Source organism: Janthinobacterium sp. EB271-G4-3-2, assembly GCF_020858035.1.
GTDB lineage: Bacteria > Pseudomonadota > Gammaproteobacteria > Burkholderiales > Burkholderiaceae_D > Janthinobacterium > Janthinobacterium aestuarii.
Map to the genome: position 1 here is coordinate 394,936 of NZ_JACYMG010000004.1, position 47,786 is coordinate 442,721.

Sequence of the window (47,786 nt, forward strand, 5' to 3'; positions counted from 1 at the left end):
AAACATCGTCGCGGCCGGCCTGGCGCGCCAATGCCAGGTGCAGGTCAGCTACGCCATCGGCGTGGCCAAGCCGATCAACATCACCGTCTACACGGAAGGCACGGGCGTGATTCCCGACGCGGAAATCGCCAAGCTGGTGCTGGCGCACTTCGATTTGCGTCCAAAAGGCATCGTGCAAATGCTCGACCTGCTGCGCCCGATCTATCAGAAGAGCGCCGCCTACGGCCATTTCGGCCGCGAAGAGCCGGAATTCACGTGGGAACGCACGGACAAGGTCGCCCTGCTGCGCGACGCCGCCGGCCTGAAGTAATCTAGTTGGATTTGCAAGAAAAGCGCCCCGGCCTTCTGGCCGCGGGCGCTTTTTTATGTGTTGTTACATGGCAATGTATGGCGAACAAGCTGGCGCACCAGCCTTGACAATGTTAAAATTCCCCGTCCGAGGAGCGTTGCGACGAAGAAATTCGCCAGGCTCGGAATATCCTGCAACTGCGCTCACGTACCTTTTTCAACTGAAAGGAGGGCGTGATGAACGCCGTACTCAAATCGCAACACGACTACACCATCGCCGATATCACCTTGGCCGCATGGGGCGACAAAGAAATCAAGATTGCTGAAACGGAAATGCCTGGCCTGATGGCCATCCGCGAAGAATTCGCGGCAGCGCAGCCTCTGAAAGGCGCGCGCATCACCGGTTCCATCCACATGACCATCCAGACCGCCGTGCTGATCCAGACCCTGGAAGCACTGGGCGCGCAAGTGCGTTGGGCATCGTGCAACATTTACTCGACACAAGACCACGCCGCCGCCGCCATCGCCGCCGCCGGCACGCCTGTGTTCGCCGTCAAGGGCGAGTCGCTGGACGACTACTGGGAATACACGCACCGCATCTTCGAATGGCCGAACGTGGACGGCAAGGCTGTCTACTCGAACATGATCCTCGACGATGGCGGCGATGCCACCCTGCTGCTGCACCTGGGCGTGCGCGCGGAAACCGACCTGTCGGTACTGGCGAATCCCGGTTCGGACGAAGAAATCTGCCTGTTCAACTCGATCAAGAAGCACTTGCTGGCCGACCCGACCTGGTACTCGAAGCGTCTGCCTGAAATCCTCGGCGTGACGGAAGAAACGACGACCGGCGTGCACCGTCTGTATCAGATGCACAAGGAAGGCAAGCTGGCTTTCCCTGCGATCAACGTGAACGATTCCGTCACGAAATCGAAATTCGACAACCTGTATGGCTGCCGCGAGTCCCTGGTCGACGGCATCAAGCGCGCCACCGACGTGATGATCGCCGGTAAAGTGGCCGTCATCGCCGGTTACGGTGATGTCGGCAAGGGTTCGGCCCAAGCCATGCGCGCCCTGTCGGCGCAAGTATGGGTGACGGAAGTCGATCCGATCTGCGCACTGCAGGCGGCGATGGAAGGCTACCGCGTGGTAACGATGGATTACGCGTGCGAACACGGCGACATCTTTGTCACCTGCACGGGCAACTATCACATCCTCACGCACGATCACCTGACGCGCATGAAAGACCAGGCCATCGTCTGCAACATTGGTCACTTCGACAATGAAATCGACGTCGCTTCGTTGAAACAATACGAGTGGGAAAACATCAAGCCGCAAGTCGACCACATCATCTTCCCGTCGGGCCGCCGCATCATCCTGCTGGCCGAAGGCCGCCTGGTCAACCTCGGTTGCGGCACGGGCCACCCGTCGTACGTGATGAGCTCGTCGTTCGCCAACCAGACGATCGCCCAGATCGAACTGTACGCAAACACGGCCAACTACCCGGTCGGCGTGTACACCCTGCCGAAACACCTGGACGAAAAAGTCGCCCGTTTGCAACTCAAAAAGTTGAATGCGCAGCTGACGGAACTGACGCAAGAGCAAGCCGACTACATTGGCGTGCGCACGGAAGGTCCATACAAGCCCGAGCACTACCGCTATTAATCGGTTGCTTGCCTCGGGAACCTACTGCGCGGCGCGGGGCGCGGCCGGCGATGCTCGCTGTACCTTGGTACAGCTGCGCTTCTCGGCCACGCCGCGCATCCGCTCGCTACGGTTCGCGAGGCAAGGAGGCACACTTGTGTAATCTGAAAAGTCCGGCCGTCGCCGGTCTATTATCATTTTTGACAGGCTAGAGAAATGCGCTTGCTACTGATTTGGTTTATCAATGCGGCAGCCCTGTTTGCCGTCCCGTATTTGATGCACTCGGTGACGATGAGCAGCGGCTGGACCGCGCTGCTGGCCGCTGCCGTGCTGGGGCTGGTCAATGCGCTGATCCGCCCTTTGCTGATCCTGCTGACCCTGCCCGTGACGTTCTTGTCGCTGGGCCTGTTCATTTTCATCATCAACGGCTTCATGTTCTGGCTGGTGGCGCAGGTGATCGATGGTTTCCATGTCGCCAGTTTCTGGTCGGCCGTGGGTGGTGCATTGCTGTACAGCGTCATTTCCTGGGCCCTGTCGACCTTACTTTTGAGTAATGACGATGGAAAAGCATAATTTCAGTATTGAGTTTTTCCCGCCGAAAACCCCGGAAGGGGCGGAAAAGCTGCGCGCCACGCGTGTCAAGTTGTCTGAATTGCACCCGAAGTATTTCTCGGTGACGTTTGGCGCCGGCGGTACGACGCAGCAAGGTACCCTGGACACCGTGCGCGAGATCCTGGCGGCCGGCGAACAGGCCGCACCGCATCTGTCGTGCGTCGGTGGCTCGCGCGAATCGATCCGCGCCGTGCTGGCCGACTTCAAGGCGGCCGGCGTGAGGCGTATCGTCGCCTTGCGCGGCGACTTGCCCAGCGGCTACGGCGCTTCGGGCGAGTTCCGCTACGCCAACGAGCTGGTGGAATTCATCCGCGCCGAGACGGGCGACCATTTCCATATCGAAGTGGCCGCCTATCCGGAAATGCACCCGCAAGCCCGTTCGCCGCAGGACGACCTGAACGCATTCGCGCGCAAGGTACAGGCTGGCGCGAATGCGGCCATCACTCAGTACTTCTACAATGCCGACGCGTATTTCCAGTTTGTCGAGCAGACGCAGAAGATGGGCATCAACGTGCCCATCGTGGCCGGCATCATGCCGATCACGAACTACACGCAGCTGATGCGCTTTTCGGACATGTGCGGCGCGGAAATTCCACGCTGGGTGCGTCTGAAACTGGCCAGTTTCGGTGACGACAGCGCGTCCATCAAGGCGTTCGGCCTGGACGTGGTGACGGGCTTGTGCGAGCGTTTGCTGGAAGGCGGCGCGCCAGGCTTGCATTTCTATAGCATGAACCAGGCGGCGCCCACGACCGCACTGTGGCAGCGCCTGGTCAAGTAATCGCCGTCTGATTCGTCAGTACAGATCGCCCTCGGTCACGATGTGATCGAGGGCGATGTCGTATTCGCCGTTGGGAAAGCTGGCCGCCAGGCAGGCATAGGCGATACCGAGCGTGCGTGGACGCGGCGCGGCCGCCAGCGTGCGGTCGTAATAGCCGCCGCCATAGCCGAGCCGGAAACGTTGCTCATTGAATCCCAGGCAGGGCACGAGCAGGGTGGCGGGTGCCGGGCGCAGGCGCAGCCGGGCCGGCACGGCCACGCCCATGCCATCCTTGACCATGGGCTCGCCGGGCGTCCAGGCGGAAAAGGCCAGCGGCGCATGTTTTTCCAGCACCACGGGCAGACTGAGCGCCACGCCGCGCGCGGCCAGTTGCGCGTACGCGCCGTGCAAGTCCGGCTCGCCATGCAGGGGCCAGTACACGCCCAGTTCCTTGACGTTTTCCTGTGCGCACCAGTCCAGCAGGCGTTGCGCGATGGCCGCATCCCACCCCGCGCGCGTGGCGTCGGGCAGCGCGCGCCGGGCCGCCAGCAAGGCTTTGCGCAAGCCGGCTTTTTCCTGTGGCGCAATGGGTGGCCGTGTAGCCGGATCGCATGTTATTCTAGGGTCGCTATTCATATCACCATCAAGTTAAGATTGAGAGTCGTACATTGATTTCCCCACTGAAATGGATTGCCGGCACGATGCTGTGTGTTGCATCGGCCTTGTCTCCCCTGGCCGCCCTGGCCCAGGTTTCCACCACCGTATCCCCAGCCGCCCCCGACACGCGCAGCGAGGACGATGCCTTCCTGCTGCTGCGCGACGCCGCGCGCAAGGATGACGTCGAAAAAGCCGACTTCTATGCGGGGCGCCTGACGAATTACCAGATTCCATCGTATGTTGACTATTATCGGCTGAAACCGCGCATCAAACTGCTGAGCGAGGCGCAATTTCGCGATTACCTGAACCGCTACAAGGGCAGCGCCATCGCCGACCGTTTCCGCAACGACTGGCTGCTGGAACTGGGCCGCAAGCGTGACTGGGTCGTGTTCGATGAACAATACCCGCAATTCGCTCTCGATGACGACACCCAGCTCAAGTGCTACGCGCTGATGTCGCGCGCCGCCAAGGGACAGAACGTGGCGCCCGAGGCGCGCAACCTGCTCGTCTCGCCGCCCGGCTATGGCGAAGCGTGCGGCAGCCTGATCGCGGCATTGGCGCAAAATGGCCAGTTTGACACGAACGACCTGTGGGCGCAGATCCGCCTGGCGGGCCAAACCAACGCCACGGGCCCGGCGCGCCGCATCGCGCTGTTGCTGGGCGCGTCCGACGCGAAGATGGCGCAAGCGATCGACTTGCCGGCGCTGGTGCTGGCCAAGGGACCGGGTCTAAGTCGCGCCGACCACGAGATGTACCTGGTGGCCGTCGGCCGCATGGCGAAAAGCACCTTGAAGCTGGGCGTCGTGGCCTTGCAAAAAGCCAGTGCGCAGCTGACGCCACAGGAACAGGCCATCGGCTGGGCCAGTCTGGCCCTGCAAGCGTCGTATTCGCTGGCGCCGGAAGCGTTCGATTATTGGCAAAAAACCAATGGCGCGCCATTGACCCAGGAGCAGATGCAGTGGAAGGCGCGTATCGCCTTGCGTGAAGGCAATTGGCCCGTGGTGAAGTCGTCCATCCAGGCCATGCCGGCGTCCTTGCGCGCCGATCCGACCTGGGTCTACTGGCTGGCGCGCGCGCAGCAGGCGGAAACGCCGGGCCGCCCGAACGCGCAGGCGGACGCCCTGTACCGCACGATTGCCGAGCAATCGAATTTCTACGGCTTGCTGGCCAATGAAGAACTGGGTCAGCACCTGGTGCTGCCGCCGCCGGGCCAGCCCATCACGCCGGCGGAAATCGCCGCCATGGCCGCCAATCCAGGCTTGCAGCGCGCCTTGAAATTCTTCAACATGCGCTTGCGCTTCGAAGGCACGCGCGAGTGGAACTGGGAATTGCGTTCGATGACGGACCGCCAGCATCTGGCGGCTGCGGAATTTGCGCGCCAGAACAATGTGCTCGACCGCATGGTCAATACCTCGGACCGCACGCGCCTGGAAGTGGACTATACGCAGCGCTACCCGACGCCGCACGACGACGTCATGCACCCGGCCACGCAAACCCTGGGCCTCGACAAAGCCTGGGTGTACGGCCTGATCCGCCAGGAATCGCGCTTCATCATGGATGCGCAGTCGCACGTGGGCGCGTCCGGCCTGATGCAGGTGATGCCGTCGACGGCCCGTTATGTGGCCAAGAAGATCGGCCTCACCGATTTCGTCACGGAAACCTTGAGCGATGTGCGCACCAACGTCTTGCTGGGCACGAATTACCTGAACATGGTGCTTGGCGGCCTGGACGGTTCGCAAGTGCTGGCCAGCGCCGCCTACAATGCGGGACCGGGGCGCTTGCGCATCTGGCGCGCCACCATGACCCGTCCGCTGGAAGGCGCCGTCTTTGCCGAGATCATTCCGTACACGGAAACGCGCGGCTACGTGAAAAACGTGATGGCCAACGCCACGTATTACGCGGCCCTGTTCGAGAAGAGTCCGCAATCGCTGAAAGCGCGCCTGGGTACCGTCGGGCCGAAAAACAGCGCCATCGCGGCCGATTTGCCTTGACCCATACCTTTGATAGCCGACCATGCAAACGACCATCCTTGATCCCAGCCTGACGCAAACCCTGGCCGCCGCGCGCGAGCCGGGCCTGACCCTCATCATCGGCAACAAGAATTACTCATCGTGGTCGATGCGCCCGTGGGTGGCCATGACGGCGTTCGGCATCCCGTTCCAGGAAGTGCGCGTGCTGCTCGACCAGCAGGACACGGCGACCAAAATTGCCGAGTATTCGGCCTGCGGCCGGGTTCCCGTGCTGCTGGCGGGCGAGATCACGATCTGGGACAGCCTGGCCATCTGCGAATACCTGGCCGAGCAGTTCCCTGACAAACATATGTGGCCGCAAGACGTGGCCGCGCGCGCCATGGCGCGCTGTGTTTGCGCGGAAATGCATTCCGGTTTCACGGGCTTGCGCACGGACATGTCGATGAATATCAAGGCCAAGTTGCCGGGACGTGGCCGCACGGCCGCCGCGCAGGCGGACATCGGCCGCATCAGCGAAATATGGGAAGAGTGTTTATCGCGCTTTGGCCACCACCAGTTCCTGTTCGGCGACTTTTCCATCGCCGATGCGTACTTTGCTCCCGTCGTCATGCGTTTCCGCACGTATGGCGTGAGCCTGGCGCCGGCGCTGAACGCGTATTGCGAGCGCGTGCAGGCGCACCCGGCCGTGGCCCGCTGGATCGCGGAAGCGCTGGCGGAGACGGAAACGGCGCCCAAGCACGACGCGGAACTGCCTGATTAAGAAAAGAGTGTTATGAAGATATACACGGTCGGTGGCGCGGTGCGCGACCAACTGCTGGGCTTGCCCGTGAAAGACCACGACCACGTCGTCGTCGGCGCCACGCCGGACGATATGCTGCGCCGGGGTTTCCGGCCCGTGGGCAAGGATTTCCCCGTCTTCCTGCACCCGAAGACGCAGGAAGAGTACGCGCTGGCCCGCACGGAGCGCAAGACTGCCCCCGGCTACCGGGGCTTTGTCTTCCACACGGCGCCCGACGTCACCCTCGAAGACGACCTGGTGCGCCGTGATCTGACCATCAACGCCATCGCGCAGGCCGAGGACGGTAGCCTGACCGACCCGTTCGGCGGCATTGACGATATTCAAAACAAAGTGTTCCGCCACGTCTCCGACGCGTTTGGCGAAGACCCCGTGCGCATTTTGCGCCTGGCCCGCTTTGCCGCCCGTTTCGATACTTTTACGGTGGCGCCGGCCACCATGGCCCTCATGCGCCAAATGGTGCTGGACGGCGAAGTGGACGCCCTGGTGGCCGAGCGCGTGTGGCAGGAAGTGGCGAAAGGATTGATGGAAGCGCGGCCGTCGCGCATGCTGACGGTGCTGCACGAGTGCGGCGCCCTGGCGCGCATCCTGCCGGAATTGGCAATCAACGACCATTTGCTGCGCGTGATCGACAGGGCGGCGGGCGCGGACCACGCACTGTGCGTGCGCTTTGCCGTGCTGATGCTGGCCGTGCCGCTTGAGCAGATCAATGCGCTCAGCGAGCGCCTGCGCGTGCCCAACGATTGCCGCGAGCTGGCCGTGATGGCGGCGCGCGAGCAGGCTGCCGTCGCCGGTGCGCTGGCCTTGAGCGCCGAGGAACTGGTGCGCTTGTGCGAACGCTGCGACGGACTGCGCAAGCCGCAGCGCTTCGTGCAGATGCTGGACGCCATCGCCTGCGACGTGCAGGCCCAGAATCCGGTGTTCCCGCAGTCCGCCTGGCTGCAAGCCATGCTGGCGGCCGTGCGCGGCGTCGATGCGGGCGCGCTGGCACAAGCTTGCGCACACGAACCGAAGCGCATTCCCGAGCTCATCCATGCGGCGCGGGTCGAAGCCGTCACGAACGCGATCAGCGGCACGGAGCTGCCATGACCCTGCCCAAATTGTTCCAGAACCCGTTTCGCCGCTGGCTCAGCCGCAGCGGCGGCGGGCGTCCGAGCGTGCTCGTCAAGCAATTGCATGAGCGCGACCGTCGCCGCATGATGAAGCATTTCCTGAATCTGGAGAAAAGCGACCGCTTGCTGCGCTTCGGCAGCGCCTTGCCCGATGAGCTCGTCGCCCAGTACGTGCAAAAGATGGATTTCTCGCGCGACATGGTCTACGGCGTCTACAACAGCCTGTTCAAGCTGGTGGGCGTGGGGCATCTGGCGTTCGCGCCGAAAGACACGTCGCCGGCGAAAAGCGTGGTGACGGACAAGGAGCAGGTGGCCGAGTTTGGCGTGTCCGTATCGAAATCCATGCGCGGCATGGGCGTGGGATCGAAACTGTTCGAGCGGGCGGCGATCCACTGCCGCAACAACGATGTCGATACCCTGTACATGCATTGTTTGTCGTCAAACAAGACGATGATGCATATCGCCAAGAAGGCGGGCATGGAAATCCAGCGCGACTATGGCGAAGCCGATGCATATCTGAAACTATTGCCGCCGAATCCGAGCAGCATGCTGCAGGAAGCCGTGCAGGAGCAGTTCGCCATGTTCGACTACACGTTCAAGGCCAATGCGCGCGCCGCGTTCAAACTGTGGGACCGCTTGCCAGGGCGCAAGAAGAAGCCCGGGCCGCCGTCACCGCCGTCACAATAAGGGCAGGGCCGTCGTATCCTTGATGCGCTGCAAGGCAAAGCTCGACTTCACGTCCAGCACGGCCGGGTGGCGCAGCAGGGTCGCCATCATGAAGCGCGAAAAGTGCTCCATGTCTTCCACGTGCACGCGCAGCAGGTAATCCATTTCGCCCGTCATCGCATAGCAGGCCACCACTTCCGGCCATTGCGCGACGGCCACGGCGAAGTCGGCGCGCGGCGACGTGTTCGTCACCAGATTCGGCGCCAGCACTCTTGCCGTGCTGTGCGCGGTGGCGTCGCTGTGCTTTTCCAGCCGCACGTTGACATAAGCCAATAGCCCCAGGCCGATCTTTTCCGGGTCCAGCAGGGCCACGTACTGGCGGATCACGCCTGCTTCTTCCAGCCGTTTGACGCGGCGCAAGCATGGCGACGGCGACAGGCTGACCTGCTCGGCCACGTCCTGATTCGACAGGCGGCCATCGGCCTGCAGGACGGCGAGGATCTTGCGGTCCGTTTTATCCAGCGTAATTTTGCTCATGCTTCCTCCGGTGGTTCTTGTTTCACGCAATATTATTGCGCAAATCATGGATGTTCGGGAGATCTTTGGCATTTAATGCCCACAGACCGCGCCTATACTGTGCGCTACTTCTTGGAGGAGACATCATGCAATTTCAGCCTTGGGATAACCCGATGGGTACCGATGGTTTCGAGTTCGTCGAGTATGCAGCACCAGACCCAAAAGCATTGGGCAAGCTGTTCGAGAACATGGGCTTCACGGCCATCGCGCGCCACCGCCACAAGGATGTGACCCTGTACCGTCAGGGCGACATCAATTTCATCATCAATGCCGAACAAGATTCGTTCGCGCAGCGTTTTGCCCGCCATCACGGCCCGTCCGTGTGCGCCATCGCCATCCGCGTCGACGACGCGGCCTTCGTGTACCGCCGCGCGCTGGAACTGGGCGCCTGGGGTTTCGACAATAAAACAGGTCCGATGGAACTGAATATCCCCGCCATCAAGGGTGTGGGCGATTCCCTGCTGTACTTCGTCGACCGCTGGCGCGGCAAGGGCGCCGACAAGCCGGACGCGGCCGCTCCGGGCGGCATCGGCGACATCAGCATCTATGACGTCGACTTCGTCGCCATTCCCGGCGCCGTCGCCAACCCGGTCGGCCATGGCCTGACCTATATCGACCACCTGACGCACAATGTGCACCGTGGCCGCATGAAGGAATGGGCGAATTTCTATGAAAGCCTGTTCAACTTCCGCGAAGTGCGCTACTTCGATATCGAAGGCAAGCATACTGGTCTGAAGTCGAAAGCCATGACTTCGCCGTGCGGCAAGATCCGCATCCCGATCAATGAATCGTCGGACGACAAGTCGCAGATCGCCGAATACCTGGACCAGTACCACGGCGAAGGCATCCAGCACATCGCGCTGGGGACGGACAATATCTACGCTTCCGTGCAAGGCATGCGCGATACGGGTATCGATTTCCAGGACACGATTGAAACTTACTATGAGCTGGTCAACCGCCGCCTGCCGAACCATGGCGAGCAGCTGGAAGAACTGCGCCGTCTGCGCATCCTGATCGATGGCCACAGCACGGAAAACGAACGCGAACTGCTGCTGCAAATCTTCACGCAGACGGTGATCGGCCCGATCTTCTTCGAGATCATCCAGCGCAAGGGCGACCAGGGCTTCGGCGAAGGCAACTTCCGCGCCCTGTTCGAATCGATCGAGCTGGACCAGATCAAGCGCGGCGTATTGAAAGATACGAGCGCGGCGTAAGCCGACTCATGCCCGGGATGTCGGATTATGCTGCGCTAATCCGACCTACAGCTGGGGCCAGTAATGTAGGTCCGGTTAGCCAGAATGGCGTAACCCGACATGCCCGCAAAAAGAAGCACTAAAAAGCAGCAAAAAGTACAAACACGGGAGTGCAGTGCAGCAAAAGAACTGCGCGCCTTCCTGTGGTAGTCTACGACAAACAAGTCATTTTTCCGCACCGGCATTGCCCACAAAGCGCGGCCGGTACGTGTGAGTTCAACCGACTTTGCACGCGTAGCACAGAGAATAATGGAGACAAGTAATGAATGCACCAATCAAGGGCTCGAGTCTTGAGCCGGGCGCGCACGCGTCCGAAATTTCCCTGAACGACAAATACACTTTGGAGCGTGGCCGCGCCTTCATGACGGGCACCCAAGCGCTGATCCGCCTGCCCATGCTGCAGCGCGAGCGCGACCTCAAGGCGGGCCTGAATACGGCCGGCTACATCACCGGTTACCGCGGTTCGCCTGTGACGTCCGTCGACATGACGGCGATCAAGGCCAAAAAATATCTCGATGAACACCACGTCAAATTCCACCCGGGCCTGAACGAAGACCTGGCCGCCACGGCCGTCTGGGGCACGCAGCAAACGAATCTGTTCGAAGACGCGAAATACGATGGCGTGTTCGGCATGTGGTACGGCAAGGGCCCCGGCGTCGACCGCTGCGGCGACGTTTTTAAACACGCGAACAATGCCGGTTCCGCCAAGCACGGCGGCGTGCTGGTGCTGGCCGGCGACGACCATGCGGCCAAATCCTCGTCCACGGCGCACCAGTCCGACCATATCCTGAACGCCTGCGGCATTCCCGTGCTGTACCCGTCGTCGGTGCAGGAATACATCGACTACGGCTTGCATGCGTGGGCCATGAGCCGCTACACGGGCTTGTGGGTGTCGATGAAATGCGTGACCGACATCATCGAGTCGGGCGCCGCCGTCGATTTCGACCCGGACCGCGTGCAGATCACCTTGCCGACCGATTTCGAGATGCCGGCCGGCGGCTTGAACATCCGCTGGCCCGACACGGTGCTGGAACAAGAAGTGCGCATGAACAGCTACAAATGGTATGCGGCGCTGGCGTATGCGCGTGCCAACAAGCTCAATAAAATCATCTGGGACAGCCCGAAGGCGCGCATCGGCATCATCACGGCCGGCAAATCGTACCTGGACACGCGCCAGGCGCTGGCCGACCTCGGTATCGACGAGCAGACTGCGTCCGACATCGGCATCCGCCTGTACAAGATCGGCATGACCTGGCCGCTGGAAGCGGACGGCGTGCACGAATTTGCCAAGGGCCTCGATGAAATCCTCGTGGTGGAAGAAAAGCGGCAGATCCTCGAGTACGCGCTGAAGGAAGAACTGTACAACCTGAAGGATGGCGAGCGTCCGCGCGTGGTCGGCAAGTTCGACGATACGGGCGAATGGAGCAACCAGAAGGGCACCGGTCACGGCGACTGGCTGCTGCCGGCCACGTATGAGCTGAACCCGGCCATGATCGCCCGCGCCATTGCCAGCCGCATTTCGCGCTACTACGCGGGCCACCCCGTCGAGCAGCGCGTGAAGGAGCGCATCGCCTACCTGGAAGCCAAAGAGAATGTGCTGAAAGCGATCAGCGTGAAGCCCGATCCGCAGAAAGACCGCACGCCGTTCTTCTGCTCCGGCTGCCCGCACAACAGCTCGACCAAGGTACCGGAAGGCTCGCGCGCGCTGGCCGGCATCGGCTGCCACTACATGGTGCTATGGATGGACCGCGAAACGTCGACGTTTACCCACATGGGCGCCGAAGGCGTCACGTGGGTGGGGCAGGCGCCGTTCACGAATGAAAAGCACGTGTTTACCAACCTGGGCGACGGCACGTATTTCCACTCGGGCATCCTGGCCATCCGCGCGGCCGTTTCGGCCAAGGTGAACATCACTTATAAAATTCTGTTCAACGATGCGGTAGCCATGACGGGGGGGCAGGAATTCGACGGTCCCCTGTCGCCGGCGATCATTTCGCGCCAGATCGCCGCCGAAGGCGTCGGTCCCATCATCGTCGTCACGGACGAACCGGAAAAATACCCGGACGATTACGCCTGGGCCGAAGGCGTCACCGTGCGCCACCGTTCGGAGCTGATGGACGTGCAGCGCGAACTGCGCGACATGCCCGGCGTGTCGGCCATGATCTACGACCAGACCTGCGCCTCGGAAAAACGCCGCCGCCGGAAACGCAATGAATACCCGGATCCGGCCAAGCGCGCCGTCATCAACGAAGCCGTCTGCGAAGGCTGCGGCGACTGCTCCGTGCAATCGAACTGCCTGTCGGTGGAGCCGCTGGAAACGGAACTGGGACGCAAGCGCCAGATCAACCAGTCGTCCTGCAACAAGGATTTTTCGTGCACGACGGGTTTCTGCCCCAGTTTCGTGACGGTGGAAGGCGGCGGCTTGAAAAAGCCGAAGAAGGCTGCCGCCGCCGACAAGGATGCGCCAGCCGCGCCAGCCTTGCCGACACCGCAGATTCCTTCGACGGCCGAGCCATTCGGCATCCTGGTCACCGGCATCGGCGGCACGGGTGTCGTCACCGTCGGCCAGATCCTGGCCATGGCGGCGCACGTGGAAGGCAAGGGCTGTTCCGTGCTGGACATGAGCGGCCTGGCGCAAAAGGGCGGCCCCGTGATGTCGCACGTGCGCCTGGCGGACCGCCAGGAAGATATCCACTCGACGCGCGTCGGCACGGGGGCGGCTGACCTGGTCATCGGCTGCGACCTGATCGTCACGGCCAGCCGCGATGCCCTGTCTCGCATGGGAGAGGGCCGCAGCTGGGCCATGATCAACTCGACCAGCTCGTCGACGGCCGCCTTCGTGAAGAACCCGGACTGGCAATTCCCCGGCGCTTCGGCGCGCATGGAAATCGAAAAGGCCTGCGGCAGCGACCACGTGGATTTCATCGACGCGGGCCAGATCGCCACGGCGCTGATGGGCGACTCGATCGCGACGAATATGTTCATGCTCGGCTACGCCTGGCAAAAGGGCAAAGTGCCGCTGTCGGAAGCTGCCATCATGAAGGCCATCGACTTGAACAACGTCTCGGTGGCGTTCAACAAGGCGGCCTTCAACTGGGGCCGCGCCGGCGCCCACGATGCGGCCAGCCTGGTGCGCATGACAACGCCAGCCAAGGTGGTGGAATTCAAGCGTATCGACACGCTCGACGACATCATCGAAAAACGGGTGGCACTGCTGACGGCCTACCAGGACCGCGCGTATGCGCAGCAGTACCTGGACTTCATCAAACAGGTGCGCGCCGCCGAAAGCGCCCTGAACGGCCCGCACTTGCGCCTGACGGAAGCCGTGGCCCGCTACTTCTACAAGCTGATGGCGTACAAGGACGAGTACGAGGTGGCGCGCCTGTACACGGACGGCGCCTTCCAGGCGAAGATCGCGTCCATGTTCGAAGGCGACATCAAGCTCAAGTTCCACCTGGCGCCGCCTATCATGGCGAAAACGGATGCCCAGGGCCATCTGGTGAAGAAGGAATTCGGCCCGTGGATGATGAAGGCGTTCGGCGTGCTGGCCAAGTTCAAGGGCTTGCGCGGTACGGCGTTTGACATCTTCGGCCACACGGCCGAGCGCAAGATGGAGCGCGCGCTGATTCTTGAGTACCGCGCGACGGTGGGCGGCTTGCTGCCGAAACTGACGACGGCCAAGCTGGCGCAAGCCGTGGCCATCGCCAGCATCCCGGAAGACATCCGCGGCTATGGCCACGTGAAGGAGCGTCATTTGAAGGCGGCGAAAGAGAAGGAAGCGAGTCTGCTGATCGCCTTCAACGCACCGACGCCGCTGCCGCCCGTCGTGGCGGCACCCGTGGCGGCCACCGTGGCGTAACGGTTTGCGCATGACCTTGTAGCAATGGCGCCTGCGGGCGCCATTTTTTTGTGTCAAAGAAAACAACGCTTGCGGGCAAAACGCATTATAATTTTTCGATAATTTCTTTATGGAAAGTTTCTCATGCATTCCCTGCGCCTTCCTTGCCTCGTTGTTTCCGTCGGATTAGTGTTGAGCGCCTGCGGTGGAGGAGGAGGAGGAAGCAGCGGCAGCGCGCCCGTCGTGCCGCCCGTGGCGCCAACCGGGCCGACGGCGCTGGTCGCTTCCTCCACGGTCGCGAACCGCTGCGAGGCGCCGCGCAGCGGCAGCAGCATCGACAAGCCGGGCACCTTGCTTGATGAGCGGACGTGGGTGCGCAGCTGGATCGATGAAACGTATCTGTGGTACCGCGAAGTACCGACCACCTACCTGCCGCAAAGCTTTGCCACGGCGAAGGCGTATTTCGATGTGCTCAAAACAACGGCCACGACGGCGTCCGGCAAGCCGAAGGACCAGTTCCATTTCACGTATACGACGGCCGAATGGGAAGCCTCGCTCAATGGCGTGGAACTGGGCTACGGCATGCTGCTGGCGCTGACGCGCACGACGCCGCCGCGCAAGGCCGTGGTCACGATCGTCGAGCCAGGCTCGCCTGCGGCACTGGCGGGCTTGCGGCGCGGCGATGCGCTGCAAACCGTCGATGGCGTCGATTTCGTCAATGCCCCGGACGCTGCCAGCGTGAAAATCGTCAACGATGGCTTGTTCCCGCAAGCGCAAGGGACGCACACGCTGGCGTTCAGCCGCAATGGCGCGCCCATCTCCGCGAGCCTGCAGGCGGTGGAAGTGAGCACGAGTTCCGTGCAAAACGAGCGCATCATCGACACGCCCACGGGCAAGGTGGGCTATCTGACCTTCAACACCCACAACAACGTGGCCGAGCGCCAGCTGGCCGAGACCATGGGCCGCTTCCAGGCGGCCGGCATCAGCGACCTGGTGCTCGACGTGCGCTACAACGGCGGCGGCTACCTCGATGTCGCCAGCGAACTCGCTTACATGATTGCCGGTCCGCAAGTTACCACCGGCAAGACCTTCGAGCAGGTGCTGGCCAATGACAAGACGCGGCCGGAAGCGCCCGTGCCATTCCATGCGCAAAGCCAGGGTTTCGCCGGGCCGAACCCTCTGCCCAAGGGCACGCCGTTGCCCTCGCTGGGCCTCAAGCGCGTGACCTTGCTGACGACGGGCAATACCTGCTCGGCCAGCGAAGCCATCATCAACGGCTTGCGCGGCGTGGACGTGCAGGTCAACCTGATCGGCGGCACGACGTGCGGCAAGCCCTACGGTTTCTATCCCACGCCCAATTGCGGCACCACGTATTTCGCCGTGCAGTTCCAGGGCGTCAACGCCAAGGGCTTTGGCGACTTCGCCGATGGCATGGCGCCAACCTGCGACGTGGCCGACGATTACCAGAACCCGCTGGGCGACCCTGCCGAAGGCATGCTGGCGGCGGCGCTGCGTTACCGCAGCAGCGGCAGCTGTAGCCCGGCCACGGGCGCGCTCAGGTTGTTGAGTTCGATGGAGAATCCGGCCGACACGGCCACGCGGCTGCTGCGTCCTGCCTACAAGGAAATTGCTGTATTGAAACGCTAAAGCCCGATTTTGCTCCCCTTCCTTGGCGAAGGAGGGGGAGCTTTCTGCTCAGAAATATTTCTATATAACAATTTTGATATATAGAAAGATGAATCCATTCGTTTTGCAATTACTGGCATTTTGATATCTTTCGCCTTCTCCCTAACCTTGAGAAGCACAAAGATGCCTATACAATTCAAGTTACCACCGCTCACCGTCGCCGTACTGGCCATCCTGGGCGGTTCCGCATGGCAGGCGCACGCGCAAACGCAAGCGCCCGCAGCGGATCAGCAGTTGGTGGCCACCCCGCCAGCCGTCGTGGTCACCGGTTCGCGGATTCCCCGCGCCAGCCTGGAGGGACCATCGTCCGTCACCATCCTGACGGGCGATGAAATCACCAAGCAAGGCTACAAGAACGTCTTCGATGCGCTGACCAACCAGGTACAGAACAGCGGCTTCACGCAAGGCGAGGACTTCGGCAACACGTTCACGCCGTCGGCCAATACCATCAGCCTGCGCGGCCTGGGCCCGAACCACACCTTGATCCTGCTTAATGGCCGCCGCCTGGCCGACTTCCCCGTCGCCTACGAAGGCACGGTCAACTTCACCAATCTGGCGAATATCCCGTCGAGCATAGTCGACCGCATCGAGATCCTCAACGGTGGCGCCTCGGCCATCTATGGTTCCGACGCGATCGCCGGCGTGGTCAACGTCATCCTGAAAAAGCAGACGGAAGGTTTCGATATCAACGTCAAGGCGGGCGGCACCTCGCGCGGCGGCGCTGGCAACCAGCGCGTGCAGCTGACGGGCGGCGGCAATTTCGACAAGCTGCATACCCTGTTCAGCGTGGAGCTGAGCCAGCGCGATCCGCTGTCGAGCCTGCAGCGCGATTTCATGGCCACGCGCTCGGGCACGCCGACGAATATCGCCTCGCGCCGCGTGGTGCAGGCGGGCACCTCGGGCAGCTACGTGGACCTGGGCGACACCTGCAAGCAATTTGGCGACCTGTTCGGCGGCAGCGTCGTCAAGTACCAGGCGAAGAACGGCAGCTATTGCGCCAGTCCGAAAGTCGGCCCCACTTACTGGACCACGCAAACGAAGAACCGCAGCCAGAACGTGTTTGGCAGCGCCAACTATGAGTGGTCGCCGGAAACGACCCTGTTCGCCGATTTCCTGATCGGCAAGAATTCGACCGAGAACAATACGCGCGGCCCGACGTGGACGTCGTCGTCGACGGGCAGCAGCTATTTCCGCAACCAGAATACCAACCGCTACGAAGCGTGGACGCGTTATATCTCGCCCGAGGAAATGGGCGGCGTGGAGCGCTACAACCGCAAGTGGGATGATCTGGCCACGGCCATCTCGCTGGGCGCCAAGGGCCGCATTCCCGGCACGTCATCGTGGCAGTATGAAGCGAACTACAACGCCTCGGTGTACAAGAGCGAAAGCCACACGCCGCGCGCGCTGGCCAATATCGACAGCTTCTTCCTGGGCCCGAAACTGGGCACCGACGCCGCCGGCGTGCCGATCTACGCACCGGACCCGGCCCGCCTGTCGCGCCGCCTGACGGCGGCCGAATTCGACAGCATCACGGGCAATTCCGACAGCGACGACAAGGCCTGGACGAATACCCTGAGCCTGGCCACGAATGGCGACCTGTTACAGCTGCCCGCTGGCGTGGCGAAGATCGCCACCATCGCCGAAGCGGGCAAGCAGGGCTTCAGCAATGTGCCCGATGCGCGCCTGAACGATGGTTATTTCAACGTCGCCACCAAATCCGATATCACGGCCGGCACGCGTACCCGCTATGCGCTGGGTGCCGAGATCAACCTGCCGCTGCACGAGAAGCTGATCGGTACCCTGGCTGGCCGCTATGACCGCTACAACTTTGCCGGCCGCAGCGATGGCAAGTTCACCTACAACGGCGGCCTGGAACTGCGTCCCGCGCCGGAGCTGCTGTTCCGCGCCAATTACGCCACCAGCTTCCGCGCACCGGACATGAACTACATCTACAAGGCGCGCGGCACCGGCTACTATTCGAGCACCACCGACTACTACCGCTGCGGCGCCGCCGGACAGGCCATCGAGGACTGCGACTACGCGAATAAATCGCCGGGCGCCGACTATGTGCAGAACGGCAGCAAGGATCTGCAGTCGGAAAAGGGCAAGTCATTCGGCGTGGGCGCCGTCTGGTCGCCAAGTTCGAATTTCGACGTCTCCGTCGATTACTGGAACATCAAGATCGACGACCTGGTGACGAATTTGAGCGACGACAAGATCCTGCGCGACGAAGCCGATTGCCGCCTGGGCAAGCTCGACATCAATTCGCCGACCTGCGCCGATACCCTGGGCCGCGTCGAGCGTTTCGCGGCCAATGCCCTGAACCGCGCCGGCGAGATCAAGACCATCACCGTCAATCCGATCAATGCGGCCAAGCAAAGCAGCAGCGGCATCGACGTCAGCGTCAAGTATTTGCTGCGCACGGCGGATTATGGCCGCTTTGCCTTCAAGGCCAATTACGCCAAGGTGCTGAGCAATAAATCGCAGCAATTTGCCGGCGACGAAGAAATCGACGAGCTCAAATCGCTGAACAATTCAGATTGGCGCGACAAGCTGAACCTGAGCGTCAACTGGGCTGCGGGCGACTGGTCGAACACCTTGCTGGTCAGCCGCTACAGCAAGATCCCGAACGCCGCCGGCACCGGCTACCTGACGCCGACGGCGCTGGCCAATATCAGCACCGTGTACCGCATCAACGACCGCGCCACCTTGTCGCTGATCGTCAACAACGTGTTCGACAAGATCAAGCGCGACGACAGCGGCGGCTGGCCGTACTACCCGGTGGGCAGCTACAGCCCGCAGGGACGCCAGGGCTGGGTCGAATTCAATTACCACTTTGGCTCATAATCCACGCTTGCCAGAGCAAGGCCGGAGCAGCTGACGCTGTTCCGGCTTTTTTATTTTCCGCTGCAGTTTTACACGCGCCACCACCCCTATAATTGCCCGCTTGTTCTCTCTCGATGGAGTTTGACCCATGCTACGCCACGCCCTGCTGTCCGCCGCCTTGTTGTCCACCTTTGCCTTGCCTGCGCATGCCGCCTCGCCGTTGACCACGGTGGCCGAACGCTCGGGCTTTTTGCATACGGGCCGCTATGCGGAAGTGGAAGCCTTGTGCCGCCAGTTCCAATCGCGCTATCCGAAGCAGGTGCGCTGCGTGGAATTCGGCCGTACGCCGGAAAACCGTCCCATGCTGGCGCTGGCCGTCTCGAATACGGGCGCCCTGACGCCGGCCGAGGCGGCGCGCCGCAAGCTGCCCGTGCTGCTGATACAGGGCGGCATCCATGCGGGCGAAATCGATGGCAAGGATGCGGGTTTCCTTGCGTTGCGCGAAGTATTGGAGGGCAAGGCGGCACCCGGCGCGCTCGACAAGCAGGTGCTGCTGTTCGTGCCCGTCTTCAATGTCGATGGCCATGAACGCTTTGGCCAGTGGAATCGCCCGAACCAGCGCGGCCCTGTGGAAATGGGCTGGCGCAGCACGGCGGAAAACTACAATCTGAACCGCGAATACATGAAGGCCGATACGCCCGAGATGCAGCACATGCTGGCGCTGGTGAACGCTTGGGATCCGCTGGCCTATGTCGACCTGCACGTCACCGACGGCGCCCAGTTCGAACCCGATATCTCGATCCAGGTCGAACCCGTGCATGCGGGCGATGCGGCCCTGCGCGCGGCCGGCACGGCCTTGCGCGATCAGGTCCTGGCCGACCTGGCCAAGCAGGGCTCGGATCCGAAACCGTTCTATATTTCGTTTGCCGAGAACGACAATCCCCAATCGGGTTTTGTCGATTCGGCGCCGAATCCGCGCTTCTCGCATGGCTATTTCCAGCTGCGCAACCGCTTCGGCATGCTGGTGGAAACCCATTCGTGGAAAGACTATCCGACCCGCGTGCGCATCACGCGCAACACCATCGTCTCGCTGCTGTCGCAAGTGGCGCAGCATGGCGCGCAGTGGCGGCAAACGGCGCTCGAGGCGGACGCGCGCGCCGCGCAGCTGGCCGGCACGACCTTGCCGCTTACGTATAAAACGACGGACAAGAGCCGCATGATCGCGTTTCGCGGCTATGCCTATACGCGCACGCCGTCCGAAGTGTCGGGCGCGCTGATGACGCGCTACGACGAAACCACGCCGCAGATCTGGAACGTGCCCCTGCGCGACGAGATCGTGCCCGACCTGCAGCAGGCTGCGCCCAAGGCCGGCTACCTGGTGCCCGCCGCGCAGTCAGCCATGGTGGCGGCCAAGCTGCGCCAGCATGGCGTGTCGTACCAGGTATTGGCTACCGCGCCGGGCAGGTTGCCGGTCGAAACCTTCCGCGCCACGGCCGTGAAATTCGGCGCGCAGTCGTTCGAGGGACGCCAGACGGCGGCCGTGCAGGGCGAGTGGCAGAAAGAGGAGCGCGTGGTCGGTGCGGGCGCGCTGTACGTGCCCGTCGGCCAGGCCAAGGCGCGCCTGGTCGTGGCCCTGCTCGAGCCGCGCGCGCCCGATTCCCTGCTGGCCTGGGGCGGTTTCAATACGGCCTTCGAGCGTAAGGAATACATGGAAGAATATGTGGCCGAAGATGTGGCGCGCGCGCAGCTGGCGGCCGATCCGGCGCTGGCGGCGCAGTTCCACGAGAAGCTGGCCAGCGATCCCGCATTTGCCAAAAGCCCGGCCGCGCGCCTGGAGTTCTTCGCCCGCCGCCATGCTTCCTGGGATGAGCGTCTGAACCTGTATCCGGTGCTGCGCACGGATGCCGCGCCGGCCGGCCTGGCATCGCCGCCTGCGCGCACACCGAAGTTGTCAAATCGCGCAGATTAATCGAAAGAAAATGCTATTCTCCGCTCGATGATGGCGCCGCCACCACGAGCAGGGAACATGCATGGTCAACAAGTCACTCTATAACCAGCACCGCGAGGCGTTTTTTCGCCTCTGCGACGCCGTCGGCGAGAATCGGGTGGAACAGGTGCGCAGCCTGCTCGAGGCCATGCCGCTGCTGTTGACCTTGCGCCGCTACAATATGGAAGACGGCGAATCGCTGCTGCACTTGGCTGCGGCCGGCGGCAGCCGCGAGGTCTGCGCGCTGCTCGTGTCGCTGGGCATGGACGTCGATCTGCCCCTGCCCGGTTACCGCAACCTTACGCCGCTGGATGCGGCGGCAAGCCATGGCCACCTCGATACCTGCCGCTGGCTGCTCGAGCAGGGAGCTGCCGTCGATGGCTTGCCGGACAATATCTTGTCGCCGCTGGACAGCGCCTGCGTTGACGGCCACCAGGACGTGGTGGCCCTGCTGCTGCAGCGGGGCGCCAATCCGAACCGTTTGCATACGCGCTGGAACCAGGCGCCGATCGATATCGCCAGCGGCTGGGGCTTTCCCGCTATCGTCCAGATGCTCGCCGCCGCTGGCGGCGTCAGCATACTCGACGTGCCGCAGCAAGCGGCCGCCTCGCCGCAGGATGTCATCCGCACCTTCATGCACAACAGCGCCGGCTGGGTACTGCCGGCGGTGTTCAGCCCGGACAGCGGCGACGCGCGCTTTTCGCTGGGGATCAGCTGCATCGATGGCAAGCGCGAGTTCAAGCTGCTGTTTACGGCCGGCCTGTTCCAGCAATCGCCGATGACCGAACTGGCCGTCTGCCTGCCGACGCGCTGGCCGCTGACCGTCAACGGCTTTACGGCGTGCAGCCCATGGCGCTTTCCCGTCGAACTGCTGGCACGCCTGGGACGGCGCACGCTCGACCAGGCCAGCCTGGCGGCGGGCGAGCTGCTGCGGCGCGACGATCCGTATCTGGCGGACCTGGCGTGGCCGGACGGCGTCGATGCGCTGCTGGCCATCGACAAGCGCTGGAACCCCGAGCCGGAGGAAGACGACATTGCCGACGATGACAAGGTCACCATCTATCTGCTGGTGCCCGTCACGTTCACCAAAAAAGGCGCGCCCGGCGCCAGCACCTTGCCGGCCTTGATGGAGCGCAAGCTCAAAGGTAGCTGGAAAGTGTCGGCCTTGCCCGTCCCCGTGAATGGCTAGCGCCGGCCTGCACGCGCGCATGGCCGGATCAAGCCGTAAAGCTTGCAGCAATGTTATCCTGCCAATACTTTTTTCGCGTCCGCGCCAACCCGTATCATGCATCGGTTTTCCATGACAAAAAAAATTCTTCTTCTGAGCGTCTCGGCCGGCGCCGGCCACATGCGCGCGGCGCAAGCCATCGAAGCGTATGCGGCGCACGATGGCGGCGGCGGCCCCGCAGCGCTGGCCCTGCATCTCGACGTGATGGATTTCGTCACGCCTGCCTTCCGCAAGCTGTACACGGATTTTTATATCAAGCTGGTCAACAAGGCGCCCGCGCTGTGGGGCTATCTGTACCACGCCACCCACGATGCGCCGCGCGACAGCTCGATGCAGCGATTGCGCCGCGCCGTCGAACGCCTCAACACGCGCGCGCTGATGACGCAGATCGCCGCCTTCCAGCCCGACGCCATCATCTGCACGCATTTCCTGCCGGCCGAACTGCTGTCGCGCGCCCTGCGCCAGCACCAGCTGTCCTGCCCCGTGTGGGTGCAGGTCACGGATTTCGACTTGCACCGCATGTGGGTGCATGAACAGATGCAGGGCTATTTCGCCGCCACCGACGAAGTGGCGTTCCGCATGCGCCATGAAGGCATCCCGGCCGATCGCATCCACGTGACGGGCATCCCCATCATGCCCGCGTTCGCGCAGCTGCCCGAGCGCGTGCAGTGCGCACAGGTGTTTGGCCTCGACCCGCGGCGCACGACGATTTTGCTGATGGGCGGCGGGGCGGGACTGGGCAGCCTGGAAACGGTCGCCGCGCGCCTGCTGGCCTTGCCGGGCGACTTCCAGCTGATCGTGCTGGCAGGGAAAAACGCGGCCGCACTGGCGGCGCTGCAGGCGCTGGCCGGCCAGTATCCGGGCCGTCTGCTGGCGCAAGGCTTTACCAGCGAAGTCGAGCGCCTGATGGCGTGCGCCGATCTGGTGATCACCAAGCCGGGCGGGTTGACCACGTCCGAATGCCTGGCGCTGGGCTTGCCCATGATCGTCAACTCGCCGATTCCGGGGCAGGAAGAGCGCAATGCCGACTATCTGCTGGAGCAGGGCGTGGCCTTGAAGGCATTCGACGCCGTCACCCTGGAATACCGCGTGCGCCTGTTGCTCGATCATCCCGAGCAGTTGCAAGCCATGCGCGCAAAAGCGCTGGCCCTGGGCCGTCCGCGCGCCGCCCTGGATGTACTGGCGCAGGTGCTGGCTTGACGGGGGGCGTAGTAAAACCCTGGCAGATCGGCCTGACCCTGGCCTGGGTAGCCCTGCTGGGGCTATTTTTCGCGCAGGTGGAAATCCAGATCGAAGGGGCGGCCGGCTGGGCCGCGAACCTGCCCACCTGGCGCATCGAAAGCCATTGGCTGCTCGATATCTTCTGGGGCGGGCGGCCGATGACCGGCTACCATGCCTGGGTCTTTCCCTTCATCGCCCTGTTCTTCCATTTCCCCATGATCTTCCTGGCGCAATGGTCGCTGCGGCTCGAATGCCGGGCCATCGGCTGCATCATGCTGTTCTGGATCATCGAGGATTATCTGTGGTTCGTGCTCAATCCCGCCTATGGCGTGGCGCACTTCAATCCGGCCCACATCGCCTGGCACAAGCACTGGCTGTGGTGGGCCCCGACCGACTACTGGGTATCGCTGCTGCTGGCCAGCGTACTGCTGTGGTTTTCATACAAGAGGAAGTCATGACCTTGCCGTATCTCCTGCTGTTGTCCCTGGCCCTGGCGGCCGGTTCCGCCGGCGCGCAGGCGCCCCTGCCGCCCGAGCGCAATGCCGAGTGGGCCACGCCGCTGCCGCAGGTGTCGAACCTGCACCAGGTCACGCCCGTCCTGTACCGCAGCGCCAAGCTCGATAGCAGCGACGTGGCCCAGCTGCAGGCGCTGGGCGTGAAGACGGTGATCAGCCTGCGCTCCTTCCACTCCGATACGCAGGTGCTTGAAGGCAGCGGCATCCGCGCCGTGCGCATTCCCATCAATACCTGGGCCATCCGCGACAAGCACGTGGTCGACACCATGCGCAGTATCCGCGCCGCAGAGCAGCAGGGACCCGTGCTGCTGCATTGCCTGCACGGCGCCGACCGCACGGGCATGATGGCCGCCATGTACCGCATGCTGTATCAGGGCTGGCCGCGCGAGAAGGCGATCGACGAGCTGAAAAACGGCGGTTACGGCTACCACGCCGTGTGGAAAAATATCGAAAGCTACCTCAAGCGCGTCGACGTGGCGGCACTGCGCGCGCAGATCGAGCAGGAAAAACCATGAAGACCTTGCTGTTCGCCCTGGCCGCCTGCTCCGCCTGTTATCCGCTGGCCACTGTGGCGGCCGCGCCGGCGCTCGAGGTGCGCGACGTCAGCAAGGCTGGCATGCCCGGCAAGACTTTTGCCGCCGCGACCAGCATGCCGGCCAGCGTGGCCACCGTCTGCGCGGCCATCCAGGATTTCGCCGCCTATCCGCAGTTCATGCCCAACGTGGACAAGATCAAGGTGACGGCCGCCGGCGGCGGCGCCTCGCTGGTCGACGTCACGCTCAAGCTGCCGATGGGGAAAATCAAGCAGTACCGCCTGAAAATGACGCCCAAGGTGCTCGATGCCAGCTGCAGCCTGGCCTGGAAGCTGGTGCCGATGGAGGGCCTGAAGGTGGAAGACACCATCGCCGACACCAGCGGCTACTGGCAGTTGTCGCCGGATCCGTTTGACGCGGGCGGCGCCGCCGTCAAGTACCAGGTGTACACGGACCCGGGTCCGGTACCGATGGGCCTGGGCTGGATCGTCGACAGCATGAGCCGTGACAGCATTCCGAAAATGTTCGACGCGCTGCGGGCACGGGTGGCTGCGCGCAAATAGCCGGCGTGGCGCGGCAGCCACTTCACGCCGGCGCGCCACTTCAGGCATGATGTTGTCTCATCCACACATCTGCCCGGAATCCGCATGGAACACCACAGCTTTCTCATCAACATACTGTTTTACCTGGTCGCGGCCATCATCATGGTGCCGCTGGCCAAGCGCCTGGGCATGGGCGCCGTGCTGGGTTACCTGGTGGCCGGCGTCGTCATCGGACCGTGGGGACTGGGCCTGATCAAGAATGTCGAGGTGATCCTCAGCTTTTCCGAATTCGGCGTGGTGCTGCTGCTGTTCCTGATCGGCCTGGAGCTCGAGCCGAAGCGATTGTGGCTGCTGCGCCGGCCGATTTTCGGCTGGGGCGGGGCGCAGGTGGGCGTCGTCAGCGCGGGGCTGTGCGCCGTGGCCATGGCGTTTGGCGTGGACTGGCGCACGGCGCTGGTCGGCGCGCTGGGGCTGTCGCTGTCGTCGACGGCCATCGTGCTGGCCACCCTGGGTGAACGTAAATTGATGAGCACGCCGGCCGGTTCCGCCGGCTTTTCCATCTTGCTGTTCCAGGATATCGCCGCCATTCCCATGATCGCGCTGGTGCCGCTGCTGGGCGGCCTGGTCACGCACAGCGGCGAACCGGGCTGGCTGCGTGTGGCCAAGCTGGCCGCCGTGCTGGCGGCGCTGGTGATCGGCGGGCGCTTCCTCGTGAACCCCATCCTGCGCTTCATCGCCCGGACGGATTTGCGCGAAATCTTCACGGCCTTCGCCCTGCTGCTGGTGATCGCCATCTGCGTGCTGATGGAATCGGTGGGCCTGTCGATGGCGCTGGGCACCTTCATGGCGGGCGTGCTGCTGGCCGATTCCGAATACCGCCATGAGCTCATTTCCGACCTGGAACCATTCAAGGGACTGCTCCTGGGCCTGTTCTTCATCGCCGTGGGCATGTCCGTCGATTTCGGCGTGCTGCGCGCCCAGCCCCTGCTGATCCTGGCTCTGGTGGCGGGGCTGCTGGTGGTGAAAATCGCCTTGCTGTACCTGCTGTCGAAGTTTGTCGACATTCCCCGCGGCCAGCAGCTGTTCTTTGCGCTGCTGCTGTCGCAGGGCGGCGAATTCGCCTTCGTCGTGTTTGCCGCCGCCGAGGCCGCGCACGTGTTTGCGCCGGAGACTGCCGCGCTGCTGGTCGTGGTGGTGACCCTGTCGATGGTAGCCACGCCCTTGCTGCTGCTGGCGCACGACAAATTCGTCGCGCCGGGCCTGCAGGGCGACAAGAAGCGCCGTCCCGACGACCATATCGAGGCGCAGGACAACCCCATCGTCATCGCCGGCTTCGGCCGCTTCGGCCAGATCATCGGCCGCCTGCTGGCGGCGAACAAGATCGGCGTGACGGTGCTCGATCACGACCCGGACCAGATCGAGCTGCTGCGCAAATTCGGCTTCAAGGTGTTTTATGGCGATGCCACGCGCGTGGATTTACTGGTGGCGGCCGGCATCGAGAAGGCCAGGGCGCTGGTGATCGCCATCGACAACGTGGACGATAGCCTGGCCCTGGTCGACGCCGTGCGCCTGCGCCTGCCCGAACTGACGATACTGGCGCGCGCGCGCAACGTCACGCATTACTATGAATTGATGAAACGCGGCGTGACCCTGATCGAGCGCGAGACGTTTGCCGCGGCCCTGCTGCTGGGCGAGCAGACCTTGCGCCAGGTGGGCTTCAGCGAGGAGCGGGCGCAGCGCGCGGCCGGCATCTTTGGCCGGCATAACCTGAAGACCTTGCTGGAAGTGGCGCCGCACTTCCAGGACCAGCAAAAAGTCATGTCCCTCACGCGCCAGGCGCGCGAGGAGCTGGAAGACATGTTCGAGAGCGATGCGGCGGCGTTTGCGGCGGCGGAAGCGGAGAACGGTAGGCCGGATTAGCGGGAACCGCGTAATCCGACATCGTGTTGGCGTTGCTGGTGCTGTCGGCTTACGCGCTTTGCGCTAAGCCGACCTACGTTTGGCCTCTGCTTTATTTGCCCCGTTTGCTCTCAATCGCCTCGATCTGGTCCATGATGCCGTTCATGCGCGCCGCCAGCGCCTGGTATGGTTTCGGCGAGGCCAGGTCGACGCCGGCCGCCTTCACCAGCTCATACGGGTAGGCCGAGCCGCCCGCGCTGAGCATCTTCAGGTAGGCGGCCAAGGCGCCCGGTTCCTTGTCGAGGATGCGCTGCGCGAAATCCTGCGCCGCCGCGATCGAGGTGGCGTACTGGAACACATAGTAGCCGTGATAGAAATGCGGCACGTAGGCCCATTCCAGCGCGTAGGCCGGGTCGATGGTCATGACGCCTTGCGCTTCGCCGTGGTAGCGCTTGAGGATGCCGGCATAGATGGCCGTGATCTCTTCGCCCGTCAGCGACTCTCCTTTATCTACCTTGCCGTGGATGGCCGCTTCGAATTCGGCGAACATGGCCTGGCGGAAGAAGGTGCCGCGCAGGTTTTCCAGCGCCGCGCCCAGGTACAGCAGGCGCTCGTCGTCATCCTTGGCCTGCTTCAGGCGCGCGTCGAGCAGCAGCGCCTCGTTCGTCGTCGAGGCGATTTCCGCGACAAAGATGCTGTACGGCGCATAGATCGATGGCTGCGCCTTGTTGGCCAGCACCGAGTGCATGGCGTGGCCCCATTCGTGCGTCAGGGTGCTGACGGCTTCGTAGTTGTCCGTGTAGTTGAGCAGCACGAACGGATGCACGTCGTACGCGTCGCCATTCATGTAGGCGCCCGCCACCTTGCGCGGACGCGGATACACATCCATCCAGCGCGCCTCCACCGCGGCGCTCAATGCCCTGACGTAGTCGGGGCCCAGCGGCGCGGCGGAGTCGAGCATCATCTGCTTGCCTTCGGCCAGCGGGAAGCTGCGGTCGCTTTTCAGCAGCGGCGCATAGATGTCGTAGTAGGCCAGGTCCTTGACGCCCAGCATGCGCGCGCGCAGCTTGAAGTAGCGGTGCAAGGTGGGCAGGTTGGCATTGGTTTGCGCGATCAGGGTCTGGTAGACGGCCGGCGGTAAATTGTCGGCGTCGAGCGCCGCGCTTTGCGAGTCGGGATAGCGGCGCACTTTCGCATATGCGGCGTCCGTTTTCAGCTGGCCGTACAGGGTTTCGCCGAACGTGCGTTCATACTCTTTCCACTTGCCGAAGAAGGCGTCGAACACCAGCTTGCGGTCGGCGCGCTGGTCGTCGCCCCGGTATTTGGTATAGGCCGCCTGGTCGAGGCGCACTTCCTTGCCGTCCGACAGTTTCACGGTGGGCCACGGGATTTCCGCATTGGCCAGGGTGCGGTAGACGCTGGCGGCCGAGCTTGTTGCCAGGCCGAACTGGACCACCAGCTGTTCGCCTGCCGCGTCCAGCGTGTGCGGCGCGCTGCGCAGCATGTTACTCAGTTGAAAACGGTACAGCTGCAAGCCCTTGTCTTGCGCCAGCATGGCGTCGATGCGCTTGCTGCCCAGGGCGAGGATTTCCGGCTGCAGAAAGGTCGTCGCCTGGCTGAAGTCGTTACCGAGCAGGGCGGCGCGCTGGTTCAGCTGGTTGCCCTTGCTGTCGCCCGTATCCTGGTCGTAATACTGCGCCGCATAGGTGGTCAGCGTGTTGACGCGCTTGCGCGCCTCGGCGTACAAGTCCAGGCAGCTTTTCAGGCGGGCCGGCGAGGTTTTCAGTTGCCCCTTGCAGGCGCCCAGTTGCCGCAGCTGGGCCGACAGCTTTTTCGCGTCGGCGTCGAACGCGGCGTCGTTTTGATACAGCGCCGTCAAATCCCAGCGGTCGGCCTGGCGGTCGGTGGGGGCGGCGAAGGCGGTGGAGAGGGCAAAGCCGAGGGCCAGCAGGGTCAGTACGGGGCGTTTGAGCGCGGGTGTCGGCATACAGTATCCGTTCATGGTCTGGTTGCAAGGGACGCCGGCACGGGCGTGGCGGCAGACACCGAGCTTACTGCAGCAGGGGGATGAAGGAAAGCATTTCGGACGTGGGGGAGGGAAGCGGGGAAGGCTGGCTTCCCCGCGTACGCCATGCTTACTGCTTCTTGCCCAGCAAATCGAGCAGGATCGACGTTTCCGCCGTGATCGCCGCCTTGATGGTCGGCTGGTACTCGGGCGCCCATTGCGGCGAGTGCGGGCCGGCCAGCGGTTTGCCGCTGGCCTTGGCCGCGGCCAGCTTGGCCGGCTCCACGGCGCCGATATGCAGCAGCACGGCTTTTACGCCGGCCTGGCCGTAGTTGGCGAAGTCTTCCGACGTCATCTTGGCCGGCATTTCCGTCACGTTGGCCGCGCCCAGCGATTTTTGCAGGGTAGACACCATGCGCAGGGTCAGGTCCGGATCGTTGTAGACGGCGTCCGTACCGGGACGAATTTCCACCAGCGGCTCTTTCGGTGCGCCGGCGGCAAACGCTTCACCCTTGACTTCACGCGCGATGCTGGCCAGCACGCGCTTGCGCACGGCGTCCTTGAAGGTGCGCACCGTCAGCTGCATGGTGACCTGGTCGGGCACGATGTTGGCCTGCGTGCCGCCATGGATACTGCCCACCGTGATGACGACGGGATCCATCGGATTGTTTTCGCGCGAGACCAGGGTTTGCAATGCCAGCACGATGCGCGCGGCCATGACGACGGGGTCGCGCGTGTCGTGCGGCGCGGCGCCGTGGCCGCCCTGGCCGTACACGGTGATGCTGATGGTGTCGGCGGCGGCGCGGAAGTAGCCGGCGTGGTAGCCCACCGTGCCCGATGGCAGCGTCGCTTCATCGTGGAAGGACAGCGCGTAGTCCGGTTTCGGGAAGCGCGTAAACAAGCCGTCCTTCAGCATGGCGGCAGCGCCCAGCAGCGGCTCTTCGGCCGGCTGGCCCACCAGCATCAGGGTGCCGCTCCAGTGCTGGCGGTTGTCGGCCATCAGCTTGGCGCTGCCATACCAGGCCGACATGTGCACGTCGTGGCCGCAGGCATGCATCACCGGCACGGTTTCGCCGGCCGCGTTCTTGGCCACTGCGCTGCTGGCAAACGGCAGGCCGGTTTTTTCCAGCACGGGCAGGGCGTCGATCTCCGTGCGCAGCATGACGACGGGGCCGGGACCGTTGCGCAAGATGGCGACGACACCCGTGCCGCCGACGCCCGTGGTCACGTCAAAACCGAGCGCCTTGACCTTGTCGGCCAGTTTTTTTGCTGTCTCGACTTCCTGGAACGCCAGTTCCGGGTGGCGGTGCAGGTCCAGGTACAGGCTTTCCACGGCCGGGTAATTGGCGGCGAGCTGGGCCGCGATGGCGGGCGGCAGGGCCGCGCCGTGGACGCTGCCGGCGCAGGCGAGGGCGGCGGCGAAGGTGATTTGTTTCAGGGACAATGCGGAAAATTTCATAGGTTTCTTTGAGAAACAGGTGCGCGCACATGCGCGGTACCCGTAGTTGCGGAGAAGACTTTTAACTTAACAGAAACATTTCTCAAAATCAATAAATCAGCTACATATATTTCAACAATGTATAATCTGCAAGATAAAAAATTCCATATGGAATTAAATATATCTTCGATGCACTTATTGAGAGAAAAGACACCATGGGCTTTATCGCAAATATCAAGATCGGCAAACGCCTGAGCATCGGCTTTGTCCTGATCCTGGCAATGACCGTTCTGATAGCTACCGTAGGCGTGTGGCGCCTCAATGAAGTGGCGACGTCCACGCGCGCCATGATGGCCGAACCGCTGACCAAGGAACGCCTGATTACCGACTGGTATGGCTTGAACTTTGCCTCGATCCGCCGCACGGCCGCCATCGTCAAGAGCAGCGACCCGGCGCTGGGACCGTATTTCAAGGAAGACTCGGCCGCGTCCGTGAAGAAGGCGGCCGAATTGCTCAAGCAGATCGAGCCGCTGGTCGCGGGCGAGAAGGAAAAAGCCCTGTTCGCCAAGATCCTCGAACAGCGCAAGGTGTACAGCGCCTCGCGCGATGGCGCCGTCAAGGCCAAGGCCGATGGCGACGTGGAAGGCGCGGCGCACATCCTCGACACCGCGTTCACCCCGGCCGCCAAGGTCTACCAGGATTTGCTGCAGGAACTGGTGACCATGCAGCGCGAAAGCATCGATGCGACGGCCAAGCAGATCGACGCTTCCGCCGTGCATGACACCACCGTCATCAGCCTGCTGACCCTGTTCGCCGTGGCGTTCGGCGTGTTGTGCTCGTGGCTGCTGACGACGGGCATCACGCGTCCGCTGCGCCAGGCGCTGGCGCTGGCCGAAACGGTGGCCGCCGGCGACCTGACGCAGACCGTCGCCACGACGGCGAAGGATGAAACGGGGGCGCTGCTGACGGCCCTGGGCAATATGAACAACAACCTGGTCGGCATCGTCAGCCAGGTGCGCAGCGGCACGGACAGCATCGCCACGGCCTCGTCGGAAATCGCCGCCGGCAACCTGGACCTGTCATCGCGCACGGAACAGCAGGCCGGTTCGCTGGAAGAAACCGCCTCGTCGATGGAAGAACTGACCAGCACCGTCAGGCAGAACGCGGACAACGCGCGCCAGGCCAACCAGCTGGCCATCGCGGCGGCCGGTATCGCCAGCCGCGGCGGCGCGGTGGTGGCCGAAGTGGTGGAGACCATGGGTTCGATCAACGAATCGTCGCGCAAGATCGTCGACATCATCAGCGTGATCGACGGCATCGCCTTCCAGACGAATATCCTGGCGCTCAACGCGGCCGTGGAAGCGGCGCGGGCCGGCGAGCAGGGCCGCGGTTTCGCCGTCGTGGCCGGCGAAGTGCGCAATCTGGCGCAGCGCTCGGCCGCGGCGGCCAAGGAAATCAAGGGCTTGATCGACGATTCCGTCAGCAAGGTGGGCGTAGGCGCCAAGCTGGTCGACCAGGCTGGCGCGACGATGGATGAAGTGGTTTCCAGCGTCAAGCGCGTGACCGACATCATCGGCGAGATCTCCAGCGCCAGCCAGGAGCAGACGCATGGCATCGGGCAAGTCAACCAGGCGATTACCCAGATGGACCAGGTAACCCAGCAAAATGCGGCACTGGTGGAAGAGGCGGCGGCCGCCGCCGGTTCGCTGCAAGAGCAGGCGAACGGCCTGGCGCAAGTGGTGAGCGTATTCAAGCTGCGCGAACAGCCAGGCTTGCTGCGCCGCCCGGCGCCACAGCCGGCAGCCGCGCGTCCTGCGCCGGCAGCACCGCCCGCCCGCGTTACCGCGCGCAGCGCCGCCGTGCCGCCAAGGAAGCTGGCGCCGGCCAAGGCGGCAGCCGGTGATGACTGGGAAGAGTTTTAAAAGGCAGTCGCCGCACCGTTCGTCACGCTTTTCGACCGTTCGCGCGGCGCATTGCGCCGTTCGTGTGGCGCCGCTGGCGGCAGCGGCGGCGCGCCGATAGGCTGGGGGCTTCTTTCCTGGAGCCCCGCCATGCTATCGCTCAAAGCGCTCGATAAAACTTACGACAACGGCGTTCACGCCATCAATAACGTCAGCCTGGAGATTCCCGCCGGCCTGTTTGGCCTGCTCGGGCCGAATGGCGCCGGCAAGTCCTCGCTGATGCGCACCATCGCCACCTTGCAGGACCCCGACAGCGGCAGCATGCACTTCAATGGCGTCGACGTCGCCAGCGACAAGGCGGCGCTGCGGCGCCAGCTCGGCTACCTGCCGCAGGATTTCGGCGTCTATCCCAGGGTCAGCGCGGTCGAGCTGCTCAATCACTTTGCCATCTTGAAGGGACTGCATCAGCGGGGCGAGCGCCGCGAGGCGGTCGAGGCGCTGCTGCAGCTGACCAATCTGTGGGAGGCGCGCAAGCGCGCCGTCGCCAGCTATTCGGGCGGCATGCGCCAGCGTTTCGGCATCGCCCAGGCGCTGCTGGGCGCGCCGCGCCTGATCATCGTCGATGAACCGACCGCCGGCCTGGATCCCGATGAACGCCAGCGTTTCCTGAACCTGCTGGCGCGCATCGGCGACAACGTGGTGGTGATCCTGTCGACCCACATCGTCGAAGACGTGACCAATCTGTGTCCCCGCATGGCCATGATCGCCAAGGGGCGCGTGCTGATCGACGGCGCGCCGCAGGCGGCGATCGCCACCTTGCAGGACCGCGTCTGGCGCCGCAGCGTCAGCGATGCCGAACTGGCGCAGTACCAGCAGCATTGCACGGTGCTGTCGAGCCGCCTGGTGGCGGGGCGCACGCAGATCAACGTGTATGCGGACAGCCAGCCCGATGATGGTTTCCGCCGCGTCGAACCGGACCTGGAAGACGTCTACTTCCTGCAACTGCGCGCGGCCTGAGGAGAACACCATGTGGCAGGAATTTTTTCGCTTCGACTTGCGCTACCAATTGCGCCAGCCCTTGCTGTGGCTGATGACGGTGCCCCTGATGGCCGGCGCCTTTTTGACGGCAGGCAGCCCGACCTTCCGCCTCGGTGGCGGCATCGGCAATGTGCACCTGAACGCACCGGCCGTGATCGCCAACCAGCTTGGCGTGCTGAGCATGCTTGCCATGTTCCTGGTGGCCGTGTTCATCGCCGGCGCCGTGCTGCGCGACAGCGATGCCGGCATCGCCGACCTGCTGTACGCCACGCCGATGCGCAAGCGCGACTATCTGGGCGGGCGCTTCCTGGCCGGCCTGGCGGCTTGCCTGCTGGTCTTCGTGCTGGTGGTGCTGGCGATGATGCTCGGGTCGCTCACTTCCGCCGCCGACCCCGAGCGGCTCAACCCCGTCACGCCGCTGCCCTATCTGTGGAGCTTTGCCGTCTTTATCGTGCCCAATGTGCTGTTCGTCGCCGCGCTGCTGATGCTGCTGGCCGTGGCAGTGCGCTCGATGCTGCTCGTGTACGTGGGCGTGCTGGCGTTTTTCGTGTTGTGGGCCGCTTCCGGCCTGCTGGCAGGGCGTCCTGCGCTGGCCATGACGGCCGCCTTGCTGGACCCGTTCGGCGTGCGCACGCTGGCGCTGGCCACGCGCTATTTCACCAGCGCTGAAATGAATACGGCGCTGCCGCCGCTGGCCGGCCTGCTGCTGGCCAACCGCCTGCTGTGGAGCGTGCTGTCGCTGGCGCTGCTGGCGGCCACGATCTGGCTGTTCAAGCCGCAGCGCGCCGGTGCCGCCCGCGGCTGGTTCCGGCGCACCACCCGCGCGCAGCCGGCGTCAGTTGCCATCGCCGCGGCCGCCCCCGTGCTGCGCCCGGTCACGCCGCGGTTTGGCATGGCAACGGCATGGCGGCAGTTCTGGCATGTGCTGCGCTTTGACACGATGGGCGTGCTGAAAAGCGTGCCTTTTCTCGTCATGCTGCTGCTGGCGCTGGCCAACTTCATCGCCAATGTCAGCGTTGGCGGCTTGCGCTTTGACAGCGTGCCGTATCCGCTGACGCGCCTGATGCTGGTCGAACTGGCCGACAGCCTGAACTTCGTGCTGGCCATCGTCGTGATGTTCTACAGCGGCGAGCTGGTATGGCGCGACCGTCAGGCGAAGATCGCCGACCTGACCGATGCCTTGCCCGTGACGGGCTGGCTGCCGCTGCTGGCCAAGTGCGGCGCCTTGACCGCCGTGGTGGCCGTGTTCCTGGGCACCGGCGTGCTGGCCGCGCTGGCGGTGCAGCTGGTCCAGGGCGGCGTGCGCCCGGAACCGCTGCTGTACCTGCGGGGCACGCTGATGAACGGCGCCTGGTTCGTGCTGATGGCGCTGGCCATGCTGGCGCTGCAGGTCGTCGTCAACCAGAAATACGTCGCATATGCGCTCTCGCTGCTGCTGGTGATGCTCAAGCCGCTGCTGGCCGCGCTGGGCTTCGAGCATCCGCTGTACCGCTTTGCGTCGCTGCCGGAACTCGTGTACTCGGACTTGAACGGCTATGGCGGCCTGGTGGCCGGCTGGCTGTGGTTCGCGCTGTACTGGACGCTGGGCACGCTGGCGCTGCTGCTGGTGGCGCAGGCTTTTCGCCCGTCGGGCCGCGCCGCCCGCTGGCGCGTGCGCTGGCCGCAGGGCGTGCGGCGCCTGCGCGGCGCCAGCGGCTGGGCCCTGGCTCTGAGCCTGGCCGGCTTCGCCGCCAGCGGCAGCTGGATCGCCTATAACATGCACGTGCTGAACCGCTATCAGTCCGGCGCGCAGCTGCTCGATGCGCGCGCCGACCATGAACGGCGCTATCGCCAGTATCTGGCGATGCCGCAGCCCGGCATCACGTCCATTGCGGCCAACGTCGACCTGTATCCGGCGCAACGCAGCGCGGCGATACGCGGCCGCTATCGGCTGAAGAACCGTGGCGCTGCGCCGCTGCGCACGCTGTACCTGCAGATGGATACGGCGGCGCGGACCACCTGGCAGGCCTTGCCCGCGCACCGCGTGCTGGTCGACGATGAACGCCATGGCGTGCGCATCGTCGAACTGGCGCAGGCGCTGGCGCCGGGCGCGACGCTCGATCTCGCGTTTCTCGTGAACGTGCGCCAGCAGGGCTTTACGGCCAGCGGCCAGCCCGAGGGCGTGCGGCACAACGGCAGCTATTTCACCATCGAGCAGTACTTTCCGCACCTGGGCTATAACGCGGCACAGGACATCACGGACACTGGCGAGCGCCGGCAGCGTGGCCTGGGCGCGCCGCATGGCATGCCCAAGCTCGACGACCTGCAGGCGCGCTACAGCAATTACTGGAAGCAGTGGGGCATCGATGGCGACCTGGTCGACTTTCAGACCACCATTTCCACCAGCGCGGACCAGGTGGCGCTCGCCCCGGGCACGCTGGAGCGCAGCTGGGAAAAGGATGGCCGCCGCTATTTCAGCTACCGCATGGCGCAGCCGGCGCTGCCGTTCTTTGCCTTCCAGTCCGGCCGCTGGCAAGTGCAGCGCGCGCAGTGGCAGGACGTGGCGATCGAGGTCCATCACGATGCGAAGCACGCATGGAATACGGGCAGCATGATCGCCGGCGCGCAGCAGGCGCTGGCCTACAATACGGCGCACTTCGGCCCTTACCCGCACCGGCACTTGCGCATCGTCGAGTTCCCGCTGTACCAGCAGTATGCGCGCAGCTTTCCGGGCCTGATCCCGTTTTCGGAGTCGCTCGGTTTCATCAGCGACTTGCGCGATCCCGATGGCGTCGACCATGTGTTCTATGTCACGGCGCATGAAGTGGCGCACCAGTGGTGGGGCGACCAGCTGATCGCCGCCAACGTGCAGGGCAGCGGCATGCTGACGGAATCGCTGGCGGAGTATTCGGCGCTGATGGCGGTGGAGAAGCAGTTCGGCGCCGACAAGGTGCGGCGCATCCTGCGCTTCGACCTCGATGCCTACCTGGCCGGCCGTGGCCGGGAGCAGGGTCGGGAACTGCCTTTGTTCCGCAGCGAGGGCCAGGCGTATATCGAGTACCGCAAGGGCAGCCTGGCGTTCTACCGCCTGCGCGCCGAAATCGGCGAGGCGGCCTTGAACCGCGCCTTGAAAGCCTTCCTGGCGCAGCATCGCTATCGCAGCTCGCCCTATGCGACCAGCCGCGACCTGCTGTCCTTTATCCGCGCCGAAACGCCGGCGGCGCAGCAGCAATTGCTGACCGACCTGTTCGAGCGCGTCGTCCTGTACGACAACCGCCTGGCCGGCGCCAGCGCAGTGCGCCGGGCCGATGGCCGCTGGGACGTGACCTTGCAGGTGCAGCTGGCCAAACTGGAAGCCGACGGCAAGGGACGCGATGCGCCGCGCGTCTACGATGAACCGGTCGATCTGGCGGTGTATGCCGATGGCGCGCCGCAGCGCCTGCTGTATCGCGGCAAGCACCGCTTGCCCGGCGGCGCTGCGTCGGTGACGGTGACGGTCGATGCGCCACCGGGCGAAGCGGTGCTGGACCCGGAACAGCTGCTGATCGAGCGCAATGGGCTGGACAACCGCCGGCGCGTGCAGCTTACAGGCGGTTGAGCTGCCTGAAGACGATGGCGCGCCGGCGCGACATGCCCACGCGCAGGCCGCCGTGCAGGGTGAGCGTCATGCCGCCCGCTGGCGCTGGCGCGATACCCGTCACGCTGGCGAGGTTGACGATGCGGCTGCGGCTGACGCGCATGAATTTTCCCGCGTCCAGCCGCGCTTCGAGCTGCACCAGTGAGCGCAGCAGCAGCGGACGGTGGCTATCGAAATACACGCGCGTGTAATTGCCTTCCGATTCGAACAGCGCGATATCGTCGAGCGCCACGAACCAGCAACGCTCGCCGTCCTTGATGAAGACCTTGCCATCGGCGGCGATCGCCCCGGCTTCCTGCGGGACGGGACGGCGCTTCTCGAGCGCTTGCGCCAGGCGTGGCGGATCGATGGGTTTGAGCAGGTAATCGAGCGCGCTGACGTCAAAGGCGCGCAGCGCATAGCGGTCGTAGGCCGTGGTGAAGATCACGGCCGGCGCTTGCGCGAGCGCCGCCAGCAGATCGAAGCCGCTGCCATCGGGCATGTGCACGTCGAGAAAAATCAGGTCCGGCGCCAGCGCCGCGATCTGCTGCACGCCTTCCTCCACGTTGGCCGCTTCGCCGGCCACGCTGACCCATGGATGCTCGAGCAGCAGGCGGCGCAACTCGTCGCGCGCCAGCCGTTCATCGTCGATGATCATCACGCGCATGTCTTCACCCACGGTAGTGTGACGGTGGCGACGACCCAGCCGTCCTGTTCGGCCAGTCGGCAACTGGCGCCCGCGCCAAACAGCAGATGCAGGCGCTGGCCGGCATTGGTCAGGCCCACGCGCGTCGAGCCGCTGTCCTCTGCCAGCTTGCCCTGGTTCGCCACGCGCAACAGCACGGTGTCGCCGGCCCGGCGCGCCTCGATGCGCACCGCGCAGGGACCGGTGCTGCGTTCGACGCCATGCTTGATCGCGTTTTCGACCAAGGTTTGCAGCAGCATCGGCGGCAGCGCCACGGCGTCGAGGCCGGGGGCGATATCCTGGCTCAGTTGCAGCCGCTCTTCAAAGCGCAGCTTTTCCATGCCGAGATAGGCTTGCAGCGCGGCCAGTTCGGCATCGAGCCGCACCGTGTCGGACAAGCCCGTCTGGAGATTGTGGCGCATCATGGCGGCCAGCTGGTTCATGGCGCGCGCGGCCGCCTGCACGTCCTGGAACATCAGCGCGCGGATGCTGTTCATGCTGTTGAAGAAAAAATGGGGATTGACCTGCGCCTGCAAGGCGCGCAGTTCGGCGTCCTTGACATGGATTTCCAGCTGCAGCTTGTCGAACGCCAGCTGCGTGGCGTGGCGGCGCGCCAGCGCCAGGGTATAGAGCAGCGTCCACAGCGCGAACACGATAAACCAGATCACCGTCAGGATCGCCACGGTGGCCGGCAGTTCGGCGCGGTCCTGCAGCAGGGCGCCGTTGCGGAACAGCAGCTCGGCCAGCAGCACGGCGCCCGTTTGCAGCACGCTGAGCAGCAGCAGGCCGGCGGCGATGCGCGCCAGCGGCAATCTGTCTTGCGGGCCTCTGATCCAGCCATGGCGCCGCAGGTGGTTGCGCCAGCCGTGCGACAGGCCCAGGCCCGTCAGTGCGCAAAAGATCTTTGCCACCGAGAACCACAGCACCTGGTCTGTGTAGCCGCCGCCCCAGGAGGCGTACACGCCCAGCGCCGCCAGCGCGCCCCAGCCGGCGCACTGCGCGATCCAGTAGTCGCGCGGCGTGCGCACGGTCAGGCTTGTTGCAGCGGAATCGTGCCGAACGTCGTCGGCGTCGAGCACGGCTCCTCGTCGAAGGCGATGTCGCCCATGGGGTTGGCCACGCCGTCCGCCTTCAAGTCCTTGAAGCCGAACAGTTTCGGGTCCATCAGATGCGATGGCGCCACGTTCGACAGGGCCGAGAAGATGCTTTCCACGCGGCCGGGGAATTTCTTGTCCCAGTCGCGCATCAAGCCCTTGATCTGCTTGCGCTGCAGGTTTTCCTGCGAACCGCACAGGTCGCACGGAATGATGGGGAAGCCCTTGACTTCCGCATAGCGTTGCGTGTCTTCTTCCTTCACGTAGGCCATCGGGCGGATGACGATGTGCTTGCCGTCGTCCGATTGCAGCTTGGCCGGCATGCCCTTCAGTTTGCCGCCGAAGAACATGTTCAGGAAGAACGTTTCCAGGATGTCGTCGCGGTGGTGGCCCAGGGCGATCTTGTTGGCGCCCAGCTCGTCGGCCACGCGGTACAGGATGCCGCGGCGCAGACGCGAGCACAGCGAGCAAGTCGTCTTGCCTTCCGGGATCAAACGCTTGACGATGCTGTAGGTATCCTGGTTTTCGATGTGGAAAGCCACGCCCAGTTCCGTCAGGTAGGCGGGCAGGATCTCCGGCGGGAAATTCGGCTGCTTTTGATCCAGGTTGACGGCGACGATATCGAAGTGGATCGGCGCGCGTTCGCGCAAGGTCATCAAAATGTCCAGCAGCGCGTAGCTATCCTTGCCGCCCGACAGGCAGACCATCACCTTGTCGCCGTCTTCGATCATATTGAAGTCGCCGATGGCCTGGCCCACCAGGCGGCACAGGCGCTTGTGCAGCTTGTTGTTTTCCAGGGCGATCTTTTCCGCCTTCTTGCGCGCCAGTTTCTGCGCTTCCACGTTGGCCGGAATTTCCACGGCGGTTTCCATGACTGCGGTGTCGTTCATATTGCTCATACTTCATCCTTGATCTTGAATACTTCCACGCCCACGCCTTCGCAGTCGGGATACACGTCCGGTTTCATGCTCGACACGCGCGCGGCGCGCACGCGCGGGTGGGCCAGCATGGCGGCCAGCACGTCGTCGACCAGGCTCTCCTGCAGTTGCACGTGGCCTTGCGCCATGCGCTTGGCGATGGTTTCGCGCATGAAGTCGTAGTCGACCACTTCTTCCAGCTGGTCATCCTTCGGCGTCGACAGGGCCAGGGGAATGTACAGGTCGACGTTGATGAGGACGCGCTGCTCGCCCTTTTTCTCGAAGTCGTAGACGCCGATGTTGATGAGGACTTCGTAATTGCGCAGGAACAGCCGGCGGCAATCGGCCAGGCGAGGGTGGTACAGGGCGGACGACATAGTTTTACCTTTTAGGGAATGCTGGAATGCTGGTTGTTTGGTGCGGCTGCTGATTATTTGGTCAAAAACATGACGTCGCGCGGCAAACCGATCAGATGCTGGCCGCCATCGACCAGCAGGGTCGTGCCCGTCAGCGCGCGCGCGCCGGCCACGTAACAGACGCAGTCGGCCACATCCTCTGGCGTGCTGGAGCGTCCCAGCGGCGTGTTTTCATGCGCTTTGGCAAAGTTCGCTTCCGTCTGTTCGCCGGAGACCATGGTGATGCCGGGGGCAATGCCCACCACGCGCACTTTCGGCGCCAGCGCCTGGGCCAGCATGGTGGTCGCCGACAGCAGCGCCGCCTTGGACAGGGTGTACGACAAAAAATCAGGATTGAGATTGTACAGTTTTTGATCCAGCAAGTTGATGACCACGGCTTGCCCGCCGCTTGGGGTGGCCTGGTACAACGCTTGCGCCAGCAGGATGGGAGCGGCCAGGTTGGCGTGCATGTGGGCGTCGAGCGCGGTGAAGGAAAAATTGCCGGCATTGTCGTATTCAAACAACGATGCGTTGTTGACCACGCAAGTCACTGGCCCCAGCGCCGCCTGTGCCTGCGGCAACAGCTGGCGCACGGCCACTTCCTGCGCCAGGTCGCAGGGGAATGCTTGCGCGCGGCGGCCCAGCGCGATGATTTCCGCCACCAGGCTCTGCGCTTCCTCGCGCGAGTCGCGGTAATGGACGGCGATATCCCAGCCGTCGCGCGCCAGGCCCAGCGCGATGGCGCGGCCGATGCGGCGCGCCGCGCCCGTGACGAGGGCGACGCGGGGAGTGCTGTCGAAGGGCGTTGTCGTTGCTTCTGTCATGTCTTTGCTATGGTTGAGATATTCGGTGGACGCCACACTGGCGGCATGCGCCGCCGATTCGCTACAATGCGGGAATGTCTCTTCCCGCACCCGATAGCGACGCGCTGGCCGCGTCCCATGCCTTGCAGCACCAGATTGCCGCCGAAATCGCGCGCAATGACGGCGCCATTCCCTTTGTCCGCTTCATGGAGCTGGCGCTGTATGCGCCTGACCTCGGCTATTACAGCGGCGGCGCCGCCAAGCTGGGCAAAGATGGCGATTTTACAACCGCGCCGGAGATTTCGTCCCTGTTCGGCGCCACTCTGGCCCATGTGGCAGCCGCTATTATGGCGCAAACGGCCCCGCGCATCCTCGAATTCGGCGCCGGCACGGGCAAGCTGGCCCTGGACATCCTGACGGAAGCGGCGCAGGCCGGCATCGCGATCGAACAGTATGCGATCGTCGAATTGTCCGGCGAATTGCGCGCGCGCCAGGAGCTGGCGCTGGCCGCCTTCCCGCAAGTGGTGTGGCTCGACGGCTTTCCCGACAGTTTCGAAGGCGCCGTGTTCGGCAATGAAGTACTCGACGCCATGCCCGTCAACCTGATCAGCAAGACGCCGGCAGGCTGGTGCGAACTCGACGTCAGCATTGCCGACGGCCAGTTCGTGTTTGTCGAGCGCCCGGCCGGCGCCGACGTGGCCGCGCAGATCGCCGCCCAGGTGCCCGGCGCCGATGACTTGCCCGTCGGTTATGTCACGGAAATTCATGGCGTGGCCTGCGGCTTCATGCGCTCGCTGGCGCGCATGCTGACGAATGGCAAGGGCGGCGCGGCCGTGCTGTTCGATTACGGTTTTCCTGCGCACGAGTATTATCTGGACTTGCGCGCCACGGGCACCCTGATGTGCCATTACCGCCACCACGCCCACGCGGAACCGTTTTATCTGCCCGGCTTGCAGGACATCACGGCCCACGTGGACTTTACGGCCATGGCGGTGGCGGCGCAGGACGCTGGCCTCGACGTGCTCGCCTACATGAACCAGGCGTCCTTCCTGCTGGGCTCCGGTATCGGCGACTTGCTGCTGCGTACCGACCCGGAGCAGGTCAAAACGTACTTGCCGCAGGCCAGCGCCGTACAAAAGCTGGTGTCGCCGGCCGAGATGGGGGAATTGTTCAAGGTGCTGGCGGTGGGGCACCGCGTGGCGTTGCCGGAAGCGCTGTTGTCCAGCGACCGCAGTCACTGCCTGTAAGCGCCGGCAATATCAAGGCGGGGCAGTATCGCCCTGCAATTTCCTGTTCGCCGGTGGTTATTATCTTGTCATATCGTATATGATGACCGACACAGCACGGTTCCATCCTGCAAGAACCCGTCGCCGCGCACCGATTTCAAGATAGAACGATGGGAAAGATACATACACACTATGACAACCTGAAGGTGGCGCGCCTGGCGCCGCAGGAAGTCATACGTGCCGCGTACAAAGCCCTCAGCCAGAAATACCATCCAGACAAGAATCCCGGCGACGAAAAGGCCGCCCGCATCATGGCCATCCTCAACAGCGCCTATGGCACCTTGTCCGATCCACAACGCCGCAAGGAACATGACGAGTGGATCGCCGCCGAGGAGTGGGAAATCGAATGGCTGGAAAGCACCCGCCACGAAGAAGGCAAGACCCGCGATGGCCGTGCGAAAGGCCATGCCCAATCGCATGAGCACGCCTGGGCGCAGGATGTGCCGCCGCCGAAGGGCAAGCCGCGCAGCGCGGCGCCGCCCATCTGGCGCAACTGGCGCTGGTGGCTGAGTTTGCTTGTCTGCCTGCTGCTGGGCTGGCTGGGCGCCTTGCTGATGCTCGATACCTCGCAGCCCGTGCCTGCCGCGCTGGCCTCGGCCTGGAGCGGCCTGGCCCGCGATGGCGCCAAGGCGCATCCGGACACGGCAACGGCGGAGAGCGCAGCTACGCCGCCGGCAAAAAACGAGGCGGTGGCTATCGATAGCTGGGCCGTGGGCAAGCCGTATGCGGCCGAGCCCGCGCAAGCGAAGGCGCCCGAGATCCGCGTACTGGCCGTGGCGCAGCTGAGCCTGAAAGCCAGCCGGCCCGCCTGCGATGGCGCCAGCCAGGCCGAGTCGGCGGGGCTGGTGGCGCCGAATGGCGAGCCTTGGCCGGCGCGGTCCGGCTATGTCGATGGCTTCCCGATCGGTAACAAGGGTGACGAACTGAGCTTGACCATCGACAACAGCAGCAACACGGCGCCCGTCTTCGTCAAGCTGTATGACCAGGAGCGGCGCTCGAATGTGCGCTACCTGTACATCCTGGCCAATGACAAGCTGACGGTGGAGCAGCTCAGCGCGGGCAAGTACGAAGTGCGCTACCAGGCCGTCGGGCCCGGCCAGGACAATTGCGGCGGCGCCACGCGCAGCGGTGCCTCGATACCGGCACCGGCCGCGGGAGAGGACGGTACGCAGAATCCTGTTGTAAGCAGCATCTAATCTGATTATGCTTGATATGCGTCAACGCAGCGTCCACATCGAACTTATCCCTTAGGAGTATTCATGACCGACCTCAAAGCCGATGCAGATGATAACTGGCTGCTCGACGAAGATGAGCCGGTGGCCAGTCCCTCGGGGCTGGCCGCGCCCGACCAGCGCCTGTGGCGTGTGCTGATCGTCGATGACGACGTCGATGTGCATGCGGTCACGCGGCTGGCGCTGCGCAATGTCAGTTTCAAGGGCCGTGAACTGGAACTGTTTTCCGCCTACAGCGGCCGCGAAGGGTACGAGATCCTGCGCGACACGCCCGACATCGCGCTGGTGCTGCTCGACGTGGTGATGGAAACGGATGATGCGGGCCTGATCCTCGCCAAGCGCATCCGCGCCGACTTGAACAACTCCATCGTGCGCGTCGTGCTGCGCACGGGCCAGCCGGGCCAGGCGCCCGAGCAGCGCGTCATCATCGAATACGATATCAACGATTACAAGGCGAAGACGGAACTGACGACACAAAAGCTGTTTACCACCGTCATTTCGGCCCTGCGCGCCTACGAGAGCCTGATGATGCTCGAGCGCAGCCGCATCGGTCTGGGCAAGATCCTCGCTGGCGCCACCAATCTGTACCAGATCCATTCCCTGCGCGAATTCGCCTCCGGCGTGCTGAACCAGGTCAGCGCCATCCTCGACGTGGGCGCCGACGGCGTGCTGTGCCTGATGCAGGGCGGCGCCGGAAGGCCCGAGGTGGTGGCCGCCACGGGCACGTATGCCGTGCTGGCCGAGGCGGAAGCCATGCCGGCAGATCACGCGCTCACGCCCACCATCGACAAGGCGTTCGCGGAAAAGCGCAGCCAGTTCGAGCATCCGGCCAATGTGCTGTTCATCCATACGGAAGGCAACCGCGAGCTGGCCATCTCCGTTACGCCGCCATGGCCGCTGGCGCAGATCCAGCGCGACTTGCTGGAAGTATTTTGCCAGCGTATCGCCGCCGCCTTCGACAACCTGTACATGTTCGGCCAGCTGCGCAAGGCGCAGGAAGCGACCGTCGTGGCGCTGGCCGACCTGGCGGAATTTCGCGACAGCGACACGGGCGGCCACGTGCGGCGCGTGCAGCTCTTGTCCGACGCCATCGCCCAGCGCATGCAGCAGCGCGGCGTGTATGCCGACGAGCTCAGCCCGCAGCTGCTCGACATGATCGGCCTGGCCAGCATCCTGCACGACGTGGGCAAGGTGGCCACGCCGGACGCCGTGCTGCTCAAGCCGGGCCGGCATACGGACGAGGAGCGGGCGCAGATGCAGCTGCATGCCAGCGTCGGGCGCACCATCCTCGAGCGGGCCGCCAACATGGTCGACGGCATCAGCTACCTCACGTATGGCGCGCAGATCGCCGGTGGCCACCATGAACATTTCGACGGCGCCGGCTATCCGAACGGTTTGAAGGGGCGCGACATTCCCTTGGCCGCGCGCATCGTTGCCGTGGTCGACGTCTTCGATGCCTTGCTGCACGAGCGGCCCTACAAGGAGCCGTGGCCGTATCCGCAGGTGCGCGAATACATCGAACAGCGCAGCGGCAGCCAGTTCGATCCGGAAGTGGTGACGGCGCTGCTCGACCTGATCGACAACGAGCCGCAACTGTGGCATCCGGAGCGCGCCACCGCTTGAGCCGCGACTTCGTTGGCGCTTTTCGGCACGCCGCCATTCCCTTGCGCGCGGCGCCGTCATATACTCGGCAGCCTCATGCTGGCCGGCGCCACGCACCAGTGTGGCGCGCCGCGGAGTTTTCGGACATCACGACATGAAAGAACTCAAGGGCCTCAGCGCACTGATCATCGAGCCGCATCCGGGCATGCGCGCCAGCCTGCACAATATGCTCAACCTGTGCGGCCTGGCGAAGATCGACGACGCGGCCAGCTCGGGCCAGGCGATCCGCATGCTGGGCAGCAAATCGTATGATCTGATCCTGTGCGAATACGACCTCGACGGCGGGCAGGATGGCCAGCAGATGCTGGAAGACTTGCGCCACCACAAGTTGATGCATGCGTCGACCATGTTCTTCATGGTCACGGGCGAAGGCAGCTTCGCCAAGGTGGTCAGCGCCGTCGAGCTCTTGCCCACCGATTACATCCTCAAACCGTTCACCGCTGACAACATGCTCGAACGTATCGGCCGCGCATTGGACAAGCGCAATGCCTTCGTGCCCGTGTATGCACTGATCGACGTGGGCAACGAGCGCGCGGCGATTGCCGCCTGCGCCGAGGGCGCCAGCCTGTATCCGCGCTACGCCACGGATTTCCTGCGCCTGCGCGCGGAATTGCATTTGCTGCTGGGCGAGGCGGCTGACGCCGAGCCGATCTACGCGGGCCTGTACGAAGCCAAGTCCATCGGCTGGGCGCGCCTGGGACAGGCCAAGACGCAATTTCTGCTGGGCGAATACGAAGCGGCGCAGGGCACCCTGGAAGGACTGCTGGAAAACAACAAGCGTTTTCTCGACGCCTATGACTGGCTGGCGCGCACGCACTTGGCGCAAGGCAAGCCGGAACTGGCGCAGGCAGCCCTGAGCGAAGCGGTGGCCCTGTCGCCGCACGCCGTGCGCCGCTTGCGCCGCCTGGGTGAGGCGGCCCTGGCGGCCGACGATATCGAGATGGCGGAAAAATCCCTCAAATTGGTGGTCAGCAAGGCCAAGTATTCGGAATTCCGCGACCCGGAAGACCATGTGCGCCTCGTGCAGACCCTGGTGCGCAAAGGCGACCCGCTGCAGGCGGGCGCCGTGATCCGCGACCTCGACAAGTCGATGGGCGGGCAAAAGCATGCGGAACTGTGCAGCGCCCTGTGCAGCGCCATGCTGCATGCGCATACGGGCAACGAAGAGCGTCTGCAGCAATCGCTGGACGTAGCGCTGGCCGCCAACCGCCACAGCGTGGGCGGCTCAAACATGCTGAAAACCGAACTGGCGCGCCACTGCCTGGCGCACGGCCGCGAGGATGGCGCGGCCGAGGTGATGCGCGAAGTCATGCGCAACGCGCCCGACAGCGCCGCCATGACGCGCGCCATGGCCGTGTTCGAACAGGCGGGGCGCGAGGAGCTGGCCAAGGCGCTGGCGCGGCAAAGCCGCCAGGAGGTGGCCGACATGGTGGCGGCCGGCGCCGCCCGGGCGGGAGAGGGCGATTTCCGCGGCGCCGTTGATCTGATGGGCGAAGCCGTCACGCGCCTGCCCGATAATCCGCAAGTGGTCTTCAATGCGGCCGTGGCCGTGCTGAAATGCCTGGAGCACGAGGGCTGGGATGAGCGCATGGGCCAGCAGGCGCTGAGCTTTATCGCCGGCGTGCGCCGTTTGGACCCGCGCAACCCCAAATTGCCCGTGCTGTCGGGCCTGCATCAGCAGCTGTTGCGTAAATATAAGCCGCTGGGCAACTCCTGGATGCATCCGCCTGACGCAAGGTAAAAGGGGGAAATGCGGGGCGAATGACGGGAAAATGCGGCTTGCCGGCAGGGGCGATAAAAAAAATGCGAAAAAAGCTGACTTTTTCGCGCCAACCCTTGCACTTTCTCAAATCGGGAGCTTATAATCACGCCCCGAAGCAGCCAACTTCTTCTTTATACGCAAATGCAGCAGTCAGGCATCAGTAAATAAGGTTGACAGTTGTGAGTAGATGCTTCATACTCTGCGGTTCCCGCGGAGGGGTGGCCGAGTGGTTAAAGGCGACAGACTGTAAATCTGTTCTCTATGAGTACGCTGGTTCGAATCCAGCCCCCTCCACCAAGTTTTTGCAAGGAAAACTGGGTAGTAGCAAAAAGCAAGTGAAGAAAAGTGAACGATACCTCGCGGGTGTAGCTCAATGGTAGAGCAGAAGCCTTCCAAGCTTACGACGAGGGTTCGATTCCCTTCACCCGCTCCAGTTTCCGTTCAGATGCTTGATGCATCGCATGCAACAAATTACAGCCCTTGTAGCTCAGTGGTAGAGCACTCCCTTGGTAAGGGAGAGGCCACGTGTTCGATCCACGTCAAGGGCACCAGAATTCGCAGCAGGCAGCACAGAAGCAATTCAAACCAGACCGTCGGGCGTGTGCCTGAGCAATCTAATCAAATCATTAGGAGTTCAAAATGGCAAAAGGTAAATTCGAACGGACCAAGCCGCACGTCAACGTCGGCACCATCGGCCACGTCGACCACGGTAAAACCACGCTGACCGCTGCAATCGCAACGGTTCTGTCGAAGAAATTCGGCGGCGAAGCCAAGGCATACGACCAGATCGATGCGGCTCCAGAAGAAAAAGCGCGCGGTATCACGATTAACACCGCCCACGTCGAGTACGAAACGGAAACGCGTCACTACGCGCACGTTGACTGCCCAGGCCACGCCGATTACATCAAAAACATGATTACCGGTGCAGCCCAGATGGACGGCGCGATCCTGGTGTGCTCCGCAGCTGACGGCCCAATGCCACAGACCCGCGAACACATCCTGCTGGCCCGCCAAGTTGGCGTTCCATACATCATCGTGTTCCTGAACAAGTGCGACCTGGTCGACGATGCAGAGCTGCTGGAACTGGTTGAAATGGAAGTGCGCGAGCTGTTGTCGAAGTACGAATTCCCAGGCGACGACCTGCCTATCATCAAAGGTTCGGCACGTATGGCGCTGGAAGGCAAAGAAGGCGAAATGGGCGTTGACGCAGTGCTGCGTCTGGCCGATGCGCTGGATGCTTACATCCCAACGCCAGAGCGCGCTGTTGACGGTGCATTCCTGATGCCAGTGGAGGACGTGTTCTCGATCTCGGGTCGCGGTACCGTTGTGACCGGTCGTATCGAGCGCGGCATTGTCAAAGTCGGCGAAGA

36 protein-coding genes, 3 tRNA genes and 1 riboswitch (1 of these 40 running past the window's edge) are annotated in these 47,786 nt (G+C 63.7%); of the genes, 30 read left to right on the forward strand and 9 right to left on the reverse strand.

Going from position 1 to position 47,786, the window contains the following annotated elements; genetic code table 11:
* The 4 genes from metK to metF form a co-directional block, all read left to right on the forward strand.
* A protein-coding gene (metK, locus tag IGS55_RS12085; protein WP_230518150.1) for a methionine adenosyltransferase crosses the window boundary here: on the forward strand, positions 1-310 show its end. 857 nt of this gene lie to the left of the window's left edge; the window shows 310 of its 1,167 coding nt (coding positions 858-1,167); its start codon lies beyond the left edge, outside the window; its stop codon occupies positions 308-310.
* Between the two features lie 122 nt (positions 311-432).
* Positions 433-501: riboswitch (S-adenosyl-L-homocysteine riboswitch) on the forward strand.
* Between the two features lie 24 nt (positions 502-525).
* Positions 526-1,950 (forward strand): adenosylhomocysteinase, encoded by a 1,425-nt coding sequence (gene ahcY, locus IGS55_RS12090; protein ID WP_092713571.1) that lies wholly within the window; start codon positions 526-528, stop codon positions 1,948-1,950.
* 195 nt (positions 1,951-2,145) lie between these two features.
* Complete coding sequence (locus tag IGS55_RS12095) at positions 2,146-2,502, forward strand: phage holin family protein (protein ID WP_034753082.1); 357 nt, start codon at positions 2,146-2,148, stop codon at positions 2,500-2,502.
* Positions 2,489-3,319, forward strand: a complete 831-nt coding sequence (gene metF, locus IGS55_RS12100; RefSeq protein WP_230518151.1) for a methylenetetrahydrofolate reductase [NAD(P)H] — start codon at positions 2,489-2,491, stop codon at positions 3,317-3,319. Before IGS55_RS12095 ends, metF begins: the two co-directional genes overlap by 14 nt.
* Before the next feature lie 15 nt (positions 3,320-3,334).
* Here metF and IGS55_RS12105 read toward each other — a convergent pair whose 3' ends face one another.
* Positions 3,335-3,862, reverse strand: a complete 528-nt coding sequence (locus IGS55_RS12105; RefSeq protein WP_230518152.1) for a 5-formyltetrahydrofolate cyclo-ligase — start codon at positions 3,860-3,862, stop codon at positions 3,335-3,337.
* Positions 3,863-3,966: 104 nt separating this feature from the next.
* Here IGS55_RS12105 and IGS55_RS12110 point away from each other — a divergent pair, with 104 nt between their 5' ends.
* Genes IGS55_RS12110 through IGS55_RS12125 form a run of 4 tightly spaced genes read left to right on the forward strand, consistent with a single transcriptional unit; the run spans position 3,967 to position 8,520 of the window.
* Positions 3,967-5,946, forward strand: coding sequence for a lytic transglycosylase domain-containing protein (locus IGS55_RS12110; protein WP_230537202.1), 1,980 nt, complete (start codon positions 3,967-3,969; stop codon positions 5,944-5,946).
* Between the two features lie 22 nt (positions 5,947-5,968).
* Positions 5,969-6,685 (forward strand): glutathione S-transferase family protein, encoded by a 717-nt coding sequence (locus IGS55_RS12115; RefSeq protein ID WP_230518154.1) that lies wholly within the window; start codon positions 5,969-5,971, stop codon positions 6,683-6,685.
* Positions 6,686-6,697: 12 nt separating this feature from the next.
* Positions 6,698-7,810, forward strand: coding sequence for a multifunctional CCA tRNA nucleotidyl transferase/2'3'-cyclic phosphodiesterase/2'nucleotidase/phosphatase (locus IGS55_RS12120; protein WP_230518155.1), 1,113 nt, complete (start codon positions 6,698-6,700; stop codon positions 7,808-7,810).
* On the forward strand, positions 7,807-8,520 hold the full coding sequence (locus tag IGS55_RS12125; protein WP_230518156.1) for a GNAT family N-acetyltransferase: 714 nt from the start codon (positions 7,807-7,809) through the stop codon (positions 8,518-8,520). The genes IGS55_RS12120 and IGS55_RS12125 overlap by 4 nt, the downstream gene beginning before the upstream one ends.
* Here the strand turns inward: IGS55_RS12125 and IGS55_RS12130 are convergent.
* A complete protein-coding gene (locus IGS55_RS12130; protein ID WP_034753092.1) occupies positions 8,512-9,036 on the reverse strand; it encodes an Lrp/AsnC family transcriptional regulator in 525 nt (174 codons plus the stop codon). The two genes, IGS55_RS12125 and IGS55_RS12130, sit on opposite strands and share 9 nt — an antisense overlap.
* Before the next feature lie 125 nt (positions 9,037-9,161).
* Here IGS55_RS12130 and hppD point away from each other — a divergent pair, with 125 nt between their 5' ends.
* The 11 genes from hppD to kefC all read left to right on the forward strand — a co-directional run bounded on the left by hppD (position 9,162) and on the right by kefC (position 26,624).
* Positions 9,162-10,289, forward strand: coding sequence for a 4-hydroxyphenylpyruvate dioxygenase (gene hppD / locus IGS55_RS12135; RefSeq protein WP_128141023.1), 1,128 nt, complete (start codon positions 9,162-9,164; stop codon positions 10,287-10,289).
* Positions 10,290-10,590: 301 nt separating this feature from the next.
* Positions 10,591-14,187 (forward strand): indolepyruvate ferredoxin oxidoreductase family protein, encoded by a 3,597-nt coding sequence (locus IGS55_RS12140; RefSeq protein WP_230518157.1) that lies wholly within the window; start codon positions 10,591-10,593, stop codon positions 14,185-14,187.
* Positions 14,188-14,310: 123 nt separating this feature from the next.
* Positions 14,311-15,813: a S41 family peptidase gene (locus IGS55_RS12145; protein ID WP_230518158.1), complete on the forward strand. Its 1,503-nt coding sequence runs from the start codon at positions 14,311-14,313 to the stop codon at positions 15,811-15,813.
* Positions 15,814-15,975: 162 nt separating this feature from the next.
* Positions 15,976-18,699, forward strand: a complete 2,724-nt coding sequence (locus tag IGS55_RS12150; protein WP_230518159.1) for a TonB-dependent receptor plug domain-containing protein — start codon at positions 15,976-15,978, stop codon at positions 18,697-18,699.
* 127 nt (positions 18,700-18,826) lie between these two features.
* The gene (locus tag IGS55_RS12155; RefSeq protein WP_230518160.1) at positions 18,827-20,647 is read left to right on the forward strand and encodes a M14 family metallopeptidase; all 1,821 of its coding nucleotides are present in this window, start codon (positions 18,827-18,829) and stop codon (positions 20,645-20,647) included.
* Between the two features lie 61 nt (positions 20,648-20,708).
* A complete protein-coding gene (locus IGS55_RS12160; RefSeq protein ID WP_230518161.1) occupies positions 20,709-21,854 on the forward strand; it encodes an ankyrin repeat domain-containing protein in 1,146 nt (381 codons plus the stop codon).
* Positions 21,855-21,965: 111 nt separating this feature from the next.
* Positions 21,966-23,093 carry an MGDG synthase family glycosyltransferase gene (locus IGS55_RS12165; protein WP_230518162.1) on the forward strand — a complete coding sequence of 376 codons (1,128 nt, stop codon included), beginning with the start codon at positions 21,966-21,968 and terminating at the stop codon, positions 23,091-23,093.
* Positions 23,090-23,572, forward strand: coding sequence for a hypothetical protein (locus IGS55_RS12170; RefSeq protein ID WP_230518163.1), 483 nt, complete (start codon positions 23,090-23,092; stop codon positions 23,570-23,572). Before IGS55_RS12165 ends, IGS55_RS12170 begins: the two co-directional genes overlap by 4 nt.
* Positions 23,569-24,144 carry a dual specificity protein phosphatase family protein gene (locus tag IGS55_RS12175; protein ID WP_230518164.1) on the forward strand — a complete coding sequence of 192 codons (576 nt, stop codon included), beginning with the start codon at positions 23,569-23,571 and terminating at the stop codon, positions 24,142-24,144. Before IGS55_RS12170 ends, IGS55_RS12175 begins: the two co-directional genes overlap by 4 nt.
* Complete coding sequence (locus tag IGS55_RS12180) at positions 24,141-24,725, forward strand: SRPBCC family protein (RefSeq protein WP_230518165.1); 585 nt, start codon at positions 24,141-24,143, stop codon at positions 24,723-24,725. Before IGS55_RS12175 ends, IGS55_RS12180 begins: the two co-directional genes overlap by 4 nt.
* An 84-nt stretch (positions 24,726-24,809) precedes the next feature.
* The gene (kefC, locus tag IGS55_RS12185) at positions 24,810-26,624 is read left to right on the forward strand and encodes a glutathione-regulated potassium-efflux system protein KefC (protein WP_230518166.1); all 1,815 of its coding nucleotides are present in this window, start codon (positions 24,810-24,812) and stop codon (positions 26,622-26,624) included.
* Between the two features lie 91 nt (positions 26,625-26,715).
* Here kefC and pepF read toward each other — a convergent pair whose 3' ends face one another.
* The gene (pepF, locus tag IGS55_RS12190; RefSeq protein WP_230518167.1) at positions 26,716-28,590 is read right to left on the reverse strand and encodes an oligoendopeptidase F; all 1,875 of its coding nucleotides are present in this window, start codon (positions 28,588-28,590) and stop codon (positions 26,716-26,718) included.
* 148 nt (positions 28,591-28,738) lie between these two features.
* On the reverse strand, positions 28,739-30,067 hold the full coding sequence (locus IGS55_RS12195) for an amidohydrolase (protein ID WP_230518168.1): 1,329 nt from the start codon (positions 30,065-30,067) through the stop codon (positions 28,739-28,741).
* A 194-nt stretch (positions 30,068-30,261) separates the two neighbouring features.
* On the opposite strand from IGS55_RS12195, the gene IGS55_RS12200 reads away from it, so the two are divergent.
* The 3 genes from IGS55_RS12200 to IGS55_RS12210 all read left to right on the forward strand — a co-directional run bounded on the left by IGS55_RS12200 (position 30,262) and on the right by IGS55_RS12210 (position 36,562).
* Positions 30,262-31,968 carry a methyl-accepting chemotaxis protein gene (locus IGS55_RS12200; protein WP_230518169.1) on the forward strand — a complete coding sequence of 569 codons (1,707 nt, stop codon included), beginning with the start codon at positions 30,262-30,264 and terminating at the stop codon, positions 31,966-31,968.
* Between the two features lie 129 nt (positions 31,969-32,097).
* Positions 32,098-32,964, forward strand: coding sequence for an ABC transporter ATP-binding protein (locus IGS55_RS12205; protein WP_230518170.1), 867 nt, complete (start codon positions 32,098-32,100; stop codon positions 32,962-32,964).
* Between the two features lie 10 nt (positions 32,965-32,974).
* A complete protein-coding gene (locus tag IGS55_RS12210; protein WP_230518171.1) occupies positions 32,975-36,562 on the forward strand; it encodes an ABC transporter permease/M1 family aminopeptidase in 3,588 nt (1,195 codons plus the stop codon).
* Here IGS55_RS12210 and IGS55_RS12215 read toward each other — a convergent pair.
* From IGS55_RS12215 to IGS55_RS12235, 5 genes are read right to left on the reverse strand one after another with little or no spacing between them, the layout of a single operon-like run.
* Positions 36,549-37,247, reverse strand: coding sequence for a LytR/AlgR family response regulator transcription factor (locus IGS55_RS12215; protein WP_230518172.1), 699 nt, complete (start codon positions 37,245-37,247; stop codon positions 36,549-36,551). The genes IGS55_RS12210 and IGS55_RS12215 overlap by 14 nt on opposite strands.
* Positions 37,238-38,344: a sensor histidine kinase gene (locus IGS55_RS12220; protein WP_230518173.1), complete on the reverse strand. Its 1,107-nt coding sequence runs from the start codon at positions 38,342-38,344 to the stop codon at positions 37,238-37,240. The genes IGS55_RS12215 and IGS55_RS12220 overlap by 10 nt, the downstream gene beginning before the upstream one ends.
* A complete protein-coding gene (gene ttcA / locus IGS55_RS12225) occupies positions 38,296-39,249 on the reverse strand; it encodes a tRNA 2-thiocytidine(32) synthetase TtcA (RefSeq protein ID WP_442908158.1) in 954 nt (317 codons plus the stop codon). Before ttcA ends, IGS55_RS12220 begins: the two co-directional genes overlap by 49 nt.
* Positions 39,250-39,254: 5 nt before the next feature.
* A complete protein-coding gene (locus IGS55_RS12230; protein ID WP_070304550.1) occupies positions 39,255-39,653 on the reverse strand; it encodes a dihydroneopterin aldolase in 399 nt (132 codons plus the stop codon).
* A gap of 53 nt (positions 39,654-39,706) precedes the next feature.
* Positions 39,707-40,495 carry an SDR family oxidoreductase gene (locus tag IGS55_RS12235; RefSeq protein ID WP_230518174.1) on the reverse strand — a complete coding sequence of 263 codons (789 nt, stop codon included), beginning with the start codon at positions 40,493-40,495 and terminating at the stop codon, positions 39,707-39,709.
* Positions 40,496-40,569: 74 nt separating this feature from the next.
* Between IGS55_RS12235 and IGS55_RS12240 the strand changes: the two genes are divergently transcribed.
* The 8 genes from IGS55_RS12240 to IGS55_RS12275 form a co-directional block, all read left to right on the forward strand.
* Positions 40,570-41,721, forward strand: coding sequence for a class I SAM-dependent methyltransferase (locus IGS55_RS12240; RefSeq protein WP_230518175.1), 1,152 nt, complete (start codon positions 40,570-40,572; stop codon positions 41,719-41,721).
* 149 nt (positions 41,722-41,870) lie between these two features.
* Positions 41,871-42,956: a J domain-containing protein gene (locus IGS55_RS12245; RefSeq protein ID WP_230518176.1), complete on the forward strand. Its 1,086-nt coding sequence runs from the start codon at positions 41,871-41,873 to the stop codon at positions 42,954-42,956.
* 63 nt (positions 42,957-43,019) lie between these two features.
* Positions 43,020-44,615, forward strand: a complete 1,596-nt coding sequence (locus tag IGS55_RS12250) for a DUF3369 domain-containing protein (RefSeq protein ID WP_230518177.1) — start codon at positions 43,020-43,022, stop codon at positions 44,613-44,615.
* Between the two features lie 133 nt (positions 44,616-44,748).
* Positions 44,749-46,395: a tetratricopeptide repeat-containing response regulator gene (locus IGS55_RS12255; RefSeq protein ID WP_230518178.1), complete on the forward strand. Its 1,647-nt coding sequence runs from the start codon at positions 44,749-44,751 to the stop codon at positions 46,393-46,395.
* A 233-nt stretch (positions 46,396-46,628) separates the two neighbouring features.
* Positions 46,629-46,713 (forward strand) — tRNA-Tyr (locus IGS55_RS12260).
* Positions 46,714-46,775: 62 nt separating this feature from the next.
* Positions 46,776-46,849, forward strand: a tRNA-Gly gene (locus tag IGS55_RS12265).
* Positions 46,850-46,892: 43 nt separating this feature from the next.
* Positions 46,893-46,967 (forward strand) — tRNA-Thr (locus IGS55_RS12270).
* An 88-nt stretch (positions 46,968-47,055) separates the two neighbouring features.
* Positions 47,056-47,786 (forward strand): elongation factor Tu (locus tag IGS55_RS12275; protein ID WP_230537204.1); only part of this gene is annotated, 731 nt, incomplete at its 3' end.

What these genes read in the sequence shown, in the direction of transcription:
- ahcY (WP_092713571.1), top strand. Translation starts at nt 526, where the DNA reads ATGAACGCCGTACTCAAATCGCAACACGACTACACCATCGCCGATATC.
- IGS55_RS12095 (WP_034753082.1), top strand. Translation starts at nt 2,146, where the DNA reads ATGCGCTTGCTACTGATTTGGTTTATCAATGCGGCAGCCCTGTTTGCC.
- metF (WP_230518151.1), top strand. Translation starts at nt 2,489, where the DNA reads ATGGAAAAGCATAATTTCAGTATTGAGTTTTTCCCGCCGAAAACCCCG.
- IGS55_RS12115 (WP_230518154.1), top strand. Translation starts at nt 5,969, where the DNA reads ATGCAAACGACCATCCTTGATCCCAGCCTGACGCAAACCCTGGCCGCC.
- IGS55_RS12120 (WP_230518155.1), top strand. Translation starts at nt 6,698, where the DNA reads ATGAAGATATACACGGTCGGTGGCGCGGTGCGCGACCAACTGCTGGGC.
- IGS55_RS12125 (WP_230518156.1), top strand. Translation starts at nt 7,807, where the DNA reads ATGACCCTGCCCAAATTGTTCCAGAACCCGTTTCGCCGCTGGCTCAGC.
- IGS55_RS12130 (WP_034753092.1), bottom strand. Translation starts at nt 9,036, where the DNA reads ATGAGCAAAATTACGCTGGATAAAACGGACCGCAAGATCCTCGCCGTC.
- hppD (WP_128141023.1), top strand. Translation starts at nt 9,162, where the DNA reads ATGCAATTTCAGCCTTGGGATAACCCGATGGGTACCGATGGTTTCGAG.
- IGS55_RS12140 (WP_230518157.1), top strand. Translation starts at nt 10,591, where the DNA reads ATGAATGCACCAATCAAGGGCTCGAGTCTTGAGCCGGGCGCGCACGCG.
- IGS55_RS12145 (WP_230518158.1), top strand. Translation starts at nt 14,311, where the DNA reads ATGCATTCCCTGCGCCTTCCTTGCCTCGTTGTTTCCGTCGGATTAGTG.
- IGS55_RS12150 (WP_230518159.1), top strand. Translation starts at nt 15,976, where the DNA reads ATGCCTATACAATTCAAGTTACCACCGCTCACCGTCGCCGTACTGGCC.
- IGS55_RS12155 (WP_230518160.1), top strand. Translation starts at nt 18,827, where the DNA reads ATGCTACGCCACGCCCTGCTGTCCGCCGCCTTGTTGTCCACCTTTGCC.
- IGS55_RS12160 (WP_230518161.1), top strand. Translation starts at nt 20,709, where the DNA reads ATGGTCAACAAGTCACTCTATAACCAGCACCGCGAGGCGTTTTTTCGC.
- IGS55_RS12165 (WP_230518162.1), top strand. Translation starts at nt 21,966, where the DNA reads ATGACAAAAAAAATTCTTCTTCTGAGCGTCTCGGCCGGCGCCGGCCAC.
- IGS55_RS12175 (WP_230518164.1), top strand. Translation starts at nt 23,569, where the DNA reads ATGACCTTGCCGTATCTCCTGCTGTTGTCCCTGGCCCTGGCGGCCGGT.
- IGS55_RS12180 (WP_230518165.1), top strand. Translation starts at nt 24,141, where the DNA reads ATGAAGACCTTGCTGTTCGCCCTGGCCGCCTGCTCCGCCTGTTATCCG.
- kefC (WP_230518166.1), top strand. Translation starts at nt 24,810, where the DNA reads ATGGAACACCACAGCTTTCTCATCAACATACTGTTTTACCTGGTCGCG.
- pepF (WP_230518167.1), bottom strand. Translation starts at nt 28,590, where the DNA reads ATGCCGACACCCGCGCTCAAACGCCCCGTACTGACCCTGCTGGCCCTC.
- IGS55_RS12195 (WP_230518168.1), bottom strand. Translation starts at nt 30,067, where the DNA reads ATGAAATTTTCCGCATTGTCCCTGAAACAAATCACCTTCGCCGCCGCC.
- IGS55_RS12200 (WP_230518169.1), top strand. Translation starts at nt 30,262, where the DNA reads ATGGGCTTTATCGCAAATATCAAGATCGGCAAACGCCTGAGCATCGGC.
- IGS55_RS12205 (WP_230518170.1), top strand. Translation starts at nt 32,098, where the DNA reads ATGCTATCGCTCAAAGCGCTCGATAAAACTTACGACAACGGCGTTCAC.
- IGS55_RS12210 (WP_230518171.1), top strand. Translation starts at nt 32,975, where the DNA reads ATGTGGCAGGAATTTTTTCGCTTCGACTTGCGCTACCAATTGCGCCAG.
- IGS55_RS12215 (WP_230518172.1), bottom strand. Translation starts at nt 37,247, where the DNA reads ATGCGCGTGATGATCATCGACGATGAACGGCTGGCGCGCGACGAGTTG.
- ttcA (WP_442908158.1), bottom strand. Translation starts at nt 39,249, where the DNA reads ATGAACGACACCGCAGTCATGGAAACCGCCGTGGAAATTCCGGCCAAC.
- IGS55_RS12230 (WP_070304550.1), bottom strand. Translation starts at nt 39,653, where the DNA reads ATGTCGTCCGCCCTGTACCACCCTCGCCTGGCCGATTGCCGCCGGCTG.
- IGS55_RS12235 (WP_230518174.1), bottom strand. Translation starts at nt 40,495, where the DNA reads ATGACAGAAGCAACGACAACGCCCTTCGACAGCACTCCCCGCGTCGCC.
- IGS55_RS12240 (WP_230518175.1), top strand. Translation starts at nt 40,570, where the DNA reads ATGTCTCTTCCCGCACCCGATAGCGACGCGCTGGCCGCGTCCCATGCC.
- IGS55_RS12245 (WP_230518176.1), top strand. Translation starts at nt 41,871, where the DNA reads ATGGGAAAGATACATACACACTATGACAACCTGAAGGTGGCGCGCCTG.
- IGS55_RS12250 (WP_230518177.1), top strand. Translation starts at nt 43,020, where the DNA reads ATGACCGACCTCAAAGCCGATGCAGATGATAACTGGCTGCTCGACGAA.
- IGS55_RS12255 (WP_230518178.1), top strand. Translation starts at nt 44,749, where the DNA reads ATGAAAGAACTCAAGGGCCTCAGCGCACTGATCATCGAGCCGCATCCG.